This is a genomic window from Achromobacter sp. D7-1 (assembly GCF_059760445.1).
Genome location: NZ_JCBAMT010000040.1, coordinates 1 through 56211, shown reverse-complemented (window position 1 = coordinate 56211; position 56211 = coordinate 1). Strand labels below are relative to the sequence as shown.

Here is a 56211-nt window from a genome sequence, read left to right as displayed (position 1 = left end):
CGCACCTGGGGGGCTTGCTGTCGGGGGCGCTGCTTGCGGGTGTCGCGCTGTGCACCGAACGCTTGCGACCCATGGCGGCAGCGGCGGTATTGGCGGGTACTGGCGTGATCAGCGCAGCGGCATTGGCCTTGGTGACGCTTGATAGCCATGATCGCGAGATGCAGCAGCAGATCGCCGCTGCGCGCTTTGAGCGTACGCTGGGGAAGATGGGATTGCTGCAGCCGGCCGCAGCGCCCGCGAGCGCGCTGATTCTCGATGAGTGCGTCGACCGTGCGCTGTTCGAGGCGGCACAGGGCGGAGCCGCCGCGCCCGATCTGCGCCGCTGCATAAAGCCTGGCGACCGGGAACAGGCCCTGTTGGCGAGGTTCATGCCGCAGTGGTATCAAGATTGCCTGGAGCAAGCCGTCGAGTTGCAGCAGCTATACCCGGATGCGGCTGCGCGCAAGGCATTGGCCGGGGCAGAGCAGTATTGCGCGATGCAGACCCGGATCTATGCCGCCATCTTTCAGGAACAGCCGGTCGAACTCGAGGTGGAGAAGGCCGTGCAGACGCGCCTCTTGATGAAATTCCTGGTGGATGGGGGCAGGAAGTTCCGGACCGAGTCAGCGCCATTGCAGGCACAGGCTGACGCCATGCAGGGGATCCTCCGGTGGCCGGGTGAACTGGCGTCGGCAATCATCAGCCGGTCTGGATGCCCCTACTGGAGTTGCGCACGGTCGCGCTAGCGATCGGGCGAGCCGCAGCAGGCAGCAATAAACGGGAGGACAAGGCGCGCCCGCGCTCGTAGCATGCAGGCATCATTCATGTCTGGAGCTGGCGCCGATGTCTATATCTCTTGCTGGAAAAGTGGCTTTGGTGACGGGGGCATCCTCGGGCATCGGGCGCGCGGTGGCGTTGCGCCTGGCAGCCGAGGGCGCGGCGCTGGTGCTGACCGCGCGACGTCGCGACCTGCTGGAACAAGTGGCGGACGAGATCGGAAGCGCCGGCGGCCGGGCCTGCGTTGCGCCCGGAGATGTCGCGCTGCCTGAAACCCACAGACTAGCGGTGCAAGCTGCGCAACGCGAATTCGGCGGCCTGGATATCGCGGTGAACAATGCCGGCACCGTCGGCCCGCTCAAGCCGCTGGCGGAAGTCGCCCTGGACGAATGGGAGCGCACGTTGAGCGTCAATCTCACCGCGGCGTTCCTGGGCGCGCGCCATCAGATCCCGGCCATGCTGGAGCGGGGTGGCGGCGCGCTGGTCTTCGTGTCCAGCTTTGTGGGGACTAGCGTGGGCTTGCCCGGGATGGCGGCATACGGGACGTCGAAAGCCGCGCTGATGGGATTGGTCAAGGGCATCACGGCAGACTACGGCGCACAAGGCATCCGGGCCAATGCGCTGTTGCCCGGCGGTGTGGACACGGAAATGGCCGGAAACCAGGAACAGAAAGACTGGGCTGCCAAGCTGCATGCCATGAAGCGTATTGCGCGCGCTGATGAAATTGCTTCGGCTGCGCTGTTTCTGGCGAGTCCGATGGCAAGCTTCGTGACGGGATCCGCGCTTTACGCGGACGGCGGCAATTCGGCGGTGAAGTGAGCGCGCGGCCGACAGGCCGCGCCCCGGCGTCGGGTCCACTCAATCGCGCAGGACCGGCGCGTCGTCCGCAATATCTTCCCGACGCGAGAACAGGCCCAAGGCTTCCTTGAGATCGACGCCCAAAGGCCCGAGGCTGGCGTCCAACGCCGCGGCATTGCGCGCCAGTTCATCGCGGCCGGGCAGCTCGCCGTTGACCGCCATGATGACGCGATTGCCCGTTTGCAGATTGAAGAATGCTCCAAACACCGCCGCATAGGTCGCCGACTCGCGCGCGTAAAGCTGGCTCTCGGTGAAGGTGTTGGCCACCGCCACGCCGCCCGGCGCGAGGATGCCGCGCACGTGTTGCAGGAACTCCAGCGTCATCAGGTGTTCGGGGATGTAGTCGACGTCGAAGGCATCCAGCATCACCATGTCGTACTGCAGACCTTCGCGATGGGCGCGTTCGATGTAGGCGCGGCCATCTTCCAGGTAGAGGCGCTGCCTGGGGCCCTGCTGGTAGCCGAAGTAGCGCGCCGCAACCTTGCCTACCGCCGGATCGATTTCCACGGTATCGATGACGGTATCGGGCAGCAGCGCGGCCAAGGTCTTTTGCAGCGTGGCGCCGCCCAATCCGACGATCAGTATGTTCCGCGGCTTGGGATTGATGTAGAGCGCGGTCATCATCATGCGCGTGTAGGAAAACACCAACTGCCCGGGATGCTCCAGGCTCATGCAGGTCTGGCGGCCGACGTCGTGCATGGAGTTGAAGTTCATGCAGCGCTCGCCGTTTTCCTCGAACACGAGCAGTTTGCCGAACTGCGAATCTTCGCTATGAATCAGTTGCGGGCCGCCGTTGCCACGTAGCAGCAGCAATGCCGAACCGGCAATGAGGAGTACGAGAACGGTGCGGATAGCAAGACGGAGCATGGAGCGGCAGCGGCAAGAGGGGACGCATCATCTTATCGTGCCTCTGAGCGGTCGCGCGGCTGCTCGACGTATGCGCGGGCCCGCAAGACCCATTAGTTCCTTGGGGACGGGAAAAATCAACTATCGTTTTTTTTGAAAATTTCGTTCGATATATTTCATTTCCTTAAATGCTCGGCTCTCCTTAGAATTTTGCTCGAAACGGGACGCATAGATTCCCGTCCAGAAAATCAGAGGAGACCCGCATGTTCTACGATCCCGTTCCCAGGATTCAGGCCAAGGTCCACGCCCGGCTGCCCGACGAGCTGAAGTGGCAGGGCCAGGACCTGAACGAGTGGGTCGCCGGCCAACCGCAAGGCAATCCGCCGCGCTCGCTGCTGGAGGGGCCGTCCTTCGGGCCGGACGGCCTGCTGTATTGCGTGGACGTCATCAACGGCCGCGTCCTGCGCGTCGACGAGCGCGGTGAATTCGAACCGCTCGTGCAATACGACGGTTGGCCCAACGGCCTCAAGTTCCACCGCGACGGCCGCATCTTCATCGCCGACTACAAGCACGGCATCATGCAGTTCGACCTCGAGCGCCGCGAGGTGCGCCCGGTGCTGGAGCGCTACAACATCGAGCGCTTCAAGGGCGTCAACGACCTGTTCTTCTCGGAGGCGGGAGATCTCTATTTCACCGACCAGGGCATGACCGGCTGGCAGGATCCGTCCGGGCGCCTGTTCCGCTTGCGCCCGGACGGGCAGTTGGATTGCCTGCTCGACTGCATACCCAGCCCCAACGGCCTGGTCATGGATCTGCACGAGCACGCGCTGTATGTCGCGGCGACGCGGGCCAATGCCATCTGGAAGGTGCCGCTGTTGCGCAACGGCCAGGTCGGCAAGGTCGGCACCTTCATCCAGATGTCGGGCGGCGGCGGGCCGGACGGCCTGGCGCTGGATGCGCAGGGCGGCCTATGCATCGCCCACGTGGGGCTGGGCACCGTCTGGTGCATGGATGCGCTGGGCCAGCCGGCTTTGCGCATCCAGTCTCCCGAGGGGCTGCACACCACCAACCTGGCCTTCGGCGGACCAGCGGGGCGCACGCTCTACATCACCGAGTCCAGTTCGGCCAGCATCCTGCGCGTCGACCTCGACGTGGCGGGCAAGCCCATGTACCTGCCGGCGCCGCAGGCCCTCTGAGTAAGACATTCTCCAACTACCAAAAGGACAGAACAGATGGATCAGGCAATTGTGCTGGGCGCGGGCACCATGGGGGCCGACGTCGCCGCCGGTTTTCATGCGGCGGGCTGGCGCGTGTGGCTGGTGGAGCCCGATGCGGCCGCGCGCGCAGCCGCGACACAGCGCGTGAACGCGTCCAGCGAAATGATCGGCGGCCAGGCCGACGCCGAGCGCATCGCGACCAGCGCAACCATGGAGGAAATCGACTGGAGCGATACGCGCATCGTGGTCGAGTGCGTGCCGGAACTGCTGGCAACCAAGCGCGCGGTGTTCGCCCGGCTGGAACAGCTGGCGCCTGCCTCCATACCCTTGACCAGCAATTCGTCGAGCTTTCCGATCAGCGCCATCGGCGAGGGCTTGCAGACCCGCGCGCGCATGGTGGGCCTGCACTACTTCATGCCCGCCCACCTGGTGCCCGCCGTGGAAGTGATACGCGGCGAGGCGACCGATGAGGCCATGGCCCAGGAAGTCAGCCGCATCATGCGCGATACCGGCAAGAAGCCGGTGCAGGTCAAGCGCGACGTGCCGGGATTCCTTGCCAACCGCATCCAGCACGCGCTGATGCGCGAGGCGATCGCGCTGGTCGAGGAAGGCTTCGCGTCCGCCGAGGACGTGGACACTGCCGTGCGTTACGGGTTCGGGTTCCGCTACATCGCGGCCGGCCCGCTGCTGCAGAAGGATTTGGCCGGCATCGACATCCATTGCGCGGCGGCCGCGACCATGTATCCGCACCTGCGTACGGACGACCGGCCCAGCGCTCTCATGCGCGAGCTGGTCGAGCAGGGCAACATAGGCGTCAAGTCGCCCTCCCTGAAGGGCTTCTATCAATGGACGCCGGACCGCGTCGCCCAGGAGCAGCGGCGCTACCAGGTCGCCTTGGGCAAGGCCATGCAGATATTGAAGGATGAGGAAGCGCTGGCCTAATGCAGGCTGTCGCGGGTCTGAACCGACCACCGAAAGTTGGACGTGAATCCAGCTTTCGGGGGCACGTCATCATCAGCGGGGCGGCAGGGCTTCGAGCTTGCGGATGTTGGGGTTCTTTAGCCGCCGAGGCTGCCCTGCGCCATTCCGATGCTCGCCCCGGCGGGGCTGCGCTTCGGATGGCTCCGGGGTCCTCGGCTGGCAGTCGCCTAATGCGTTGGTTTCGGACCCCGTTCATGAGCAGAGGCCGTGAGCCGGGGCCGGGCAGAGGGATCCGAAGCGCAGCCCCACCTATGGACCCATGTCACTTTGGCACCATATGGCAAGTGCGCAGGCCGCCCCCGCCTGACTATCACAACGGCGCCGTCGGCCGCGCCAACTGAAACAGGTCCGTGCTGCGCGCGTACCAGCCGCCGCCATGCATGCGCGCAATCAGCCCCATGGCCGGCGTGTCCATGTAGCCGCGCTCGGCATCCTGCACATAGGCGTCGTCGACATGCGCGCCCAGCACCCGGCCGATCACCACGAGTTGGCGCGGGCCGGTCACGATGGTCGCCTGGCTGACGCATTCCAGCGACACCGGAGAGCCCTTGATCAGCGGGGGACGCACATGGGTTGCCGGCAGCGCGGTCAAGCCGGCCGCCGCCAGTTCATCCACGTCCGCCGGATAATCGGCGCAGGTCTGATTCATCTGCGCGACCAGCGACTCCGGCACCAGGTTCACCACGAACTCGCCGTTCTCGATGATGTTGGCGCCGGAATCCTTCAGTTCGCCGCTGGCATGGCGCATCAGCCCGATGGCAACCGTCGGCGGCTGAGGCCCCATGACATTGAAGAAGCTGAAAGGAGCCGCGTTGACAACGCCTGTGCCGGAAATCGTGGTGAGCCACGCGATCGGGCGCGGCGTGACGGTCGAGGTCAGCACGTTGTAGACCGTCTGCGTCGGCAAGGCGCTGAAATCAAAATGCATGACTCAAGCCTCCTGTTTCTGGCCGCCGTTCAGCGCCGAGACGGCGCGCTTTTCGCGCGTGTCGACCTGCAACTGGAACACATCCGGACGAGCGTAATGGCCGGAGACGTCGAAGTCGTACTTGCCGCGCAGGATCTGGTTGGGATTGATGTCCGCGTACAGAATGGTCTCGGCGGAGAAATCCGGGCCGGCCAGCACTTCGCCCAGCGGATCGATGATGGCGCTGCCGCCGCGCATCAACACGGTGTCGGGCGCATCGCCCAGCGCGCATTCGAAGTCGTCGGGATAGGCGTCGCGGCGCAGGTGCTGGCAGGCGGTAAGGACGTAGCAGCGGCCTTCCAGCGCGATGTGGCGCATGCTGGGAATCCAGGAATCGCGGTCGTCGGCGGTCGGCGCGCAATATAGCGCCACGCCCTGGCTGTACATGTACATGCGCAGCATGGGCATGTAGTTTTCCCAGCAGATGACGGCGCCGATCTTGCCGTAGGGGGTGTCGAAGACGGGCATGGTGGAGCCGTCGCCAAAGCCCCAGATCAAGCGTTCGCCGGCGGTGGGCATGAGCTTGCGGTGCTTGCCCGCCAGTCCTTCGCGGCCGTTGAAGTACAGCACGGTGCAGTACAGCGTGCCGCCATCGGCCTCGATGCAGCCCATGACCACGAAGCTGTCGGTGTCGGCCGCGGCCTGGGCCACCAGCGCGACTTCCTCGCCGTCCAGGCGGATGGCCTGGCGGTGATAGCTGGCGAAGGCGTCGCGGCCTTCGGGCTTGCGCATGCCGATGGGCGCGCCGAAGGAGTTGCCCTTGGGGTAGCCGCCGAGGAAGGCCTCGGGGAACACCAGCACGCGGGCGCCCTGCTCGGCCGCCTGGCGGATCAGGGACGCCGCCTTCTCGGCGCAGGCGATGCTGTCGGTCGGAATGGAGGCCGCCTGGATGACGGCAGCCTTGAAGCTCTGTTGCATGGACATGTCTCTCCTTTTTTCTCAGTGCGCGGCGTCTTCGTCGATGGCGCGGGCGCGGGTATTCGGCAGGAACAGGCTGCCGATGACGCCGACCACCGCGGTCACGACGACCGGATACATCAGGCCGCCAAAGATATTGCCGCTGGCCTGGGCCAGGTAGGTGGCGGTAAACGGCACGATACCGCCGAAGATGCCGGCGCCGATGTGATACGGGAAGGATAGCGCCGTATAGCGGATGCGGGCCGGGAACAGTTCGACCAGATAGGACGCCACCGGGCCGTAGACCATGGCGACGACGGCGGTCATCAGCACCAGGATCAGGATGATGGTCGTGCGGTCGACGCGCGCGGGATCGGCGCGCTCCGGATAGCCGGCGGCCGTCAGCGCGCTGGTGTATGCGGCGCGGTCAAAGCCGTTGACGGTCGTGCCGCCCACGCTCATGGCGATGCTCTGGCCGGGCAGCGGCGCGGCGTATTCGAAGTTGATGCCCTTGCCGACCAGGAATTTCTTGGCCTGCACGCAGACCTTCTTGTGGTCGGCATGGCTGCCTATCATTGCCGCCTGCAGGCCGAAGTCGCAGGCGCCGCCGCTGGTGTCGGCATGCACGCGCACCGGCGTGCTCTGCATGGCCTGGGCCAGCGCCGGATTGCCAGCCTTGAGCAGCACCTCGAACATGGAGTGGTAGCCGATGGCGGCAACGAACAGGCCGACCATCATGATCCACTTGCGGCCGATGCGGTCCGACAGCCAGCCGAACAGCACGAAGGTCGGCGCGCCGATGATGAAGCCGATCAGGATCAGCGTGTAGACGCTGGTCTGGTCCAGCTGCACGGCCTGCTGCAGGAAGATCATGACGTAGAACTGGCCGGTGAAATAAGTCGCGCCCTGGCCGGCGGTGACGCCGATCAGCGCCAGCAGCACCAGCCGCAGGCTGGACCATTGGCCGAAGGTTTCCTTGACCGGGTTCTTGGACAGGCGGTTCTGCTGCTTCATGCGCGTGAACACGGGCGACTCATGCAGCTTGGCGCGCACGTAGATCGAAATCGCCAACATCACAATCGACAGGATGAACGGCAGGCGCCAGCCCCATTGCCGGAAATCCTCCGCGCTCATGGCTGCCTGGGTACACAGAATCACGATCAGGGACAGGATCAGGCCCGCCGACGAGGTGATCTGGATCCAGCCCGTCAACAATCCGCGGCGCTTGGGCTCGCAGTGCTCGGCCACATAGATGACCGCGCCGCCGTACTCGCCGCCCACCGCCAGGCCCTGCACCACGCGCAGGGTCAGCAGCAGGATCCACGACAGGTGGCCGGCCGATTCATAGGTGGGCAGGCAGCCGATCAGCACGGTTGCGCCGCCCATCATGACCACGGTGATCAGGAAGGTGTACTTGCGGCCCAGCTTGTCGCCCAGGTAGCCGAACATCACCGCGCCCAGCGGCCGGATGATGAAGCCCACCGCCAGCGCGCCCAGCGCGGCCAGCAGCGCGACCGTGGGGTTGTCCTGCGGGAACAGCACCTGGCTCATGAAGACGGCCAGGGTCCCGTAGATGAAAAAGTCGTACCACTCGAACAAGGTGCCCAGGGTCGAGGCCACCACCACCTGGCGTTCCTCCTTCCTGCTGAGCGTCGGACTCGCGTCGATCCGCTGCATTGCCACATTCGCTTCCATGCCTGCTTTCCCCAATCGCTTTAGATTGATAATGCTGTAGTCATTAACTATTATCAAACCTAAATCAGAGCATGAAAAACTAGGGAAAACCCGGCGCGTCGGCCGTTGGGCCCTGGCGGAAGCGGTACGCCCCGCTGCTAAACTCCCGCCAGAAAATCAGTGGAGGCAGCAATGGCAAGGCCCGCCGGCAAGGTAGAAAAGAACGCGGAACAGGCGCCTGCCGCCGCGCGCAGGGGCATCCAGTCGATCGAAGTGGGGTTCCGGATCCTGGACGTCATCCGCAAGGCCGGCCGCCCCCTGCCCCTGAAGGAAATCGCCGACGCCTGTGAATTGACGGTGCCCAACGTCCACTACTACTTGGTCAGCTTCCAGAAGGTGGGCGTGGTGCAGCAGCACGCGGATACCGGCCACTACGGCCTGGGACCTTATGCCTTGCGGCTGGGTCTGGCGGCGCTGGAGCAGTTCGACGTGTTCACCACCGCCCGGCCCATCATGGCCGAAGTGGCCGCGATCACCGGCCACACCGTGTTCCTTGGCGTGTGGGGCAACAAGGGCCCAACCATCGTCTACCGCGTCGAAGGCGCCCGCAGCCGCCCCCTGCTGGAACTGCGCGTGGGCAGCGTGCTGCCGTTGCTGTCATCCGCGCTGGGCCGCAACTTCCTGGCCCACTTGCCGGAAGCCAGCACGCGCGAACTGCTGGAGCAGGAAATGGCCACGGCAGGGGCAGACGGCTATGGCGCGACCGCCAGGTCCTACACCCAGAAAGACGTGCAGGCCATCCGCGAGGAAGTGCTCCTGCACCACCTCAGCCGCTGCCGCGATGCGCTGCTGCCGCACTTCACGTCGCTGTCGGCGCCCATCTTCGACATGCTGGGCGAGATGAAGGCGGCCATCACGCTGATGGGCCCGGTGGGCGCCATCGACGATGATCTGCAATCCGATACGGCGCGGCTGCTCAGTGAAAAAGCCCGCTCGATTTCGGCCACGGCGGGTTGGGTGGAACCGCAGGCGCGCTAGGCGCTGCGGCCCAAAGGGTCCGGCAAGTCCTGCCGGCCGGCGTCAGAACCGGTGCATGACGCCGAGCGCGAGAACAGTGGAACTGGCGCCCATCTCCGTTGGCACGCTGGCGCCGAGCCCATAGAAGGCCCTGGAAGTGTTCTTGAAGCCCCCCGCCCGCGTGTAGACGCTGGACCGCTTCGACAGCTCGTAGTCGTAGCCGAGCAAGCCGCCTATCGTGTGGTCCGATCGGCCATTGAGCGCCCGGTAGAGCAGCGTGCCGCGCAACACGTGCGGGCCCTGCTGCCATAAGGAGTTCAAGGTCATAATCTGCGCGGAAATGGTGCCCGGCGCCTTGGGCCGCATCAGGGTGTACACGATGGAGGATTGCAGCGCGCCAGTCGTATACGTGGTGCTGGCGACGAACATATCGGTACGGAATGATCCGTGCGACGACTCCGACCGCAACGCATTGTAGGAGCCGCCCAGCACCCACTGCCCACTGGTGTAGGTCACCAGGGCGCCGGTGTCGCCCTCGGTGGGCCCGCTGGCGTTATCTCCATTCATCGCGAACAGCTTCTTGCGCTGCTGCGGGGCATATAGCGCGTGGATGACCAGCCCGTTCATCGACGGCGTCTGATATGAAATGGCGTCGTTGACCCGCACCTGTATCCTTGCGGCGCCCTCCCCAAGATCCACCATCATTTGAGAAGCCGAGGCCGCGGGTGAGAACGCTTCGGAAAAGAAGAACGGATCGGTGGTATGGGACACCACCGCCGGATACTGTCTGCCCAACTTGAGCGTCCCCCAGGATGCCGAACCGATGGCCAGGTTTGCCTCGCGGTTGAAGAGAGTGTCTGGATAGCGCGTCGCGCCGTTGGTCATGTGCACGCCGCCTTCCAGACGGAATTGGACTTGCACCCCATCCCCCAAATCTTCAACCCCCAGGAGGCCCCAGAACGAATCGGTAGCGGTCGCTTGTTCGCGGGGGAATCTGCCGCTGTCGCTACCCATCCTGAAGTTGGAATCGCCACCATTGCGGGCGTACATCACGAAGGTATCGATAAGACCATAGAACTGCAGGGTCGCCGCTATCGAGTCGCCCCCGGTCGCGCACGACAGCAGGACTATGACGCCCACACTCAAGCGCGAAAGCAGGCGAGAGATGCCGCCCGAAACCCGCAACGTTGATGAATCCGGCCGGCATGGCGGCTCGCCCCGACGAATAGCGACTTCCTGACCCACAAGTGTCTCCTCAGGTTTGTTGTGACGAGCCACGTCGACAACTCCTGCAACGGCCCTTCTCCACCTACGCCGCCTCTCAAGCTACCGTGGCTCTTTATTTAGAATTTGAATTCTGATTCTATTATTAAGAAGGGCACGCGCCGGGAACAATGCGAGGTTTCCCGTATTCGCCAAAGCGACACGGGATCTGCTGGCACTTCAGGGCGTATCGCCCCTCGCCTCACACCCGCGCGTCGGGCATCCGGCTGGGCGGCGGCGTGCTGGCCACGTTTTTCTTGTAGTAGGCGATGAACTCCGGTGCCGGCATGGGTTTGCCATACAACCAGCCCTGGCCGAAATCCACCTCGCGCGCTTTCAGGTGGTCTTCCTGCTCCTGGCGCTCGATGCCTTCGGCCACGGTCAGCAGGTTCAGCGACTTCGCCATGTCGATGATGTGGTCCGTCACCTTGTGGGTGGCGGAATCGGTGCCGATGGTGTCGACGAAGGACTTGTCGATCTTCAGCGAATCCAGCGGCAGCCGTTGGAGATAGGACAGGCTGGAGTAGCCCGTGCCGAAGTCGTCGATGGCCACGGCATGGCCTTGCGCGCGGGCCTGCTCGATGACGCTGCAAGCCTTGTCGACATCCATGAAGCCGCGCTCGGTGGCTTCCAGCCAGATTTGCCGGGGGTCGATGGCCGTCCCTTCGAGCATGCGCTGCAGCACCCGCAGCGCCCGCCCGTCCTTGAGATCGCTGGCGCTCAGGTTGACGGAGATGTGCGCCCCGCGGTCCTCACCGAGCAGATCCTCCATGTCCCGGATGACCAGGCGGAACACTTCTTCGGTGATGCGGGTCATCAATCCGTTGTCTTCGGCGATGGAGATGAACAGGTCGGGCCGCAACGTATTGCCGCAGCGCCTTGTCCATCGGACCAGCGCCTCCGCGCCGATGCAGCGGCCGGTGCGTAGATCGATGATAGGCTGGTAGTGCACGACGAACTCCCGCCGCCTGATGCCGGCGGCCAGTTCGCCCGCGATGGACAGGCGCCGGCGCGACAGCCAGACCACCAGCGCGATCATGACACCGGCGACCAGCGCGCCGATGGGCAGCCAGAACAGGCGTTCGCGCGGCAACATGTCCAACGCTTCGGTTTGTGGTTCGAGCAGGACGACGGCCAGGTCCGCATTGCGCGCGACGGCGCTGAGATAGGCCTCATCGATGTCCAGCTTGCCGCCGTTGAGCGCCTGCGACACCAGCACCAGGTCGGGGTCATTGCGGGTGCCGAGCATGCCCACGCCCGGCAGGACCACGGCGAGCTGGGCGCCGTCGGTAGCCGCCTTTTCGGTGAACCGGCCCGGTTCGAACAAGGCGCTGTAATCGCCATGGCGCACGGCAACCATCCTGATGCCGGGGCTCAGTACAGGCACCGCGTCCAGCAGCAGGCGTGCGCCGTTGGCCAGTTCGACCTGGGCCGGAACCAGCGGCTCCTCGTAGCTGGGCACGCCCCAGGTAGTGCATAGGACGACTCCGCCCGCCACATAGGCCAGGTCGTCCACGGCCCGGTCCCGCAGGGCCAGGGCCCGCATATGGCGGATGTGCTGCGGTGAACAGGGATCGAACGCCAGGCCGTCCAAGTCGCGCAGCGTGGCCACGGTCTGGTCCAGCAGGTCCTGGGTTTCCGTCAGGATGCGCTGGGCCTGGTCATCCAGGTAGCGCTGTTCGCCCGCGACGGCGCGGGACCAGGACATATGCAGTGCGAAGCCGATGGGCAGCAGCGCCGCTGCGGCGGCGAGAGCGATGGCGATGCCGATTACTAACTTGCGCGGCATCGAGGCCGTCCCCAGGAATCGCCGGCAGGCGAGGTTATATCTTTTTACACTTTTTGGGGGGCCAGTGTCTCCATCAATTTCCGCCCGCCGGCGGCGCCTCAGCCTTCAGCCACGATCTTCGCGTCGCGGATGGTCTGGGCGTACTTCTGCTGCTCCTGCTTCATGAAGTCAGCGAAGCGCTGGACGCTGCCGCCGCCGTCCTCCGCTCCCACCTGCGCCAGCTTTTCCTGCACATCGGCCATCGCCAGGACGCGGTCGATGTCCTGGTTCATGCGCTGGACCATGGCGGCGGGCATCTTGCCCGGACCGACCATGCCGAACCAGATGCTGGCCTCGAAGCCGGGATAGCCCTGCTCGGCCACGGTCGGCACATTGGGGTGGCTCTTGGAGCGCTGCAGCAGGGTCTGCGCCAGCGCGATCACCTTGCCGGATTGCACCAGCGGCGTGGCAGTGGTCATGCCTTCGAAGCAATACTGCACGTGGCCGCCCAGCAGGTCGTTCATCAAGGGCGCCGAACCTTTGTAAGGCACGTGCAGCACGTCGATGCCGGCGCGGGCCTTGAAGATTTCCAGCGCCAGGTGTTGCGCCGAACCGCTGCCGGCCGAACCGAAAACGATCTTGCCCGGCTGCGCCTTGCACAGCGCGACCAGTTCGGGCAGCGTCTTGGCGGGCTGCGCGGCGCCGCCCATCAGGATGGTGGGGGTCTTGCCGACCAGCGCGATGGGCGTGAAATCGCGCTCCACGGAATAGGCCAGCTTGGGCTGCAGACCCGGCGCGATGCCGTGGCTGTTGACGTGCGCCATCAACAGCGTGTTGCCGTCGTTGGGCTGGCGCGCCACCTGCTCGGCGGCGATGATGCCGGCCGCGCCCGCGCGGTTTTCGACGATGACGGGAATGTTCCACATCACGCCCAGCTTCTGCCCCAGCAGGCGCGCCAGCACGTCGGTGCCGCCGCCAGCCGGAAAACCCACTACGATCTTGACCGGCCCCTGCGGCAGGTCTTGCGCCCGCGCCGCCGCCGGCAGGACCAGCGCGGCCCCCAGCGCAGCGGCGCCGGTCATGAATTGCCTACGTTGCATTGCTGTCTCCTCGCGCGCCGGTCCGATGGCCGGCGACTGGTTATCGAAACACTGCCAGCATTCACCGCCTCCGGCCGTCTTGCGCGACCTGGCTGCGGCGCTCCTGCGCGGCTCGTCGCGGCCAGTCGGCGGCGATGCCGACCGACCGCGTTCCGGCCATTATTTGCCGACGCGGCTCCACTTGCCGTAGCGTTCGACCATGCGCTCATCGAAACCGAAGCCCAGGCCGGGTTCCTGGTGCAGCACCACGCGCCCCTGCTTGTGGGTCAGTTGGCGATCCACCAGCCTGCGGAAATTCAGCACCTGGTCGTCCCAGAAGAATTCGACATAGCGCGCATTCGGCGTGGCGGCAACCAGCGGCGCGTGCACGTCATGGAACCAGTGCGGGCAGACCACGACGCCGTAGCTGGCCGCCGTCGCCGCGATGCGCTTCCATTCGGTGATCCCGCCGCAGACAGCCGCGTCGGTCTGCAGGATGCCGGCCGCGCCCTTGTCCAGCAACTCCTTGTGATACCAGCGGCCATAGCCGATCTCGGCGGTGGCGATGGGCAAGCGCGTCAGGCGCGCCAGCTTGGCATGGCTGTCGATATCGTCGGGGCCGAAGGGTTCTTCGATGAAGTACGGATCGTACTGTTCGAAGCGGCGAATGTATTGCATGGCCTGGGTCACGTCCTGCCAGGCGTTGTTGCAGTCCATCATCAGTTCGACGTCGGGTCCGATGGCCTCGCGCGCGGCCTTCAAACGGGCCTCTTCCTCGGCCGGGGACAGGCGGCCGGTCTTCATCTTCACGGCGCGGAAGCCCTTGTCCACATAGCTCGCCATTTCCTCGCCCAGGTGCTGGGGGGTCTTGCCGTCCAGGTAATAGCCGCCGCTGGCGTAGGCCGGCACGGTCTCCAGTTCGACCGCGCCCATGTACTTGTGCAACGGCAGGCCGACGGCCTTGGCGTTCAGGTCCCACAGCGCGATGTCCAGGGCGCTCAGCGCCCGCATCACCGTGCCTTGCCGGCCCTGCAGCAGGGCTTCCTGATACATGGCCTGCCACAGGCCCTCGACGGCATGGGAATCCTTGCCCAGCAGCACGGGCCCCAGCAGATCCCGCACCGCGGCCTCGAAGATGGCGCCGCCCGCGCTGCCCACGTAGCAGAAGCCGATGCCTTCCACGCCGTCGGAGGAGCGGACCTTCACCAGGCCGTAGTGGCGGGTCGACACGCTGCGGTTCGAAAACGAGGTGACCTTGTCCAGGGGCACCGCGGCGGCGCACACGTCTATGGATTCAATGATGGGCACAACTGGCTCCTTGGTAAGCGGGATGGTCGGGCGGGGCCGGCGCGGCGTGCGCGGCCTCAACGCTCTGTCTGTATTCTTGCCGCGGCCAAAGAAAACAACAATTATCTTCATCCATCTTTAGAATATGGAAAAAACGTCTTTTAAGGAGGGCCACGCCGGTGGATTCCCGCTTTCTGCAAACCTACGTGCACGTGGTGGAGCTGGGCTCCATCGCCCAGGCCGCGCGCCACCAGGGGCTGACGCCCGCCACGGTGCAGCAGCGCTTGCGCGCGCTGGAAGCGGACATGGGCAGCGCCTTGATCGCGCGCTCCGGCCGCACCGTGAAACCCACGCAGGCGGGCCTGCGGATTCTGGAGCGCGCCCGCGCCATCCTGCGCGACGTGCGCGACCTGCGTTCCGCCGCGTCCGACACCGAACTGCCCGCGGGGCCGCTGCGCCTGGGCGCCACCCCCACCGCGCTGACCGGCATCATGCCGCCCGTGCTGCGCACCTGGACCGCGCGCCATCCCCACATCGAAATCTACATAGAACCTGCACCCACCACCCTGCTCTACGGCAAGGTGCTGTCGGGAGAACTGGACGGCGCACTGCTGGTGCATCCGCTGTTCGCCATCCCCAAGACCTGCGCCTGGCGAGACCTGCGGCAGGAGCCCCTGGTGCTGGTCACGCCGGTCGACATGAAGGTGCGCGATCCGCTGGCGGTCATCGCCCGCGAACCCTACATCTGCTATGACCGCAGCGTGGTGGGCGGCAAAATGGCCGACGACTACCTGCGAGCGCGCAGCTTGCGGCCGCATGTGCGCTTCGAGCTCGATGGCATCGACTCCATCGCCAAGCTGGTATCGGAAGGATTGGGCGTGGCGCTGCTGCCCGACTGGGCGACCACGGGCGAACCGCCAGCCCGCGTCAGGCGCTGGCCGCTACCGCCGCCTTGCCCGGTGCGCACGGTGGGCGCGATATGGCTGCGGTCGGGCGTACGTTCGGCGCTGATGCAGGCGTTCGTGGAAATGGCCGAGGCTCAGCTCGGCCTGGGCTAAGCGCGGAAGATCAGCGCTGCGGGTCCGCGTCGCGGCCATCGCGAGCCACGACCACACCGCCAGAAACCACCAATCGGCGCGGCGCCCGCGTTGCCACGGCCTGCGCGATGCAACTGGCGTCGACCAGCACCAGGTCGGCGCGCGCCCCCGGCGCCAAGCCATAGTCCGCGAAACCACAGGCGCGGGCCGCGGCCGCGGTCACGCAATCGAAAGCCCACTCGACCTCATCGTCGCGCCGCAGGTCGTTGCGCAGGCCAATCAGCATGGCGCGCGCCAGCATATCGGGGCTGCCGTAAGGAGTCCAGGTGTCGCGGATGCCGTCGTTGCCGCCGAAGATCGTCACCCCTGCTTCGCGACAGGCGCGCACGGCCGGCACGGGACGCGATGGCGGCGCCGTGGTCAACAAGGCCACATCCAACGCGGCCAGCCGCCGCAGCAGGCCGTCCAGCCGCTTCGCGTCCACGCCGCCGAGGCAGAAGGCGTGGCTGATGACGACCTTGCCCTGCATGCCCAGCGCCTGGACCCGGTCCAGGATCAGGTCCAGCGTGAATGCGCCCAGTTCGCCCGGTTCGTGCAAATGGATATCGATAGGTTTGCCATGCTTGCCGGCGATGCCGAACAACACGTCGAGCGACCTCGCCGGATCGCGGTCTATGGCCGACGGATCCAGGCCGCCCAGCACGTCCGCGCCCTGCGCCAGGGCCTGGTCGAGCAGTTCGGCCGTGCCGGGCCGGATCAACAAGCCCGATTGGGGAAAGGCCACGGTCTGGATCTCGACGCGTCCGGCCAGCTCCCGGCGCGTGGCATGCACGCCTTCCAGGTGGCGCAGTCCGGCGTCGGTATCGATGTCCACATGAGTGCGGATGCGGGTCGTGCCTTCGCGCAGGAAGGCCAGCGCCAGGGCGCGCGAATGGCTGGCCGCATCATGGCCGCTGCGGGCGCGCCAAGCCCGCTCGTTCTCGATGCGGTCGGTCAGCGCCGGCCCCACCTCGTTCACGTACCAGGGCGAGTCCCAGGTGGTCTTGTCCAGATGCGTATGGCCTTCGACCAGGCCCGGCAGCAGCAAGGCGCCCAAGCCGTCCTCGACAGGCACGCCGGACTCGGCGGCGAGGCCGGGCCCGATACTCTGGATGAGTCCGTCGCGCACCAGCACATCCACCGCGGCGCCTTGCGGCGCGCGGACATTCTTCAACAACAGATCAGTCATGGCAGGCTTCCAGGCGCCGCGCGTGGCGGCCGGCCTTGCACAGACCAGGCGGCACGCGCCGTCGACTCAGGCTTGAGGCGGTTCTATCCAGAAAAAACGTTCGCCCTGGCGGACCATGTCGGCCACGCCTTCGGCGCCGATGCGGTAGTCCGTGCCCATCAGCGTGGCGCCGCCATCCTCGTGGATATGAATGATGGCCAGCGGGTCGTTCGCCATGGTGTACCAGTAGTAACCCGGCTTGAGATCATGCAGGTTTGTAGTCATGTTTCGAGTATACAAACATCCCCGCGCCGTATTCAAAAAGACACAAAAACCCAGGCTATGCCTGACATGATGGTCATGAGGCGGCATACTTCCCGATTCCAGGCCCAAACCGCCCGCACCGTTGGCATGCGTCGACCCGGCAGTCGCCGCATGGGCGCATATGCTTTGATCGTGAGAGGAACCGCGAGCGTATGAAAAGGCAGTCTCTTCAATTCAGCGAGCCGCTTAAACAAGCTGTTTTGGACGGCCACAAAGTACAGAGCCGGCGCATCCTGAAGCCGCAGCCCACCAAGCTGACCACGGTCTGGTATGCGGATGCCGCCGATTCCGGCAGATGGGTGGCCATGGGCCCTTCGCTGGATCATCCAACCGAACTGCGCAAGACCTCCAGCTGGGTCAGGTGCCCTTATGGAAAATCCGGCGACAGCATCGAATTGACCGATGAAGTCGGCAATACCTTCGCCACCGCAGTGATCGTCGGGGTGCGGGTCCAACGCCTGCAAACGCTGTCCGAGGCCGATGCCCGCGCCGAAGGCACGCAGGCCCTGTATCAAAGCTCCGCCCTGCTGCCGGGCGTGCCGCTGCAAACAGCGTTTGCATTGACCTGGTGCGAGCGCTACGGCTCACATGCCTGGGCCGCCAACCCCTGGGTATGGGTCGTCGAATTCCGCCGCCAGCAGGCCGACGACGAGCCGGACGCCTAGCGCGGCTTGCGCTCGCAGCCCAGAAACTGCTGCGTCCGCGCAACGCCGTTACCGGGAAACAGGGGCGGATGGTGACCGCCTGTAACCTGCCCGCCCGACTTCACCTGATTCCAGGCGATTTCAATCGATTTCATTCGTGGCCGCTCCAGAGCGGGCAATTGCTGCTGCATGGCAGCAAGCCGCATGCCGCGTTTGCGGGGACGGTTGCGGATTGTCGCGATTGACGCCGGCCCGCTTACGTCTGCCTGATCAAAAAACCCGAAAATGGCATCAACGAATACTCAACTTTGCTGCGTCATGCGGCAGGCAGGTGCAACATGAAAAAATGGCTTATCGCTGGTGCTGGTGCCGCTGGTCTGCTGATCTCCAGCGTCGCCCTGGCTCGCGTGGACGTCGGCATCTCGATCGGCATCCCGGGCGTCGTGTACCCCGCGCCGGTCTACGTCGCGCCCCAGCCGGTTTACGTGGCGCCCCCGCCCCCCGTCTATTACCGCCCGGCGCCGGTGTATGTCGCGCCGCCGGTGGTCTACCCGGCGCCGGTTTATTATCGCGGCGGCGGCCGCTACTATGACCGCGGTTATTACTATGGCCGCGGACGCGGACACGACCATCACCACGGCCGCGGCCGCGGACATGACCGCGACGATTAAACCGCGGGACGGCCTCCAGGCGCAGGCCTGATAACTCCGGAAAAGACAAAGGCCACTCGCAGGAGTGGCCTTTTTTTCTGCGCGGCAATGTCCGGTGCCGCGCGAAGGTGCCTCAGGCCGTAGGGGCCTGCACGGGTTTGCCGGCCAGCACGGCCGGTTGCTGCGGGGTTTTGCTGGCCTTGTCATCGGCCCACCGCGGCGCTTCCTGAACGAGATCGATCCAACGGCGGGGCTCGCTCGACGACCGCCACCAGCCATTATGCGGACGCATGGGCAAACTCCGGTTCACCGTTGAAGCGCACCCCGTTGATGCCCTGGAACAACTGCCGGCTTTCCTGCTCGGCTTCGTGCAGGCTCGAAAACGGCGCCTGCCCGGGCACGGTCCAGCATTTTTCCGGCGCGGTACCGCCGACGCGGCGGGTCCATATCTGCACACGGTAGCCCTGCTCGTCTTCCTGAGCCACGGAGCATCTCACACGAAAATCTCCAATCATTCTTGAAGTCATGGGCAACTCCTTGTTATTTAAGTGAATGAAGCGTGTAGCACACGGGGCGTATTGTGCCGTAACTATCCGGCCCTTTTATTGGAATACACAATTGCTCACATCATAATCAAGCGCTCTCGCCCCCAGGTTAATGACCTGAAGCGACAGGAATATGTATTGATAATAAAAAAAACGGAGCCCCAAAGGCTCCGTCTTTTACTCCGCCAAATGACGGATGGACAGGCTATGTCGCGTCAGGCTTACGCCGCCGGATTCAATACCGTCAGGCCGCCCATATAAGGCTGCAGCGCTTGCGGAATCAGCACGCTACCGTCGGCTTGCTGGTGATTTTCCAGCACGGCGACCAGCGCGCGGCCCACGGCCAGACCCGAACCATTGAGCGTGTGGACGTATTCCGGCTTGCCCTGGGCATTGCGGAAACGCGCCTGCATGCGGCGGGCCTGGAAGGTCTCGCAGTTCGACACCGAGGAAATCTCGCGCCAGGTGTTCTGCGCCGGCAGCCACACTTCCAGGTCATAGGTCTTGGCCGAGCCGAAGCCCATGTCGCCCGTGCACAGCAGCACCACGCGGTACGGCAGGCCCAGGAGCTGCAGCACGCGCTCGGCGTGGCCGACCATGTCTTCCAGCGCCTCGTAGGACTGATCGGGCTGCGTGATCTGCACCATTTCGACCTTGTCGAACTGGTGCTGGCGGATCATGCCGCGGGTGTCGCGGCCGCCACTGCCGGCTTCGGAACGGAAGCACGGGGTATGCGCGGTGAGCTTGAGCGGCAGGTCGGCGGCGGCCTGGATGGTGTCGCGCGCCACGCTGGTCAGGGTGATTTCCGAGGTGGAGATCAGGTACTGGTCTTCACGCACATAAGGCTTGCCCTGGTCATCGACCTTGGGATCGTCGTCGCCGCCGCCCTTGGACACGGCGAACATGTCGTCCTTGAACTTCGGCAGCTGGCCCGTGCCGTACAGCGTCGAAGCATTGACGATGTAGGGCGTGTAGCACTCGGTGTAGCCGTGCGTGCCGGTCTGCAAATCCAGCATGAATTGCGACAGCGCACGGTGCAGGCGCGCGATGGGGCCGCGCATGAACGAGAAGCGGGCGCCGGACAGCTTGGCGGCCATGTCGAAATCCAGCCCCAGGGGTTCGCCGATGGCGACGTGGTCGCGCGCCTCGAACGCCAGGGCAGGCGGATTGCCGTCGGCGCCGGCCGCGCCGGGCAGCCAGCGGCGCACCTCGACGTTGTCATCGGCGGACTCGCCCAGCGGCACGCTGGCGTGCGGCAGGTTGGGCACCGACATCAGCAATTCGTTGAGCGGCTGCTGCAAGGCGGCCAGCTCTTCTTCGAGCTGCTTCAGGCGCACGGGCACGGCCTGGGATTCGGCCATGACGGCGCTGGCGTCCTCGCCCTTGGCCTTGAGCTGGCCGATCTGCTTGGCCAGCGCGTTGCGGCGGGCTTGCAGGGACTCGGTTTCGGTCTGGACGGCCTTGCGGCGGGATTCCAGCTCATTGAACCGTTCCGTGTCGAAGGACACGCCACGGCTTTTGAGGCGGTCGACGACGGTTTGCAGGTCTTTGCGCAGCAGTATCGGGTCTAGCATGGTGATATCGGTGAGGTTGCGTGAAGCAACGGGCGCGGCCCGTTACCGTTTCTTGGCGCGTTCCTGGGCGTCCAGCTCGCGCAGGAATGCCAGCTTTTGCTGGATTTTAGCCTCCAGGCCGCGATCGGTCGGCCGATAGAAGGAGGGATTGAGTCCATCGGGGAAATATTGCTCGGCGGCAGCGTAGCCATGCGGCTCGTCGTGCGCGTAGCGGTAGGCCTTGCCGTGGCCCAGCTGCTTCATCAATTTGGTGGGCGCGTTGCGCAGGTGGATAGGCACCGGCGCGCTGCCGTGCTCGGCCGCGAACTTGCGCGCCTGGTTGTAGGCGTTGTAGACGGCGTTCGACTTGGCGGCGCAGGCCATGTAGACCACCGCCTGCGCCAACGCCAGCTCGCCTTCCGGCGAGCCCAGGCGTTCATAAATGTCGGCGCCATTCACGGCCAGGTCGGTGGCGCGGGGATCGGCCAGGCCGATGTCTTCCACCGCCATGCGCACCAGGCGGCGCGACAGGTACTTGGGGTCGGCGCCGCCGTCGATCATGCGGCAGAACCAGTACAGCGCGGCGTCGGGATTGGAACCGCGCACCGACTTGTGCAGCGCGCTGATCTGGTCGTAGAACGCATCGCCGCCCTTGTCGAAGCGGCGCAGGTTCTGCGACAGCGAGATCTCCAGCCAGGCCGCGTCCACCGTGTCCCGGCCGGCGGCCTGCGCCGATTCGGCCACGACTTCGACCGCGCTGATCAGGCGGCGCGCGTCGCCGTCGGCCCAGGCCGCCAGCTGTTCGCGCGCGTCTGCATCGACATGGATGCGCTCGCCCTCTTCCAGCCCGTCGTTCAGGGCCTGCACCGCGCGGTCAACCAGCTGCTGCAGTTCCTCGGCGGTGAGCGATTGCAGCACGTACACCCGGGCCCGCGACAACAGCGCCGAATTGACCTCGAACGAAGGATTTTCGGTGGTGGCGCCGATGAAGGTGAACAGCCCGCTTTCCACGTAGGGCAGGAACGCATCCTGCTGCGCCTTGTTGAAGCGGTGCACCTCGTCGACGAACAGGATGGTGCGGCGCCCCTGGCCTTGCGCCACCTGGGCCACCGTGACGGCGTCGCGGATGTCCTTGACCCCGCCCAACACCGCCGAGATGGCGATGAACTGCGCGTCGAAGCCGTCGGCCATCAGCCGCGCCAGCGTGGTCTTGCCCACGCCCGGCGGCCCCCAGAAGATCATGGAGTGCGGGCGCCCCGACTCGAACGCGACGCGCAGCGGCTTGTCCGGCCCCAGCAGGTGCGACTGCCCGACCACGTCGGACAGCGTACGCGGGCGCAGCCGTTCGGCCAGGGGCACGTAAGGCCGATGCGCAGGATCGGCCGCGAAGAGATCGTTGCTCATTGGCAGGAGATGAGGGGAGACAGCAAGTAATTCAAGTCAGCATTACACCATGGCAACGGCCCGCGCCTCCCCGGTATGGCCCTAGGCCAGCCCCGGCAGTCCGAAGCGCCGGTTCGCCAGCACCGGCAGCACCTTGCGGGCATGGGCCAGGCGCTCGGGGTCTATGTCGGCGAACACCAGCGCCGGCGCCTCGCCCGCGCGCGCCGTCACCACGCCCAGCGGGTCCACCACCATGCTGCAGCCGATGTTGCGTTCGCCGCATTCGCCGGTGGCCGCCACATAACAAGTGTTTTCCAGCGCCCGGGCCGTGACCAGCACTTCCCAGTGCATTTCCTTCAACGGGCCGCGGACCCAGGCGGACGGCAGCACCAGCAGATCCGCGCCGTCCAGCGCCAGGCGCCGCGCCAGTTCGGGAAAACGCACGTCATAGCAGGTCATCAGGCCGACGCGCAGGCCGCCGATGTCCAGCAGCGGCGGAATGTCGATGCCGGGCGTGACGTTGGTGGATTCCTTCATGTTGAAGGCGTCGTACAGGTGCAGCTTGCGGTATTGCGACAGGATCTGGCCGTCGCGCAGCGTCACCAGCGTGTTCCAGACGCGCCCTTCCCCTGTCGGCACGTGTACGCACATCATGGTCGCCAGCTGCGAGCCGCGGCTGGCTTCCAGCAGGCGGCTCATGAAGGGGCCGTCCAGCGGCTGGGCCGCCTTCAGGACGATCTGCGGATCGGTGATGTCGCGGGCCAGGATGCCTTCAGGCAGGACCAGCAGGCCGGCGCCGCCGGCGCGGGCGCGTTCCATCAAGTCTATGCAGACCTGGGCGTTTTCTTCCCAGACGCGGCTGACGGCGAACTGGCCCAAAGCAACTTTCAGCATGACGCTTTCCTTGTGTCGGAGGATTTTCCTATTGTCGCGCCAACCGCCGGACAGCGCCGACTACGGGAAACTCCTAGCTCCCGCTTGTAAATTCTTTTCACGATAATGAAAAAAACCAGGTTTGACGTAAATATTTTCCATAGCAGGCGCCCCCATGACGAATTCCTCCTCCCCCGCAGCCCCCCTGGACGCGAACGGCAAAGGCCTGGGCGCCTTTCCGGAATCCTGTACCACCGCGGGCGTGGCCGCGCTGAACTGGAATCTGCTCAATGAGGATGTCAGCCTGCCCGTGGCAGTGCTGTACGAAGCCCGCGCGCGCCACAACCTGCAATGGATGCAGCGCTTCATGGAAGCGTACAAGGTCAAGCTGGCGCCGCACGGCAAGACCACCATGAGCCCGGCGCTGTTCCGCCGCCAGATCGAGGGCGGCGCCTGGGGCATCACGCTGGCGACCGCGCCGCAGGTCCAGGCGGCCTATCAGCACGGCATCCGCCGGGTGCTGATGGCCAATCAGCTAGTGGGCCGCGCCAACATGGCCATCATCGCCCGCCTGCTGCGCGACCCGGCTTTCACCTTTTTCTGCATCGTGGACTCCCCCGCCAACGCGGCCCAGCTGGGCGCCTACTTCGGCGAACAGGGGCTGACCTTGCCGGTGCTGATCGAACTGGGCCCGCAGGGCGGCCGCACCGGCGTGCGCGACGATGCCCAATTGCAGGCGCTGGTCGAAGAGATCGGCAAATGGCCCGGCCTGGCCCTGGCCGGCATCGAAGTCTATGAAGGCGTGTTGCAGGAAGAAAACGCGATCCGCGCCTTCCTGCGCCGCGCCACCGACTCCCTGCGCAGCCTGGCCGCCGCCGGCCGCCTGCGCAAGAACGGCCCGGCCCTGATCTCCGGCGCCGGTTCGGCCTGGTTCGACGTAGTGGCCGAGGAATTCTCGCAGCTGGACATCGGCGCGCCGCTGGAAATCGTGCTGCGCCCCGGCTGCTACCTGTCGCACGACGTCGGCATCTACCGCTCGGCTGCCGAGCGCATCAACGCCCACAACCCGGTCGCCCAGAAAATGGAACCCGGCTTGCAGCCGGCCTTGCAGGTCTGGGCCTATGTGCAGTCGCTACCCGAACCGGGCCGCGCCATCGTCGCCATGGGCAAGCGCGACGCCGCCTTCGACGCCGGCCTGCCCACGCCCGCCGCGCTGTTCCGCCCCGGCCGCGACACCACGCCCGGCCAGGCCCCCGCGCACTGGAAGCTGAGCGCGATGATGGACCAGCACGCCTTCATGCAGATCGACGCAGGCGACGACATCCAGGTCGGCGACATGATCGCCTTCGACATCTCCCACCCCTGCCTGACCTTCGACAAGTGGCGCCAGGTGCTGCTGGTGGACGAGCAATACCGCGTCACCGACGTGGCCGAAACCTTCTTCTGAACGTCCCTGCCCGCCGCGCCGGAGCGGGGGCAGGAAGCATCGCGGGACCCCGGCGCACTCATCTAACTACAAGCAAAACCCGTTTTTGACCCTCTGGAGAGAGAATCATGAACTTCCGTACCTCCCGGCGAGGCGGTGGGCTCAATAGCCTGCTGCTGGCCGGCGCAATTGGCTTGACCGCATTGTCGTCCCCCGCCCTCTGTGCCACGCCGATCAAGGGAGGCACGATCTCGGTCGCCACCATAGGCGAGCCGCCGACGCTGGATCCGATGACCAGCACGGCCGACCTGGTCGGCATCCTGACCCAGCACTTCTTCGAAACGCTGTACACCTTCGACGGCAAGTGGAACCTGACCCCGCTCTTGGCCGACAAGCTGCCGGAAGTCTCGGCTGACGGGCTGATCTATACGATCCCGCTGCGCCAGGGCATCACCTTCCACGACGGTTCCAAGATGGATTCGTCCGACGTGCTGGCTTCGCTCAAGCGTTGGACCGAGACCGCCACGCGCGGCAAGATGGCCGCCAAGATCATCACCGGCATGGAAGCGCCCGACGCCAACACCATCCGCATCACGCTCAAGCAGCCCTATGCGCCGCTGACGGCATTGCTGGCCATGAACAACAGCGCCGCCGTCATCATGCCCAAGGGCAAGATCGCGCCGGCCCTGACCGAATTCGTCGGCACCGGCCCGTACCAGTTGAAGGCGCGCGTGCCCGACCAGTACATCCAGCTGGTCCGCTTCGAAGGCTACAAGCAGCGCGAAGGCGAGCCCGACGGTTTTGGCGGCGCGCGCAAACAGTACCTGGACGAGATCCGCTTCGTGCCGGTCAGCAATGCCAATACCCGCGTCGAAAGCGCGGTGGCCGGCCAGTTCGACTACGTCGATTCGCTGCCGGTGGAATCGTTGCCCAAGCTCAAGAACGGCCGCTCCGACCCCGTCATGCTCAAGCCCTTCGGCTGGCCGCGCCTGGTGCTCAACACCAAGCAGGGCATCATGTCGAACCTGGCGGTCCGCCAGGCCGTACAGCTGGCGCTGAACGAAGAAGACATGCTGTACGCCGCCTTCGGCGACAAGAACTTCTACAAGCTCAACGGCGACCTCTATCCCGAGGGCTATCCCTGGGCCACCTCGCTGGGCGGCAAGGTCTACAACAAGGGCGACGCAGCCGGCGCCAAGAAACTGGTGGACGGCGCCAACGTGCAGGACCGCAAGATCCGCATCCTGACCAGCCAGCAGTACGAGTTCCACTACAAGATGGCCCTGGTGGCCGCCGAGTACCTGAAGGCCGCCGGCTTCACCGTCGACATGCAGGTGGTGGACTGGGCCACGCTGACGCAACGCCGCCAGGATCCGGCGCTGTGGGACGTCTTCATTACCCACAGCCCCTTCCTGCCCGAACCGGCCCTGATCGACTTCCCGTCCAAGGACGCGCCGGGCTGGTGGGACACGCCGCGCCGCAACCAGACGCTGGACGCCTTCAACCAGGCCCGCAGCCAGGAAGAACGCGTCAAGCGCTGGGCTGACGTGCAGCAGGCCGTGTACGACGAAGTGCCCTTCATCAAGGTCGGCGACTTCAACGCCCAGGCCGCGCGCTCGCCGTCGCTGCAAGGCACCAAGGCCGTGCCGTGGCCCTACTTCTGGAACGCCTGGAAGTCGAAGTAAATGGCGTAGCGCGGCAGGGCAAAGGCGTAAACCAGCCCTCCTGCCGCGCGCGACGCATCAGCGCATGCCCCGCGGAGCGCGCCCTTCCAACAAGCGCGCCGCCCCCTCCCCACGATACGACGCTTTTTTAGGACATCCATCGTGTTGCGTTATCTCTTAAACCGGCTGGTCGGGCTGGTGGCCGTGATGTTCATCGTCGCGACCATCGTGTTCGTGATCATCCGCGTCACGCCCGGGGATCCGGCCGCCGTGATGCTGGGTCCGCAGGCCAGCCAGCAGGACATCGCCGCGCTGCGCACCCAGCTGGGGCTGGACCAGCCCATGGTCGTGCAATACCTGTCGTGGCTGGGCAAGCTGGCCCAAGGCGACCTGGGCCAATCCATCTTCATGAACAAGCCGGTGCTGTCGGCGCTGGCCGACCGCGCCGAGCCCACCATCCTGCTGACGCTCATGTCGCTCTTGATCGCCAGCGCCATCGCGCTCCCCGTGGGGATCCTGTCCGCGGTCAAGCGCGGCACCACGCTGGACCAGTCGGTGCTGTCGTTCTCGATGTTCACCTCCAGCGTGCCCAGCTTCTGGCTGGGGCTGCTGCTGATGCAAGTGTTCTCGGTCAAGCTGGGATGGCTGCCGGTGGCCGGCTACGGCGGACCGGACGCCTCGCTCATGACCCGGCTGTCGCACCTGATCCTGCCCGCCGTGGTGCTGGGCCTGGTGAACTCGGCGCTGATCACGCGCTTTATCCGCGCCAGCATGCTGGACGTGCTGCGCGACGACTATGTGCGTACCGCGCGCGCCAAGGGCCTGCCGGAAAGCAAGGTGATCCTGAAGCACGCCGTGCGCAACGCGCTGATCCCCATCCTGACGGTGCTGGGCCTGACCACGGCGCTGCTGATCAGCGGCGCGGTCGTGACCGAAACCGTGTTCGGACTGCCCGGCGTGGGCAGCCTGGTGGTGTCGGCGGTGCTGCGCCGCGACTACCCCGTCATCCAGGGCGCGCTGCTGATCATCGCGGCCATCTATGTCCTGATCAATCTCATCATCGACCTGCTGTACCTCTTGGTCGACCCCCGGGTGCGTTACTGATATGGCTATCGCAACTTCCGCAAACTCCGCCGCGGGCGCCGACCGCTGGCAGGTCCTGCGCCTGCTGGTGTCGCGCAAGACCGTGCTGATCAGCCTGATCGTGATCATCGTGCTGGTGGCCGCCGCGCTGCTGGCGCCCTGGCTCAGCCCCTACGATCCGTTCAAGCTGTCCATCATGAACCGGCTCAAGGCGCCGGGCGCGGCGCACTGGTTCGGCACCGACGACTTCGGCCGCGACGTGTTCAGCCGCGTCATCTATGGCGGCCGCCTGTCGCTGATGGTGGGCTTCTCCGTCGTCATCGTGTCCAGCATCCTGGGCATCGCATTGGGCCTGATCGCCGGCTTCTTCCGCACCGCGGACAAGTTCGTGTCGCGCCTGATCGACGCCATGATGGCCTTCCCCGACATCCTGCTGGCAATCTCGCTGGTGGCCGCGCTGGGTCCCTCGCTGGTCAACGTGGTGATCGCGCTGGGCATCGTCTACACGCCGCGCCTGGCCCGCATCGTGCGCGCCTCGACCCTGGTGATCCGCGAACTGCCCTTCGTCGAAGCGGCCCGCGCGCTGGGCGTGCCCACCTGGCGCATCGTCACCGTGCACGTGCTGCGCAACCTGGGGTCGCCCATCCTGGTGCAGGGCACGTTCATCTTTGCCTACGCGATCCTGGCCGAAGCCGGCCTGTCCTTCCTGGGCGTGGGCGTGTCGCCCGACATCCCGACCTGGGGCACCATGATCAACGCCGGCCAGCAGTACATGGGTTCGGCCGACTGGATCATGATCTTCCCCGGCATCGCCATCGTGTTGTCCGTGCTGTCGCTGCAACTGGTCGGCGACGGCCTGCGCGACGTCCTCGATCCGCGCCTGCGCAAGGAGCTGTAATCATGACCGCAAGCACCCGAGACGTCGTGCTTTCCGTGGAAGGACTGAAGACCTGGTTCCACAGCCGCGACGGCGTCGCCAAGTCCGTGGATGGCGTGACCTTCGACCTGGCCCGCGGCGAAACGCTGGCCATCGTCGGCGAGTCCGGTTCCGGCAAGTCCGTGACCAGCCTGTCCATCATGGGCCTGCTGCCCAAGCCGGCGGGCCGCATCGAGGCCGGCAGGATCCTGTACCGCGACCGCCAGGGCGCGCAGCACGATCTGGCCCAGGCCACGCCCGCCACCCTGCGCAAGATCCGCGGCGCCGAAATCGCCATGATCTTCCAGGAGCCCATGACCAGCCTGAACCCGCTGTACACGGTGGGCGACCAGATCGCCGAAGCCGTGCTGCAGCACGAAGGCGGCTCCTATGACGCCGCGCTCCGACGCGCCCGCGAAATGCTGGAGCGCGTGGAAATCCCGGCGGCCGACCGCCGCGTCAACGAGTACCCGCACCAGATGTCGGGCGGCATGCGCCAGCGCGTGATGATCGCTTTGGCCCTGGCCTGCAACCCCGCCGTGCTGATCGCCGACGAGCCCACCACCGCGCTGGACGTGACCGTGCAGGCGCAGATCCTGGACCTGCTGCGTCGGCTGCAGGCCGAGATGAACATGAGCATCCTGTTCATCACGCACAACCTGGGCGTGGTGGCCGAGATCGCGCATCGCGTAGCGGTCATGTACGCGGGCCGCGTGGTCGAGGACGCCGGCGTCTACGACCTGTTCGAAAAGCCCACGCATCCCTACACCCGCGGTTTGCTGTCCTGCATTCCCACCGCCGCCCTGCTGGCCTCCGGCGAACGCCTGCGGGCCATTCCCGGCAACGTGCCCAGCGTGCTGTCGCTGCCGCCCGGCTGTACCTTCGCGCCGCGCTGCCCGCTGGCCGCCGACGACTGCCGCGCCGCCGTGCCTGAACTCATGCCGGTGCAGACCGAACACCGCGCGCGCTGCATCAAGGTGAATCCGATATGACGACTAGCCCCATTCCCATCCGCGCCGAAGAGCCGCTGGTGCGGATCCAGGACCTGAAAGTCCACTTCCCCACCTCGCAGGCGCGCAACGCCCCCGTGGTGAAGGCCGTGGACGGCGTCAGCTTCGACGTGCCGCGCAACACCATCGTCGGTCTGGTCGGAGAGTCCGGCTCCGGCAAGACCACCACGGGCCGCGCCCTGCTGCGCCTGTTCGCGCCCACCGCCGGACGCATCCTGTTCGACGGCCAGGACATCACCAAGCTGTCCGAAAAACAGATGCTGCCCTGGCGCCGCCGCATGCAGATCGTGTTCCAGGACCCCTACGCCAGCCTCAACCCGCGCATGACGGTGGCCGAGATCCTGGGCGAGGCGCTGGACACGCACCGCCTGGCACAGAACCGCCGCATGGCCCGCATCGGCGAGCTGCTGGAACGCGTGGGGCTGAACGCCGACCACAGCCGCCGCTATCCGCACGAGTTCTCGGGCGGCCAGCGCCAGCGCATCGGCATCGCCCGCGCCCTGGCGGTCGAGCCCGACTTCATCGTGGCCGACGAGCCGGTCTCGGCCTTGGACGTCTCGGTGCAGGCTCAGGTGCTGAACCTGCTGCAGGACCTGCAGCGCGACCTGGGGCTGACCATGCTGTTCGTGGCCCACGACCTGGCGGTGGTGGACTATCTGTGCGACGAGGTCGTGGTGATGTACCTGGGCCGCGTCATGGAACGCGGCCCCACCAGCGAGGTCTATGCCCGCCCCCGCCATCCCTATACCCGCGCGCTGCTGTCCGCCGCGCCGGTGCCGGACCCGCGCGCGCCGCGCTCGCGTATCCTGCTAAAGGGCGACATCCCCAGCCCGGTCAATCCGCCTTCCGGCTGCGTGTTCCGCACCCGCTGCCCGTACGCCATCGAAAGCTGCGCGACCACCGAGGCGCAGGCCGCCAACGTCGGTCCGGGCCACTATGTGGCTTGTTCGCGCATCGGCGATGCCGAACTGGCCGCCTGATCGCCGCCCTGTCCAGACCAGACCCAGGAAGCCCACATGAACATCATCCGCGACATCGTCTTCCAGATACGCAGTCGACGGGACTCGCTGAGCGTGACCGAACGCAAAGTCGCCGACGCCATTCTGGACGACATCATCTGGGGCGCCAGCGCCACCGTCGACCAACTGGCCGCCAAGGCCGGCGTCAGTATCGCCACCATCTCGCGCTTCGCCCGCACGGTCGGCTGCGACGACACGCGCGACCTGAAGCTGAAGCTGGCCCAGGCCAGCACCGTGGGCAGCCGCTTTCTCGACCCCAGCGCGGCGCCCGAGGAAAGCACCTTCTACGCCCGCATCTACGCCGACATCGAAAGCACGCTGCGCGCGCATTTGCCCAACTTTACCGAGCAGCTGTTCGAAGCGGCCGCCGGCATCGTCGACGGCGCGCGCATGATCTACGTGTTCGGCATGGGCGGCGCGTCGGCCGTGCTGGCGCAGGAAGTGCAGTCGCGCCTGGTGCGGCTGGGCTACCCCATCGCCGTCTACAGCGACGCGGTGCTGCTGCGCATGGTCGCGGCCACCCTGGACGAGCGCGATGCCGTACTGATCCTGTCGGCCTCGGGCCTGACGCCGGAAATCGTGGGCGCGGCCCGCATCGTCAAGCAGTACCAGGCGCGCATCGTCGCCATCACCGACGCGACCTCGGCGCTGGCCGAACTGGCCGACGTGGTCCTGCCCATCCGCACCGACGAAACCGACTTCATCTACAAACCCTCGGCGTCGCGCTACGCGATGATGCTGGCCATAGACCTGCTCTCGACCGAACTGGCCATGTTGAACCAGGAAGAAAACCGGGAGCGCCTGCGCCGCATCAAGTTGGCGCTGGACGAACACCGCGGCGGCCCGAACCGCCTGCCGCTGGGCGATTGAACTGGAACACAAGATGTACGACACCCTCATAGGCAATGTGCTGATCCTGGACGGCACCGGCGAATCCGCCTACCGCGCCAGCGTGGCGCTGGCCGACGGCCGCATCGCCGCCATCGGCGACCTGCCAGGCGCGTCCGCCCGCCATCTTTTCGACGGCACCCGCCTGGCGCTGGCCCCGGGATTTATCGACGTGCACACCCACGACGACACCAACGTCATCCGCACGCCGGACATGCTGCCCAAGCTGTCCCAGGGGGTTACCACCGTGGTGGTGGGCAACTGCGGCATCAGCGCCTCGCCCGTGGCCTTGCGCGGCGAACCGCCGGATCCGATGAACCTGCTGGGGTCCCGCGCCGACTTCAGCTATCCCACCTTTGCCGACTACACCCGCGCCATCGAGGCCGCGCAGCCCGCCGTGAACGTGGCGGCGCTGGTCGGCCACACAGCCCTGCGCAGCAACCACATGGACCGGCTCGACCGCGCCGCCACGCGCGACGAAGTCCTGGCCATGCGCGCACAGCTGCGCGATGCGCTGGCGCACGGCGCCGTCGGCCTGAGCACCGGACTGGCCTATGCCTCCGCCTTCGACGCCGATACCGACGAGGTCAAGCTGCTGGCCGAGGCCCTGGACGAATTCGGCGCGCTCTACACCACCCACCTGCGCTCGGAATTCGCGACCATCCTGGAAGCCATGCAGGAAGCCTTCGACATCGCCCAACATGCCCGCGTGCCGGTGGTGGTCTCGCACCTGAAGTGCGCCGGGGCCGGCAACTGGGGCCGCACGAAGGAAGTCCTGGCCACGCTGGAAACCGCGGGCCGCCTGCAACACGTAGGCTGCGACTGCTATCCCTATTCCGCCAGCTCGTCCACGCTGGACCTGAAGCAGGTCACGGACGAGTTCGACATCGACATCACCTGGTCCGTGCCGCATCCGGAGCAGGCCCGCCGCAAGCTGGCGGACATTGCCGCCGACTGGGGCCTGCCCTTGCTGGAAGCGGCGGCGCGTCTGCAGCCGGCGGGCGCCGTGTATCACAACATGCACGAAGACGACGTGCGCCGCGTGCTATCGCACCGGCTCACCATGGTGGGCTCCGACGGCCTGCCCAACGACCCCATGCCGCATCCGCGGCTGTGGGGCGCGTTCCCGCGCGTACTGGGGCACTACAGCCGCGACGTGGGGCTGTTCCCGCTGACCGAGGCCGTGCACAAGATGACGGGCCTGTCCGCCGCGCGCTTCGGCCTGGCCGAGCGCGGCCTGGTGCGCGAGGGCTACCACGCGGACTTGGTGCTGTTCGATCCGGCCACGGTCATCGACCGCGCCACCTTCGCCGCCCCGGTGCAGACCGCCGCCGGCATCGAGGCGGTCTGGGTCAATGGCGCCCTGTCCTACCGCCAGGGCGAGGCCACCGGCGACCGCGCCGGCCGCTGGCTGCCGCGCAGCGGCGACCTGCGCAAGAACTTCCAATAGGCGCCCTGCGCCAGACCGACCCTCATTCCAAGGAGAGAACCATGAGCAATGCTCCCACCGCCGACAGCAACGGCATCACCCGCTACGGCGTCGCCGGTGGCACCGGCCAGGGCGGCTCGCACATGCCCTTCGCCCGCGCGGTCGCGGCCGACGGCTGGCTGCACGTGTCCGGCCAGGTGCCGATGGACAATGGCGAAGTCGTCGAAGGCGGCATCGTGACCCAATCGCACAAGGCCATTCAGCAGGTGCTGGCGATCCTGAAAGAAGCGGGCTACGGCCCCGAACACGTGGTGCGCTGCGGCGTATGGCTGGACGACGCGCGCGACTTCGCGTCGTTCAACAAGGTGTTCAAGGAGTACTTTGGAGAGAATCCGCCGGCGCGGGCCTGCGTGCAATCGTCGCTGGTGGTCGACGCCAAGGTAGAGGTCGACTGTATTGCGTATAAGCGTCCCTAAGCGGACACCACGCAAGAAAAAGCCTGGCGTTGCCAGGCTTTTTTTTCACATCTTCACCACATCCACGCCCTTCGGCGCGACGAACTGGAATTCCTTCGCCGGCAGCTGCGGATTGGCGGCGATACCGGACAGATCCACGCGGGTGGTTTGTCCGAACGAATCCAGCAGTTCCACGCGCACCGGCAGGTTGTCCTTCATGCCGATGTCGACGCGCGAAAAGCCCGCATCGGCGGTGCGCGGCTTGGCGCGCAGCCAGTCGATCCCGTCCTTGGACGGCAGGGCCGAAACGTCGAACGACTGCTCCAGCGAACCCGAGCCGAACAGGATGGCCGCGGGCGAGGTGCCGATGGCGGCGTCAACCTTGCGTTCGGTCACCTGGGCCAGGTCCGGATCGAACTGGAATACCTGACGACCGTCCGACACCACCAGCTGTTCATACGGCTTCTGCACCGCCCACTTGAACTTGCCGGGACGCTGGAACGAAAACACGCCGGTCTGGGCAGGCTGCGTGCGGCCCTGGTTGTTCACCGTGTACTGCGAGAAGGAGCCGGTGGCGGAGGTCACCGTGGCCACGAACGCGCGCAACTGCTCCTGCGCGCTGGCGGCTAACGCCAGGGCGGGCGCCAGGCTCAGGGCCGCGACGGCGGCCAGTCGACGGAACATCTTCATCAAGCTTCCTCTCGGGCGGCAGCGGCTGCGGGAACGAGGATCTCGCGGTTGCCATTGGACTGCATCGCCGACACCATACCCGATTGCTCCATCTGCTCCAGTAACCGGGCAGCACGGTTGTAACCAATGCGCAGGTGGCGCTGCACCAGCGAGATGGAGGCGCGGCGGTGTTTGAGCACCACTTCGCACGCCTGGTCGTACATCGGATCCGATTCAGCATCGCCACCGATGCCGGTGACGCTGCTGGCGCCTTCGCCGCCGTCACCGTCCAAGCCGCCTTCCAGCAGGCCTTCGATGTAGTTGGGTTCGCCCTGAGCCTTGAGGCTTTCCACCACGCGATGCACTTCGTCGTCGCTGCAGAACGCGCCGTGCACGCGCACCGGCAGGCCGGTGCCCGGCGGCATGTAGAGCATGTCACCCTGGCCCAGCAGGGTTTCAGCGCCCATCTGGTCCAGAATGGTGCGCGAGTCGATCTTGGACGACACCTGGAACGCGATGCGCGTCGGGATGTTGGCCTTGATCAGGCCGGTGATTACGTCCACGCTGGGGCGCTGCGTGGCCAGGATCAGGTGGATGCCGGCGGCGCGCGCCTTCTGCGCCAGGCGGGCGATCAGTTCTTCGATCTTCTTGCCCACCACCATCATCAGGTCGGCGAGTTCGTCGATGACCACCACGATGGTGGGCAGCGGCGACAACGGCTCGGGTGCGTCCGGCGTCAACGAGAACGGATTGGGGATGGGTTCCTCGCGCTTGATCGCGTCGCGGATCTTGGTGTTGTAGCCCGCCAGGTTGCGCACGCCCATCTTGCTCATCAGGCGGTAGCGCTTTTCCATTTCGCCCACGCACCAGTTCAGCGCGTTGGAAGCATGGCGCATGTCGGTGACCACCGGCGCCAGCAAGTGCGGAATGCCTTCGTAGACGCTCATTTCGAGCATCTTCGGGTCGATCAGGATCAGCCGGGTGTGGGACGCGTCCGCCTTGTACAACAGCGACAGGATCATGGCGTTGATCCCCACCGACTTGCCCGAACCGGTCGTGCCCGCCACCAGCAGGTGGGGCATCTTGGCCAGGTCGGCCACCACCGGGTTGCCGGCGATGTCCTTGCCCAGCGCCATCGTCACGACGGAATGGCTGGCGTGATAGGTCTGCGAACCCAGGATCTCGGACAGGCGCACCATCTGGCGGCGCGGGTTGGGCAGTTCCAGGCCCATCAGGTTCTTGCCCGGGATGGTTTCCACCACCCGGATGCTGACCAAACTGAGCGCGCGCGCCAGGTCCTTGGCCAGGTTGACGATCTGGCTGCCCTTCACGCCCGTGGCGGGCTCGATTTCGTAGCGCGTGATGACCGGGCCGGCCTGCGCCGCCACCACGGTGACCGACACGCCGAAGTCGGCCAGTTTCTTTTCGATCAGGCGCGAGGTGAATTCGATGGTCTCGGCCGACACCGTTTCCTGGTTGGCCAGGGGCGGATCCAGCAGGCTGATGGCCGGCAGGTCGCCTTCGGCGCCGCCCGAGGGCGCGAAGAACAGCGATTGCTGCTTTTCCTTTTCGACCCGTTCGGACTTGGGCACCACGGTAATTGCGGGTTCGATCCGGACCGGCTGCTCGTGGACCAGCTTTTCCTGCTTGGCCACGACCTGTTCGGTGCGCACGGCCTTGGCGACCTCGCCGACCTTGCGGTCTTCGCGCGCGGCATAGGAATCGCGGACGCGGCGCACCAGGCCTTCCAGCCAGGAGCCCACGCGTTCGGCGATGGACAGCCACGAGAACGAGAAGAACAGGCTCAGGCCGATGGCCAGCATGACCAGGAAGGCCAGGGTGCTGCCGGTGAAGCCGATGCTGCGGCCGATCAGGTCGGCCAGCGTCTGGCCGATCACGCCGCCCGCGCCACTGGTATTTTCCGAGGCGCCCGGCAGGTGCGTGCCGCGGCTGGCCAGGCGCAGGGCTTCCATGCCCAGCGAACCCACCAGCAGCAGGAAGAAACCGATGCCCTCTTCCCAGTGGACGCGGGGCAACACTTCCGGCTGCTTACTATTGGTAACGCGAAGGTGGCTGGCCAGGCGGCGATAGCCCGCCCGCACCCGGTGCAGCAGCAGAATTACCCACCACCAGGCGGAAAAACCGAACAGATAGAGCAGGATGTCCGCCAGATAGGCGCCCAGGGTCCCGCCCCGGTTGTGGATGGCGCCGGCGGGGACGGAATGCGACCAGCCCGGGTCGGCGGCGTTCCAGGTGGCCAGCACCAACGTCAGCCAGGCCGCCAGGGCGGCGAAGAGGATCCAGCGGGCTTCACGCAGCAGCGCGGACAAGCGCGTCTGCAGGGGGGAAGGCCCGTTACGGGTGTTGCGCGAAGCGCGCGGAGAAGCAGTCGAGATACGCGGCATGCGGCTCATTATAATTGGGCGTTAACCTAAAGATACCCGCCCATGTCCACGCCTACGCACGCTAAAGTTTTGATACTCGGTTCCGGCCCTGCCGGTTACACGGCGGCCGTCTATGCGGCACGCGCCAATCTGAGCCCTGTTCTTGTTACAGGTCTGGCCCAAGGCGGCCAGCTCATGACCACCACGGACGTCGACAACTGGCCGGCCGACGCCGATGGCGTGCAGGGTCCGGACCTGATGCAGCGCTTCCAGAAGCACGCCGAACGCTTCAACACCGAAATGATCTTCGACCACATCGCCAAGGTCGATGTGTCGAAGCGCCCGTTCACCCTTACGGGCGACACCGGCAAGATCTACACCTGCGACGCCCTGATCATCGCCACCGGCGCCTCGGCCAAGTACCTCGGCCTGCCCTCGGAAGAGGCCTTCATGGGCCGCGGCGTGTCCGGCTGCGCCACTTGCGACGGCTTCTTCTACCGCAACCAGGACGTGGTCGTGGTCGGCGGCGGCAATACCGCCGTGGAAGAAGCGCTGTACCTGTCGAACATCTGCCGCAAGGTCACCCTGATCCACCGCCGCGACAAGTTCCGCGCCGAACCCATCCTGGTCGACAAGCTCATGAGCAAGGTCGAGAACGGCAACATGGAACTGAAGCTGTTCCATACCCTGGAAGAAGTGCTGGGCGACGACAGCGGCGTCACCGGCGTGCGCGTACGCCACGTGGACACCGGTGCCACCGAGGACATGACGGTCACCGGCGCCTTCATTGCCATCGGCCACCAGCCCAACACCGAAATCTTCCAGGGCCAGCTGGAAATGAAGGACGGCTACATCGTCACCAAGAGCGGCCTGTCCGGCATGGCCACCATGACCTCGGTCCCGGGCGTGTTCGCCGCCGGCGACGTGCAGGACCACGTCTACCGCCAAGCCATCACCAGCGCCGGCACGGGCTGCATGGCCGCGCTGGACGCACAACGGTGGCTGGAGAATGCGGGGCAGTAAGGTCGGCCTGGCCGACCTGAAACGCCTGAAGAAAGACCTGCAGGCCGAACGCGAGCGCGCCGCCCTCGCCCAGCGGGTGGCGGTGCTGAAAAAGCCCGAAACCGCCCCCGTGGACGACATGGCGGCGTTCAAGCGCACCATGAAGTCGGTCACGCCGATCAAGCAGGCCGCCCGGGTGGAACACAAGCCCGTGGCGGAACCCGCGCCCGCGCTGCGCCGCGCCAATGCCTTGGGCGAAACGCCCGCACGCGCCGACGCCGGCGTCTCCGATGGCGGTGAAATCACGCACCTGCTGTCCGAAGGCGGCACCGCCTTCGTGCGCAGCGACGCCGCGCCCGATACCGCCCGCAACCTGCGCCGCGGCCAATGGCGCGCCGGCGCCGAACTGGACCTGCACGGCCTGCGGGTGGAACAGGCCCGCCACGCCCTGCTGTCGTTCCTGGACGAATGCCAGGAACACGGTATCCGCTGCGTGCGCGTGGTGCACGGCAAGGGCTACGGTTCGCAGGGGCTGGAGCCGGTATTGAAGGACAAGGCCCGCACCTGGCTGGTGCAGAAAAGCGAAGTGCTGGCATTTTCCGAGGCCCCCGAACGCGAAGGCGGCGCCGGCGCCCTGCTGGTGCTGCTGCGGCAATCCGAAGGATCGCGCAAATGAAGTGGCTGTACCTGGGTGTGGCCATCATCGCCGAGATCTTCGCGACCAGCGCGCTCAAGGGATCCGAAGGCTTCACGCGCCTGACGCCGTCCATCATCACGGTGGTCGGCTACCTGATCTCGTTCTATTTCCTGTCGCTGACGTTGCGCGAAATTCCCGTGGGCATCGCCTACGCGATCTGGTCCGGCGTGGGCATCGTGTTGATTTCCATCGTGGGCGCGGTGCTGTTCAAGCAACACCTGGACACGCCCGCGCTGATCGGCATCGGACTCATCATCGCCGGCGTGGTGGTGATGAACGTCTTCTCGAAATCCGTCTCGCATTGAAGCCCCGCGCCCAGCCGACGGTGTACTTCCGCATCCGCCGCTGGCTGACAGCGGCTCTGTGCCTGGGCGGCCTGGGCCTTCTGACGGCAAGCAACGCCTGGGCCCAGGACTTCAACCGCGCCGCCGAACTCGTGCGCTACCGCGCCTGGTTCACCGCTTTCAAGCAAGACCTGGACCGGCTGTCCGCCACGCCCCGCCCGCTCTCGGAAACCGAGCTGGACGCGCTGTTCACCCGCACGGTGACGCCTGGCACGCGCGGCGCGGGGTTCATCCGCCAGGCCTTCACGCAGCGCGGCGGCGAAGGCGGCTACTTTCCAAGACCCGGCCCGCGCGCCGTGCTCATGGCCGTGCTGGACAGCGCCATCCCTGCCGGCCAGGGCGGCATATACCCCGAAGCGGACCCGGCTCTCAACGTCACGGACCTGACCGTCTGGTACCTGCATGTGGATGTCGGCGACATGAGCAATACCTACCTGCTATCGGGCGAACACTTCACGCCTTACCGGCTGCCGCCTCCCGGCAAGCTGGAGCGCAACGCCTACCCCTTCCTGCTGATGGACACGCGCGATGGCGCCCTGCGCCTGGGCGGCGTCAGCAGCGAACTCTGGGGGCTGATCGCCTACCTGCACAATGCCACGCTCTGATTCCGCGCTGCGGCTGCTGGCGCTGACGGCGCTGTCCATGATGCCCGGGCTGGCGAGCGCGCTCTGCGAACCGCTGGCCGCGTCCGCGCAGCGCACAACCGGAGTGATGGACGTTTCGCTGGACGACGCGAACACCTTGCTGGCGCTGGACGGTTCGCGCATCCGCTCGTGGCTGCCTGGCGTGGCCATCGACACGGGCGCCCGCGCCACCGCCATCATCTGGGCAGAACGCGTGGACTGGTCGGTCTACGCGGCCGCGCCCGACGCCCGCATCGGCGTCACCATGCTGCGCTGGGAAAGCGGCGCGGACGGCCGTCGGCATTTATGCGGCATTGCCCGCTACAGCGCCAGCGCCGTGCAGGAAGCCCGGGAATCGGGCGTGGCCGCGCTACCCGCGCCGCACGCGGAAACGCGCTTCTACTATGACGCCAGCGGCCGCTTGACGGGCTACGAAGAACGCTCGCGCGCTTGGGACGGCCGCCGCAACCCGCCAGCGCGATTCTGCCTGCGCTACGACGCCCACGGCTGGCTGGCCGAACTGGGCGCCAACGATTGCGCCGCAGCGTCCCGGCCTGTGACCCGCTACGTGCATGACGAAGCGGGCCGGCTCCTGCGCACCATTTCGTATCAAGAAAAATCCGACGACGCGTTCGAAGTCGTGACGCACGATGTCCAAGGCCGCGAGGCACAGCGCTATTTACGCCAACGGAAGACATGGTCGGACGAGACCCCCGTGCTGGGGCTGCCCTACCGCGCCAGCCCGAACCCGTACGCCGTGCTGGTACTGCCCGGCCCGGCCTGGCAAGCGCCCGCGCTGGACTCGTACCACTACGACTGGACCGTCGTGCAGCCCCGGAAGACGGCCGAGGGCACGGCCAGCATCTATGCCGCCAAGCGCGACCCCGCCCAGGTCCTGGCAAAAGGCACCAGCGACAGCAACGGACAGTTCCTCATGAGCGCCGCGCAACGCAAGCGGATCTGGGACGCCGCCGGCCGGACGCCGGGCGGCGTGCAATGGCTATGGGCGCCCGGCCAGACCTATACCTTGCTGCAGGCCATGCCCGCGGCGCAGTGGGCGTCCTGCATCGACCCGGAAAACCGGAAGGCCGACGCCTGCGGCACGCCTTAGGCGCGCTCCCCCTGCGGCTTGGACGCGCCCGGATGGCGCAGATAGTCCACCAGCGCCAGCGTGGCGCGGTCGGGCGGCGGCGTCAGCAGGGACACCACGATGATCGTCAGGAAAGCCACCGGCGCGCCGAACACGCCCGCAGCGATCGGCTGGATGCCCCACCACAGGTCCACCGGCTGCGTGCGCGATATGCCCAGCACCCATTCGCGCAGCCACGGATGCGTGTGGGTCATGTAGGCGAACGTCACCGCCAGCCCCGCCGCCATGCCCAGCGTCGCGCCCCATTTGTTGGCGCGGCGCCAGAACACGCCCATGACCAGCGCCGGGAAAAAGGACGAAGCCGCGAAGGAAAACGCCGCCGACACCATGAAGAGTATGTCCGCCGGCTTGCGCGCGGCCACCCAGGCGGCGCCAAAAGCCACCAGCAGCAACAGGATCTTGGACACCATCACGCGGCGCGCCGCCGACATGCGCGGCGACACCATGCGATACCACATGTCGTGCGACAGGGAGTTGGACAGCGTCAGCAACAAGCCGTCGGCGGTGGATAGCGCCGCGGCCAGGCCGCCCGCCGCCACCAGGGCCGATATCACGTAGGGCAAGCCGCCGATTTCCGGCATGGCCAGCACCACCACGTCGGCGCCCATGCTGATCTCGCTGAGCTGCACGATGCCGTCGCGGTTGACGTCGGTCACGTCCAGCAGATTGCTGTCGACGGCGCTCCAGGCATGCACCCAATTGGGCAGGCTGAGGAAGCTGGATCCCACCACCTGGGTATAGACCTCGTACTTCACCAGCAACGCCAGCGCCGGCGCCATGAAGTACAGCAGCAGGATGAACAGCAGCGACCAGCATACCGACTTGCGCGCCTCGATGACCGAAGGCGTGGTGTATGAGCGCATCAGGATATGCGGCATGCCCGCAGTGCCCAGCATCAGACAGAGCACCAGCGCCAGGAAGTTGATGCGCATGTTGCGCTGCTCTTCCGGGTCCTTGGAGGGAAAGGGTTCCGCATGCGGCGTGGCCGGCGCGGCCCGCGCTTCGAAAGTGGCTTTGGACTGCGACCATGCAATGCGCGCCTCTTCCACGCTGCCGGGGTAGCTGGACAGCTCGCGCTCCGCCGAGCGGATCTCGACCATGGGCGCATCGGTGGCGTTGAGCTGGGCCAGCCGGCTGCGCAGCTTGTCCTTTTCCAGCGTCCAGGATTCGGGCAATGCCGCCACCCGGCGGCCCATCTCGTTGGCGCGCTCTTGCCAAAGCCGGCGCGCCTCGATTTCGGAGGGATCATTCTGCAGGTACACCTCTTTTTCAGTGACCTGCTGCAGCACCACGCCCGCCGACAGCTGCGGCACGGGCATATTGGTGTGCTTGATCGACAGCCACACCACCGGCACCAGATAGGCGATCACCAGAATGATGTACTGCCCCACCTGCGTCCAGGTGACCGCGCGCATGCCCCCCAGGAACGAACAGACCAGCATGCCGCCCAGCGCCACGAAGATGCCGAGCTCGAACGAAATCCCGGTCATGCGGGTGGTGATGATGCCCACGCCGTAGATCTGCGCCACCAGATAGGTGAAGGAACAGAGAATGGCGCAGGCCACGCCCGCCAGGCGCGGCATGTTGCCGCCATAGCGCGCGCCCATGAAGTCGGGAATGGTGTATTGGCCGAAGCGGCGCAAGTAGGGCGCCAGCAACATGGCCACCAGCACGTAGCCGCCGGTCCAACCCATGATGTAGGCCAGCCCGCCATAGCCCGTCAGGTAGAGCGTGCCCGCCACGCCGATGAAGGACGCCACCGACATCCAGTCGGCGGCCGTGGCCATGCCGTTGTAGATCGCCGGCACGCGCCGGCCGGCCACGTAGTACTCCACCTGGTCCGAGGTCCGGCAGACGATGCCGATGCCGGCGTACAGGCTGACCGTGACCAGCAGGAACACATAGCCGATCCAGTTGCGCGGCATGCCCAGGATCTCGGCCAGCGCCATCAACAGGATCATCAACGCGAAGCCTGCCGTATACAGCACGTAGATGCGGCGCAGCCGGACTCTGAATTGCTGGGGCGTATCTCCGCTGAAAAACGGCATCAGCGGTGTCCCCCGGCGTCTTCGGAGTGTTCATCGGCGCGGTTCATGACCCGGGCGTAAATGCCGATGATGATCAGGTATGCCAGCGGCGCGCCGTAGGCCGCCATCCAGAACGCGAACGGCCAGCCGATGAAGTCGAAGTTCAGGTTGCGGGCGAAATAGGCGGGAATGAAGGTCAGCGCGGCCCAGACGACAAGCAACACCAGGATCAGCCGCAGATTGCGGCGCCAATAGGGAGTCGTGGCTGGCTTTGGGGAGGAAAGGCGCGATTCCGGCATAGCTGGGTGAGCGGACCCTGTCTGATTATCGCGAAACGCGGCGCCTGAAAAGCCCGGGTACTTCAAATGCCGGCTTTTTATGCGACAACGGCTGGCACTACCTGGTGCCAGCCGCTGTGCGTTTTGCTTTTTTTGGGTACTGCTTTACTTTTTTTATGTACCGGTGCCGCCGGTATTTGCCCATGCAGGGCTTTGTCTCCTCACCTGCATGGGATGAGATTCTGCACCAGAAGCGGGATTGTCACACTAGGGGAATGCCCTAAGAAGGAGCATTCATTTACATATTTCCTGCACCAAATTGGTGCACCTTGGGTTGCATGTTCTAAATACTGGGATTTTTAGAACGCCCTAGAGTCGGTACGGCACACGCCTCTCCACCGCTGCACTCCCCTCCGCCACGCCGCCTGGGTGTGATCCATAACGGTGTGTGCGTCACGCCCGCATTCAGGCAGCGACGGCCTGAATGCGGGCGTTTACGTTTCATTTATATCCCCCTCCCAAACGTATACCCCGTTTTTACCCCCTGCTCCGTAACCTGCCGGTGTCCTGATTGGTCAATACGCCTGCCCGGCGCGCATCCCTATCCGCCGCGCAGGCCCGTCGTTCGAAGGGAGCGCCGCTCCCGGGAGGAAATACGTGGATGCCATTTATATCGCCGTCTTCGCCGTCATGGCCGGGCTGATCTTCGCCCTGCTCCGATTCTGCGAAGCCTTGTCTTCGGGAGAGCAACCATGAACTGGCTCTACTGGCTGAGCGGCCTGACGGCCGCCCTGTTGTTCGTGTACCTGCTGGTCGCGCTGTTCAAACCGGAGAAATTCTGATGACCGCCGAATTCATCGGATTGCTGGTCGTGTACCTGGCAGTCCTGCTAGCGATCGCGCCCCTGCTCGGGCGCTATATCCGCATCGCCATGGAAAACGGGCAGTCGCGGCTGACCGCCTGGGGCCGCCCGATAGAGCGCGGCATCTACCGGCTGGCGGGCATAGACCCGCAGGCCGAGATGGGCTGGAAGCGCTACGCCGTGGCGGTGCTGGCCTTCAACATCATCGGTATCGCCGCGGTCTACGCCTTGCAGCGCCTGCAGGGCGTGCTGCCGCTCAATCCCGCCGGCATGGGCGCGGTGTCGCCGGACTCCGCCCTGAACACCGCCATCAGCTTCGTCACCAACACCAACTGGCAGGGCTACGGCGGCGAATCGACCATGAGCTACCTGACGCAGATGCTGGCGTTGACGGTGCAGAACTTCGTCTCGGCCGCCACCGGCATTGCGGTGGTGTTCGCGCTGATCCGCGGCCTGTCGCGCCATTGCTCGGCCACCGTCGGCAATTTCTGGACCGACATGGTGCGCAGCACGCTGTATGTGTTGCTGCCGCTGTCCCTGGTGCTGGCGCTGGCGCTGGTCAACCAGGGCGTGATCCAGAACTTCAGCCCCTACCAGGAAGTCCAGACCGTCGAGGCTGTGCACTACGATCAGCCCCGCATGGACGCCCAGGGCCAGCCCGTGCTCGACGCCAAGGGGCAGGCCGTGACCGACCCCGCCGTCAGCAAGACCCAGACCCTGGCCATGGGACCGGTAGCGTCTCAGGAATCGATCAAGCTGCTGGGCACCAATGGCGGTGGCTTCTTCAACGCCAACTCCGCGCACCCCTTCGAGAACCCCACGCCGCTGGCGAACTTCCTGGAGATGCTGGCCATCCTGGCGATCCCCGCCGCGCTGTGCTTCTCGTTCGGCGAGATGGTCGGCAGCCGGCGCCAGGGCATCGCGATCCTGGCGGCCATGACGGTGCTGTTCGCGGTATTCGCGCTGTCCGCCGCCTACTTCGAGCAGCAGCCCAACCCGATGGCGGCCCAGGCGAGCGCAGACAGCACGCTCAGCGCCTTCTCCCCCGGCGGCAACATGGAGGGCAAGGAGACCCGCTTCGGCATCGCCGCCACCTCGCTGTTCGCCACCGTCACCACGGCGGCCTCCTGCGGCGCGGTCAACGGCATGCACGATTCGCTCAACGCCATGGGCGGACTGACGCCGATGTTGCTGATGCAGTTGGGCGAGGTCGTGTTCGGCGGCGTGGGCTCGGGCCTGTACGGCATGCTGGCCTTCGCCATCCTGGGCGTCTTCATCGCCGGGCTGATGATAGGCCGCACCCCGGAATACCTGGGCAAGAAGATCGAGGCCTACGACATGAAGATGGTCTCCATCGTCATCCTGGCCACGCCGCTGCTGGTGCTTTGCGGCACGGCCCTGGCGGTCTCGGTGGCGGCCGGCCAGGCCGGCGTGCTGAACCCCGGCATCCACGGTTTCTCCGAAATCCTCTATGCCCTGACGTCCGCCGCCAACAACAACGGCAGCGCCTTCGCCGGACTGTCCGCCAACACGCCGTTCTACAACGTGCTGCTGGGCATCGCCATGTGGTTCGGCCGCTTTGCCATCATCGTCGCCATCCTGGCGATGGCGGGTTCGCTGGCCGCCAAGCGCCGGCATCCCGCCGGCCCCGGCAGCATGCCCACCACCGGCCCCCTCTTCGTGGTGCTGCTGATCGGCGCGGTGCTGCTGGTAGGCGCCCTGACATACGTGCCCGCGCTCGCTCTGGGTCCGGTCGCGGAACACCTGCAATTGAAAGGCTAGGAATGAAAATGGCCAAGATTGAAACCTCTACTACTGGCGCCGGTGGCGGCGCCGCCCGCGCCGCGGCTAGCAGCGCCCATGAACGCCAGTTCGGCATGTGGTCACGCGCCCTGGTCGGCCCCGCCATGCTGGACAGTCTGCGCAAACTCTCGCCCGCCGCGCAGCTGAAGAATCCCGTGATGTTCGTGGTCTACGTGGGCAGCATCCTGACCACGGTGCTGTGGATCATGGCCCTGCGCGGCCAGGCCGAGGCGCCCGCCGGGTTCATCCTGGCGATCAGCGTGTGGCTGTGGTTCACGGTGCTGTTCGCGAACTTCGCCGAAGCCCTGGCCGAAGGCCGCGGCAAGCAACAGGCGGCAACGCTGCGTGGCTTGCGCACCACCATCGATGCCCGCCTGCTCAAGGGCTTTCGCGACGTCGACGCCAGCACGGCGCAGCCGGGCGAGTGGCGTAGCCGAACCGTCAGCCAGCCTTCGGGCCTGCTGCGCCGGGGCGACGTGGTGCTGGTCGAAGCGGGCGAAACCATCCCCGGCGACGGTCAGGTCATCGCCGGCGTGGCATCGGTGGATGAAAGCGCCATCACCGGCGAATCCGCGCCCGTGATCCGCGAATCCGGCGGCGACTTCTCGTCGGTCACTGGCGGCACCCGCGTGCTGTCGGACTGGATCTTCGTGCGTATCGCCGCCGATCCGGGCGAGAGCTTCCTGGATCGCATGATTTCCATGGTCGAAGGTGCCAAGCGCCAGAAGACGCCGAACGAACTGGCCCTCACCATCCTGCTGGTCGGCCTGACCGTGGTGTTCCTGCTGGTGGTCGTGACCCTGATGCCGTTCTCGATCTACGCGGTCAACGCCGCCGGCGGCGGCTCCGCCGTCACGGTGACGGTGCTGGTCGCGTTGCTGGTCTGCCTGATTCCCACCACCATCGGCGGCCTGCTGTCGGCCATCGGCGTGGCGGGCATGAGCCGCATGATGGGCGCCAACGTCATCGCCACCTCGGGCCGCGCGGTCGAAGCCGCGGGCGACGTGGACGTGCTGTTGCTCGACAAGACCGGCACCATCACCTTCGGCAACCGCCAGGCTTCGACCTTCCTGCCGGCGCCCGGCGTGTCCGCGCGCGAACTGGCCGATGCCGCACGCCTGGCCTCGCTGGCCGACGAAACGCCGGAAGGCCGCAGCATCGTCGCACTTGCCGACAAGTCCATCCACGCCCCGGCTCCGGCCATGGCGCACGCCGAGTTCGTGCCCTTCACCGCGCAGTCGCGCATGAGCGGCGTGAACCTGAACGGCCGCATGATCCGCAAGGGCGCGGTCGACGCCGTGCAGGCCTGGCTGGCCGCGCAGGACGCGACGGTGCCGGAGCAGGCCCTGCGCCTGGCCGAAGACGTGGCGCGCCGCGGCAGCACGCCGCTGATGGTCAGCGACGGCAACCGCGCGCTCGGCGTGGTCGAGCTGAAAGACATCGTCAAGCCGGACATCCAGTCGCGCTTCGCGGAACTGCGCCGCATGGGCATCAAGACCGTGATGATCACGGGCGACAACAAGCTCACGGCCGCTTCCATCGCCGCCGAAGCCGGGGTGGACGATTTCCTGGCCGAAGCCACGCCCGAGGCCAAGCTCAAGCTGATCCGCGCCTATCAGGCCGAAGGCCGGCTGGTTGCCATGACGGGCGACGGCACCAACGATGCGCCCGCGCTGGCGCAAGCCGACGTCGCGGTGGCGATGAACTCGGGCACCCAGGCCGCCAAGGAGGCAGGCAATATGGTGGACCTGGATTCCAACCCCACCAAGCTGATCGAGATCGTCGAAATCGGCAAGCAGATGCTGATGACCCGCGGCGCGCTGACGACCTTCAGCGTGGCCAACGACGTGGCCAAGTACTTCGCCATCATTCCGGCCGCCTTCGCCACCGTCTATCCGCAGCTCAACGTGCTCAACATCATGGGCCTGGCCACACCGGCCTCGGCCATCCTGTCGGCCGTGATCTTCAACGCGCTGATCATCGTGGTGCTGATCCCGCTGGCGCTCAAGGGCGTGCGCTACCGGGCGCTGGGCGCGGCCGTGCTGTTGCGTCGCAATCTGCTGATCTATGGCCTGGGCGGCCTGCTGGTGCCGTTTGCCGGCATCAAGCTGGTCGACATGGTGCTGGCCGCCCTGGGCTGGGCCTGAGCCCCACACTGCAAGGAACTCATCATGAAAAATTCCACTACCCTGCCGCGCCAAGGCGGCATCCTGCGCCCGGCGCTGGTCGTCTTCGCCGCGCTGTCGCTGGTGACCGGCCTGGCCTACCCCTTCCTGACCACGGGCATCGCCGCCGCCGTGTTCCCCCACGAAGCGGCCGGCTCGCTGATCAAGCAGGGCGAACGCGTCGTGGGCTCGGAACTGATCGGCCAGTCGTTCAGCTCGCCTGGCTACTTCTGGGGCCGTCCGTCCGCCACTGCGCCCATGCCATACAACGGCGCCGGCTCCGGCGGTTCGAACCTGGGGCCGCGCAATCCGGCGCTGGCCGACGCCATCCAGGCCCGCATCGCCGCGCTGAAGGCGGCCGATCCGGCCAACCCCGTGCCCGTGCCGGTGGACCTGGTCACCGCCTCCGGCAGCGGGCTGGATCCGCACATCAGTCCGGCTGCCGCGGCCTACCAGGCGGAGCGCGTCGCGCGCGCCCGCAACCTGCCGCGTGCGCAGGTCGACGCCCTGATCCAGGCCCATACCGAAAAGCCCTGGTTAGGCGTGCTGGGCGACGCCGCGGTCAACGTCCTGACGCTGAACCTGGCGCTGGACCAACTGCGTCCGGCGCGCTGATGCCGCGGCGTATAGTATTGCCAGCCGTTCCCTCCCACCTATTGCGCGTTCATGGCTGATATCGCTGGCGAGCGTCCCGATCCCGACGCGCTCTTGAAGACCCTGGACGACGCCGCGCGCCAGGCGGTGCGCGGCAAGCTGCGCGTCTACTTCGGGTCTTCAGCCGGCGTGGGCAAGACCTACGCCATGCTGGTGGCGGCCCGCGCGCAGGCCGCCCAGGGCATCGAGGTGCTGGCCGGCATCGTCGAAACCCACGGCCGGCGCGAAACCGCCACACTGCTGGAGGGCCTGCCCGTCTTGCCGCTGCAGGACGTGCCGTACCGCAGCCACGTGCTGAAGGAATTCGACCTGGACGGCGCGCTGGCCCGCCACCCGGACCTGGTGCTGGTGGACGAGCTGGCCCACTCGAACGCGCCCGGCTCGCGTCACGCCAAGCGCTGGCAGGATATCCAGGAACTGCTGACCGCCGGCATCGACGTCTGGACCACGCTGAACGTGCAGCATCTGGACAGCCTGAACGAAGCGGTAGGCAGCATCACTGGCGTGCGCGTCTGGGAGACCGTACCCGACGAGGTCTTCGACGCGGCCGACGAAGTCATCCTGGTGGATCTGTCGGCCGACGAATTGCTGCGCCGCTTGAAAGAAGGCAAGGTCTACCTGCCCGAGCAGGCCCGCCACGCCACCCGCAATTTCTTCCGCAAGGGCAACCTGATCGCGCTGCGCGAGCTGGCGCTGCGCCGCACCGCCGACCATGTCGACGACGACGTCCAGGCCTATCGCCGCGACCGCGCCATCGAGCCTGTGTGGCGCACGCGCGAGGCCGTGGTCGCCTGCATCGGCCCGGACGTGGACGCCGAATACGTCATCCGCAGCGCGCACCGCCTGAGCCAGCAGCTGGAATGCGATCTGCACGTGGTCACCATCGACACGCCGCGCGCGGCGCCGCCGCCCCAGGCCGAACAGGAACGCATCCAGCGCAGCCTGGCCCTGGCCGATGCGCTGGGCGCGCGCAGCGAAACCCTGGCCGGCGGCGACATGGTCGACGCCGTGGTGCGCTACGTGCGCCGCCACAACATTACCAAGGCCATCATCGGCCGGACCCGCGCCAGCGGCCTGCAGCGCCTGCGCCTGTCGCTGTCCGCGGTGCTGACCGCAGCCATCTCACCGGGCTGGCTGTGGCGCCGCCACAGCTTCGCCGACATGCTGGCCGCGGGCTGCCCAGAGATCGACATCATCCGCCTGGGCGCGCCGCCCCTGCCCGCCGCCGCAGCGCCCGGACGCGACCCGCTCACGCTGGGCCAGCGGGCGCGCCTGGGCGCCGACGAGCGCAATCCGCGGCCGCTGGCGGGCTATGCCTGGGCGCTGTGCTACTGCGCCGCCGCCACGGCGCTGTCCGCGCTGGCCTTCCCGGCCCTGCACCAGACCAATATCGTCATGCTGTTCCTGCTGGCGGTGGTGGCCGTGGCGCTGCGCCACGGGCGCGGGCCAGCCGCGCTAGCCTCGGTCATCAGCGTCGGGCTGTTCGATTTCTTCTTCGTGCAGCCGCTGGCGTCGTTCGCCGTGTCGGACGTGCAGTACCTGCTGACCTTCGGCGTGCTGCTGTCCGTGGGCCTGCTGATCGGCCAGCTCACAGCCGGCCTGCGGCTGCAGGCGCAAGCCTCGGTCAAGCGCGAAGCCGATGCGCGCAGCCTCTACGAATTCGCGCGCGAACTGTCGTCCGCGCTGCTGCCTGAGCAGATCGTCACTCTGGCCGGGGCCTTCGTGCATGCCACCTTCGGCTCGCGCTGCGCGCTGTACATCCTGGGCATGGACGACAGGCTGAAGCTGGCGTCTCCCGCCGCGGACGACATGCCGCCGCTGGAATCGGCGCTGGCCCAATGGGTCTACGACCACGGGCAGCCTGCGGGCGCAGGCACCGCCACCCTGTCCAACAGCGAGCTGCTGTACCTGCCGCTGAAAGCGCCCATGCGCACGCGCGGCGTGCTGGCGCTGGCGGCCCCGCGCCGCAGCCTGTTCTCGAATCCCGACTCGCGCCGCCAGATCGAAGCCTACGCCACCCTCATCGCCATCGCGCTGGAGCGGCTGCACTACGTGGAAGTGGCGCAGCAGGCGCTGGTCAGCATGGAATCCGAGAAGCTGCGCAACTCGCTGCTGGCGGCGGTATCGCACGATCTGCGCACCCCGCTGACCAGCCTGGTCGGCATGACGGACACGCTGATGCGCCAGCAGGCGGCGTTGCCGCCCGGCATCCACGACACCATCCGCGCCATGCGCGACCAGGCCCAGCGCATGCACGCGCTGGTCGTCAACCTGCTGGATATGGCGCGGCTGCAGAACCGCGACACGCCGCTGCGCCTGGAATGGCAATCCATCGAAGAGCTGGTCGGCGCCTCGCTTGCCGCCATGCGCGAACCGCTGGCCGCGCACCGCGTCGCCGTGGACAGCCTGTCGCAGCTGCCACTGGTGGAATGCGACGGCGTGCTGATCGAGCGCGTGCTGTGCAATCTGCTGGAGAACGCGGCCAAGTACACGCCCGCCGGCAGCACCCTGCGCGTGCATGCGGACGTGCACGAAGGCGAACTGCGAGTGGCCGTCAGCGACAACGGACCGGGCGTACCGCCGGGCGCGGAACGCCGTATCTTCGAGAAATTCACGCGCGGCGATCGCGAGTCCGCCACGCCAGGCGTCGGCCTGGGCCTGGCCGTATGCGAAGCCATCATCGCCGCCCACCATGGGAAAATCTGGGTCGAGCATGCGCCTGGCCAGGAATCCGGCGCGCAGTTCGTCTTCACTCTACCCCTGGGTACGCCGCCCCCGATCCAATCCGAAACCCCTTGAACGCCGCCACGCATGTTCGATTACCAGCCTACCGTCCTGATCATTGAAGACGACGCCAACATCCGGCGCTTCGTGCGCCAGGCCCTGGAAAGCGAGGGCTGCGCCGTGCACGAGGCCGATACCGTCAAGCGCGGCTTGATCGAGGCCGGCACCCGACAGCCCGACGCGGTGGTGCTGGACCTGGGCCTGCCGGACGAGGACGGCATGACCCTGATCCGCGAGCTGCGCGGCTGGACCGAAGTACCGGTGCTGGTGCTGTCCGCGCGCAGCGCCGAGGCCGACAAGGTCGCCGCGCTGGATGCAGGGGCGGACGATTACCTGACCAAGCCTTTCGGCGTCAGCGAATTGCTGGCGCGCCTGCGCGTGCTGCTGCGGCGGCACGCCAGGGGCGGCGCCGGCAACGCATCCGAAATCAGCTTCGGCGACGTGCGCGTGGACTTCGCCAGGCGCGTGGTCGAGCGCGGCGGCCAGCACGTGCACCTGACCGCGATGGAGTACCGGCTGCTGGCGGCGCTGCTGGCGCATCGCGGCAAGGTCATGACGCACCGCGAACTGCTGCGCGAAGTGTGGGGGCCGTCGCACGTCGAGAGCAACCACTACCTGCGCATCTACATGGGCCATTTGCGCCAGAAGCTGGAAGCCGACCCGGCCCAACCCGTCTACCTGCTGACCGAGATCGGCGTGGGCTATCGCTTCGCGGGCTGAGCCGCGCGCCGCGGACGCGCATTGACGCCGCGTTTACGCGCAGCCCGCAAGTCTTGTCTCGGCCTTTATGCCGTTCCTCCTATTGTTGCGATCCCATCCAACACCAGGAGCCCTCCCATGCCCCGCCACACCCTGGCCGCGTTCGCGCTGCTGACCCTGTCCGCCGCTCATGCCGGCAACGCGCTGGCCGCCGACGCGCCCACGGATTCAGCGCCGTCTGCTTCCGATTTCACCCTGACGGCCAATCTCACGTTGGCCAGCCAGTACCGCTACCGCGGCCTGATGCAAAGCAATAACAAGCCGGCCATCCAGGGCGGATTCGATCTGGTTCATTCCAGCGGTTTCTACCTGGGCAACTGGAACTCCAGCATCAGCTGGCTCAACGACAGCAACAGCGAAGTCTCCGCCCCCGTCGAAATGGACTTCTACGGCGGCTACAAGGGCAACCTCGCGCAGGACGTACCGGTAGACCTGGGCGTCCTGCAGTACTACTACCCCGGCGACTATCCGTCGGGCTACACCAGCCCTGACACCACCGAGCTGTACGCTGGCATCGGCTATGGACCGCTGATGTTCAAGTACTCCATCGCCATGACCAATCTGTTCGGTTTCGCGGACAGCAAGCACAGCCAGTACTTCGACCTGTCCGGCAACTTCGATACGGGCGTGTGGGGCCTGACGCTCAACGCCCACCTCGGCCGGCAACTGGTGCGCAACGTCGGCCACGCCAACTACACGGACTGGAAGCTGGGGCTGACGAAGGACTTCGGCCAAGGCCTGTCGGTATCGCTGGCCTATCTGGACACCAATGCCGACCGCGCCGTCTACACCAATACCCGCGGCCGCGACATGGGTCGAGCGACGGGCCTGCTGTCACTGACCAAGACTTTCTGACCGCAACCGGGCGTTGACGCGTTTTTTACGCGCCGCGTCCGCTTTTATCGGCGGGATTTATGGCGCGCTTCCTATAGTGGAACCGTCATCAACCAACCGGATCCCCGGAATGCCGCAAGCGGCGTCTCCGCCCCGCTCCCCCGCCATGATCCCCCGACTGCAAGCCCGCCCTTCCCCCATGCCCGGCATCCTGGCCGCGCAGCGCGCGCAAACCCGTGCCGACCTGGTCGCGCTGACCATCAGGATAGACACGCTGGACGCGCTGAACGTGCGGCTGGCGCTGCACCGCGCGCTGGGCGATCGCATCGGCGTCTACGTACTGTCGGTGGATCACGCCCATGCGCAAAGCGTGCTGCAGCTGCAATGCGAACGCGGACAGCTGGATGCCTTGATGCACGCAGTGATGTCCGGCCTGCCTCGCGCCGAGTTCGGCGCGGTGCGTCCGGCCCCTGCGATGACGGTGCAATAAGCCATGGACATGCCACGCAAGACCGCATTCGAGGGCATCTGGCTACCCATGGTCACGCCGATGCGCGGCGGCTATGTGGACCTGGACGCCGCCCAGGCGCTGGCCCGCTACTACCGCAACGCGGGCATCGCCGGCCTGGTGCTGTTCGGATCCACCGGCGAAGGCAATCTGCTCAGCATGCCGGAAAAGATCGACATGATAGAAGCCATATCCAGCGATCCGCACGCCTTGCCGCTAGTGTTCGGCGCGGGCGGCGTCGACACGCGCGGCGTGGCAACCGCGATCCGGCGCCTGGACAAGTATCGGCCGGCCGGGTATCTGGTGCCGCCGCCCTACTACCTGGGACCGTCGCAGGCCGGCATACTGTGGCACTATCGTCAGATCGCCTGGGCCACGGAACGGCCCATCATTCTGTACAACATCCCCAAGCGCGCCGGGGTGACGATGACGGTCGAAACCATGGAGGCGCTGGCCGCGCTGCCCAACTTCAGCGCCGTCAAGGAATGCAATCCCTCGGTGCTGTCGGCGCTGAACCGGCGCAGCGCACTGGCCCCGCTATGCGGCGAAGACATCGCGCTGCTGGACCACTTCCTGGCCGGCGGCCGCGGCGCCATCCCGGCCGCCGCGCATATCTATCCCGAGCGCTATGTCGAGGTCATGCAGCTGGCCCGCGACGGCCACGCGGAAGCCGCGCGCGAACTGTTCGAGCCGCTGCGCGGCCTGATCCGACTGCTGTTTGCCGAACCCAATCCCGCGCCGATCAAACGCGCCCTGGCCCTGCAGGGGCTGATCGCCGACGAGCTGCGCATGCCCATGACCAGCGCCAGCCGCGAGCTTGGACAACGCCTGCAACGGGCCATGAGCGCGGTGCAGGGCTCGCCTAGCCGGCTGCAGACAGCCTGAAGACGGACACCGCGTTCGCCAGTTCTCCCGCCTGGTCGCGCAGGGCGGCAGCCGACGCGGCGAACTCTTCCACCAGCGCGGCGTTCTGCTGCGTCACGCCGTCCAGATGCGTCACGGCCTGGTTGATCTGCTCGATACCCACGCTCTGCTCGGCCGAGGCCGTGGCGATCTCACCCATCAGCGGCGCGCTGGTGGCGGCCGACTCCAGCACGTTGCCCATCGTCGCGCTGGCCTGCTCCACGCGCTGGCTGCCACGCGCCACCGAATCCGCCGACGCTTCGATCAGCGTCTTGATTTCCTTGGCGGCGGTGGCCGAGCGCTGGGCCAGCGCGCGCACCTCGCCCGCCACCACCGCGAAGCCCCGGCCCTGCTCTCCGGCCCTTGCGGCTTCCACGGCGGCGTTCAGCGCCAGGATGTTGGTCTGGAACGCGATCTCGTCAATCAGCCGGATGATCTCGTCGATGCGCTGCGAGCTATGTGAAATCTCGCGCATGGCGTCGATGGCATGCTGCGTTTCATCGCTGCCCTGCCGGGCCAGTTGCGCTGCCTGGCCGGCCAGCGCGCTGACCTCGCGCACGTGTTGCGCGCTCTGCTGCGCGGTGGCGGTGATTTGCTCCACGCTGGCGGCGGTCTGCTCCAACGCGGCGGCCTGTTTCTCGGTACGGTCCGACAGGTCCATGCTGCCCGCCGCGATCTGCCGCGAGGCCGCGGCGATCGAGGTGGTGGAATGCACGATGCTGCGCACCGCCCCGTCCAGGCGTTCCTGCATCCGCGCCAGGGCGTCGAACAGGCGGCCGATCTCGCCGCGCTGGTTGCGCGGCACGCTGCCGGACAGATCGCCATTGGCCACGCGTTCGCATACCGCGACGGCCTGGTCCAGCGGACCGAGGACGTGCGAGCGGAAAAAGCGCAACGCCGCCGCCAACAGCAGCACCAGGAGGCCAAGCGTCACGCCGCCCTGCCGCCACAAGGTGGCATAGAACGCCTGATCGACGTCATCCACGTACAGGCCTGTGAACAACAGCCAGCCCCAGTCGGCGTCGTAGGCGGCGTAACTGATCTTGGGCAGCGCCTGTTCCGTTCCCGGCCGCGGGAATTGGTAGCGCGTATAGCCGCCGCCGGCCTTGCCCTGGGCGTAGAGGTTTTCGAAGATCGGCTGCCCTGCGCTGTCCTTGACGGACCGGACATTGGTACCGACCAGCTTGGGATCGGGGTGCACCAGCAGGTCGTAGCCGTCGCCGAAGGCGCCCACGTAACCGTCCTCGCCATAGCGCAGTTGCGCCAGCCGTCGCGTCACATTGCGCTTGGCCTCATCCAGAGGCATGCCCTCGCGCACGCTTTGCTTGCCGTTGCGCACGATGCTGGATGCCAGATCGAGGACGTGGCGCAATTCGGTCTTGCGCTCGGCCACCATCTCGGCGCGGCGCTCCCAGGCGTCCCAGGCGCCCAGGGCCAGTACGGCCACGCCGATCGCGAACACGAACCACAGCAGCTCCCTGCGCAAGCTGGAATTTTTCATAGTCCTCTTATCCTTGTTCATCCCACCATGAAACCAATCAAGGCAGAATGTGACGATTCATGTATTGTTTCGTCAGAATAAGGGACAGGGCAGGGGTTTTCGCCAAGTCCACACGGGACGTTTGATCTGGCGCAAGGTCCATAAAAAAAACGCAAGGCGCGCTTGCCTTGCGTTTTTTGGTGGCGATTTGCTCCGCCGTCCTTACCGCCCTGTCCTAGGCCGCCCGCCTGGCGCTCTCGGCGCGTGGCGTGGTGAGCGCTATCAGCGCCACAACAATCAAGGAATATGTGGGCACGCTGCGCATGTTGCGGAACATCATTTCAGTCAGGCTAAAAGCGCAGTAACCCAGACAGAACAACAGGCCCAACTGGGCACCTACGCGTATCACGCGATCGTCGCTGGCCAGCCTACAGAGGAATATGTAAGCCGGCAGGAGATACAGCGTCAGAATGCTCAACAGGCCCAGCAATCCATATCCCGACAAAGCGGCGAGCAGATCGTTGTGGGGTTCGCCATAGCCGTCGACGACCTCATGCGACACCACGCCTTGCTTTTCCAATTCGAGTAGTTCGCCACGGAAATTGCTCGGACCCACGCCGACGATCGGGCTTTTCTGGAACATGAGGATCGACGCATGCCACAGCTGGAGACGGATGCCGAACGAGGTGTCTCGATCGCCCGATGTGGAGAAGCTTTGCAAATCGGTCACGACCTCTTTCATGCGACTGCTGAAGTTCCAAATGCCAACCGCACTGACAACCAGAGCCACGCTGAGCGCCAGTGCGCAATATGCCTTGTGGCGACGGCTCCAGCCGCGGAGACCCAGTAGAAACACCACCGCCAGGATGGGAAGCAGCATCCAACTACTACGGGTTTGCGACAACCAGGTAGCCCATACACTCAAAGCGAAAGCCAGCACCTTGAGCCCATTTTCCGCGCGCGGCCAGCGCGTCGTGGCGCCCCAACCAATCGACAACAAGGACATCGAGCCGAACAGCAGGGTCATGTTGGCGAAGGCGACGGCGTTGTAACGGCCGCCGATATCGGCCACGGCGCCTCGATCCCAGAGCGTCATGGCGACGATCAGAATTCCCGCCCCCGCCAGCGCGCCTGCCAGAATGCTCCACTGGATCTGCTTCAGCCACTGTTGCGGCGCTCTGAGCAATAGCCAAAGCACCGGCACCGCCAGAGCAAACCGCAGCAACTTTTCCAATTCGGAATCACTCCAGACGCCTCGTACGACGGAAGTGACAATTAGGCAAAACAACGGCAGCAACAACGCCAGTGACATGGGCCACATGGCTTGGAAATCCATCGGTTCGTAGCGCTTGATCGCATTGACGGCCAGCGCAATCAACGCAATCAAGCCGCTTAGATAGACAATGGCCGGCCCCCCAACGGAGCTGGTCAAGGCCAGCGCAGGAACCAACAACACCAGCCATGTGGCCAAGGAAACATACAGTCGGGGCACAACACTCAACCTGAGAAAGACTAATGCGGCATGCATCATGCCGTTTGGCTAGTTACACAAAACCCGCCCGCCATGAC

Annotated in this window: 52 protein-coding genes (1 of these 52 only partly in view); 31 read left to right on the top strand and 21 right to left on the bottom strand. The window is 66.2% G+C overall.

Going from position 1 to position 56211, the window contains the following annotated elements; genetic code table 11:
• Positions 1-725, top strand: the 3' portion of a protein-coding gene (locus AC6LKD_RS18090) for a rhomboid family intramembrane serine protease (RefSeq protein ID WP_498117002.1). It extends 493 nt beyond the left edge of the window; the window shows 725 of its 1218 coding nt (coding positions 494-1218); its start codon lies off the left edge, out of view; it ends in the stop codon at positions 723-725.
• A gap of 97 nt (positions 726-822) precedes the next feature.
• Entirely contained in the window at positions 823-1575 is a 753-nt protein-coding gene (locus tag AC6LKD_RS18085; protein ID WP_498117001.1) for an SDR family oxidoreductase, read from the top strand.
• A gap of 39 nt (positions 1576-1614) precedes the next feature.
• Here the strand turns inward: AC6LKD_RS18085 and AC6LKD_RS18080 are convergent, their stop codons facing one another.
• Positions 1615-2481: a spermidine synthase gene (locus AC6LKD_RS18080; RefSeq protein ID WP_013392929.1), complete on the bottom strand. Its 867-nt coding sequence runs from the start codon at positions 2479-2481 to the stop codon at positions 1615-1617.
• Between the two features lie 242 nt (positions 2482-2723).
• Here AC6LKD_RS18080 and AC6LKD_RS18075 point away from each other — a divergent pair, with 242 nt between their 5' ends.
• Both AC6LKD_RS18075 and AC6LKD_RS18070 read left to right on the top strand, forming a co-directional pair.
• Positions 2724-3656: an SMP-30/gluconolactonase/LRE family protein gene (locus AC6LKD_RS18075; RefSeq protein WP_498116999.1), complete on the top strand. Its 933-nt coding sequence runs from the start codon at positions 2724-2726 to the stop codon at positions 3654-3656.
• Between the two features lie 36 nt (positions 3657-3692).
• Complete coding sequence (locus AC6LKD_RS18070; protein ID WP_013392931.1) at positions 3693-4619, top strand: 3-hydroxyacyl-CoA dehydrogenase family protein; 927 nt, start codon at positions 3693-3695, stop codon at positions 4617-4619.
• Positions 4620-4968: 349 nt separating this feature from the next.
• On the opposite strand, the gene AC6LKD_RS18065 is transcribed toward AC6LKD_RS18070, so the two are convergent.
• From AC6LKD_RS18065 to AC6LKD_RS18055, 3 genes are read right to left on the bottom strand one after another with little or no spacing between them, the layout of a single operon-like run.
• Positions 4969-5586 carry a flavin reductase family protein gene (locus AC6LKD_RS18065; protein WP_013391923.1) on the bottom strand — a complete coding sequence of 206 codons (618 nt, stop codon included), beginning with the start codon at positions 5584-5586 and terminating at the stop codon, positions 4969-4971.
• A gap of 3 nt (positions 5587-5589) precedes the next feature.
• Positions 5590-6549: a carbon-nitrogen hydrolase family protein gene (locus AC6LKD_RS18060; protein ID WP_013391922.1), complete on the bottom strand. Its 960-nt coding sequence runs from the start codon at positions 6547-6549 to the stop codon at positions 5590-5592.
• 15 nt (positions 6550-6564) lie between these two features.
• On the bottom strand, positions 6565-8217 hold the full coding sequence (locus AC6LKD_RS18055; RefSeq protein WP_498116998.1) for an MFS transporter: 1653 nt from the start codon (positions 8215-8217) through the stop codon (positions 6565-6567).
• Positions 8218-8388: 171 nt separating this feature from the next.
• Here AC6LKD_RS18055 and AC6LKD_RS18050 point away from each other — a divergent pair, with 171 nt between their 5' ends.
• Positions 8389-9234 (top strand): IclR family transcriptional regulator, encoded by an 846-nt coding sequence (locus tag AC6LKD_RS18050; protein WP_498116996.1) that lies wholly within the window; start codon positions 8389-8391, stop codon positions 9232-9234.
• 42 nt (positions 9235-9276) lie between these two features.
• Here the strand turns inward: AC6LKD_RS18050 and AC6LKD_RS18045 are convergent, their stop codons facing one another.
• The 4 genes from AC6LKD_RS18045 to AC6LKD_RS18030 form a co-directional block, all read right to left on the bottom strand.
• Positions 9277-10491, bottom strand: coding sequence for a porin (locus AC6LKD_RS18045; RefSeq protein WP_492276124.1), 1215 nt, complete (start codon positions 10489-10491; stop codon positions 9277-9279).
• Between the two features lie 187 nt (positions 10492-10678).
• On the bottom strand, positions 10679-12265 hold the full coding sequence (locus tag AC6LKD_RS18040; RefSeq protein ID WP_498116995.1) for an EAL domain-containing protein: 1587 nt from the start codon (positions 12263-12265) through the stop codon (positions 10679-10681).
• A 98-nt stretch (positions 12266-12363) separates the two neighbouring features.
• Positions 12364-13344, bottom strand: a complete 981-nt coding sequence (locus AC6LKD_RS18035; RefSeq protein ID WP_013391917.1) for a Bug family tripartite tricarboxylate transporter substrate binding protein — start codon at positions 13342-13344, stop codon at positions 12364-12366.
• Between the two features lie 159 nt (positions 13345-13503).
• Positions 13504-14631 (bottom strand): mandelate racemase/muconate lactonizing enzyme family protein, encoded by a 1128-nt coding sequence (locus AC6LKD_RS18030; RefSeq protein ID WP_492276122.1) that lies wholly within the window; start codon positions 14629-14631, stop codon positions 13504-13506.
• Positions 14632-14789: 158 nt separating this feature from the next.
• Between AC6LKD_RS18030 and AC6LKD_RS18025 the strand changes: the two genes are divergently transcribed.
• Positions 14790-15668: a LysR family transcriptional regulator gene (locus AC6LKD_RS18025; RefSeq protein WP_498116994.1), complete on the top strand. Its 879-nt coding sequence runs from the start codon at positions 14790-14792 to the stop codon at positions 15666-15668.
• Between the two features lie 10 nt (positions 15669-15678).
• Here AC6LKD_RS18025 and AC6LKD_RS18020 read toward each other — a convergent pair whose 3' ends face one another.
• The gene (locus AC6LKD_RS18020; RefSeq protein WP_498116993.1) at positions 15679-16875 is read right to left on the bottom strand and encodes an amidohydrolase family protein; all 1197 of its coding nucleotides are present in this window, start codon (positions 16873-16875) and stop codon (positions 15679-15681) included.
• Positions 16876-16941: 66 nt separating this feature from the next.
• The gene (locus AC6LKD_RS18015; protein WP_013391913.1) at positions 16942-17139 is read right to left on the bottom strand and encodes a hypothetical protein; all 198 of its coding nucleotides are present in this window, start codon (positions 17137-17139) and stop codon (positions 16942-16944) included.
• A 191-nt stretch (positions 17140-17330) separates the two neighbouring features.
• On the opposite strand from AC6LKD_RS18015, the gene AC6LKD_RS18010 reads away from it, so the two are divergent.
• Entirely contained in the window at positions 17331-17843 is a 513-nt protein-coding gene (locus AC6LKD_RS18010) for an ASCH domain-containing protein (RefSeq protein ID WP_013391912.1), read from the top strand.
• Here AC6LKD_RS18010 and AC6LKD_RS18005 read toward each other — a convergent pair.
• Complete coding sequence (locus AC6LKD_RS18005; protein WP_498116992.1) at positions 17840-17977, bottom strand: hypothetical protein; 138 nt, start codon at positions 17975-17977, stop codon at positions 17840-17842. The genes AC6LKD_RS18010 and AC6LKD_RS18005 overlap by 4 nt on opposite strands.
• A 183-nt stretch (positions 17978-18160) precedes the next feature.
• Here AC6LKD_RS18005 and AC6LKD_RS18000 point away from each other — a divergent pair, with 183 nt between their 5' ends.
• Positions 18161-18493 carry a virulence factor gene (locus tag AC6LKD_RS18000; RefSeq protein ID WP_013391911.1) on the top strand — a complete coding sequence of 111 codons (333 nt, stop codon included), beginning with the start codon at positions 18161-18163 and terminating at the stop codon, positions 18491-18493.
• 257 nt (positions 18494-18750) lie between these two features.
• On the opposite strand, the gene AC6LKD_RS17995 is transcribed toward AC6LKD_RS18000, so the two are convergent.
• From AC6LKD_RS17995 to AC6LKD_RS17980, 4 genes are all read right to left on the bottom strand, one after another.
• Complete coding sequence (locus tag AC6LKD_RS17995) at positions 18751-18999, bottom strand: hypothetical protein (protein WP_013391909.1); 249 nt, start codon at positions 18997-18999, stop codon at positions 18751-18753.
• Between the two features lie 239 nt (positions 19000-19238).
• Positions 19239-20591, bottom strand: a complete 1353-nt coding sequence (gene serS / locus AC6LKD_RS17990) for a serine--tRNA ligase (protein WP_498116991.1) — start codon at positions 20589-20591, stop codon at positions 19239-19241.
• Positions 20592-20633: 42 nt separating this feature from the next.
• The gene (locus AC6LKD_RS17985) at positions 20634-21974 is read right to left on the bottom strand and encodes a replication-associated recombination protein A (RefSeq protein WP_013391907.1); all 1341 of its coding nucleotides are present in this window, start codon (positions 21972-21974) and stop codon (positions 20634-20636) included.
• Positions 21975-22055: 81 nt separating this feature from the next.
• Positions 22056-22847, bottom strand: a complete 792-nt coding sequence (locus AC6LKD_RS17980; RefSeq protein WP_013391906.1) for a deaminated glutathione amidase — start codon at positions 22845-22847, stop codon at positions 22056-22058.
• Between the two features lie 154 nt (positions 22848-23001).
• Between AC6LKD_RS17980 and AC6LKD_RS17975 the strand changes: the two genes are divergently transcribed.
• The 9 genes from AC6LKD_RS17975 to AC6LKD_RS17935 all read left to right on the top strand — a co-directional run bounded on the left by AC6LKD_RS17975 (position 23002) and on the right by AC6LKD_RS17935 (position 32737).
• Entirely contained in the window at positions 23002-24273 is a 1272-nt protein-coding gene (locus AC6LKD_RS17975) for an amino acid deaminase (RefSeq protein ID WP_498116990.1), read from the top strand.
• 107 nt (positions 24274-24380) lie between these two features.
• Positions 24381-25937, top strand: a complete 1557-nt coding sequence (locus AC6LKD_RS17970; protein WP_498116989.1) for an ABC transporter substrate-binding protein — start codon at positions 24381-24383, stop codon at positions 25935-25937.
• A 141-nt stretch (positions 25938-26078) separates the two neighbouring features.
• A complete protein-coding gene (locus tag AC6LKD_RS17965) occupies positions 26079-27020 on the top strand; it encodes an ABC transporter permease (RefSeq protein WP_013391903.1) in 942 nt (313 codons plus the stop codon).
• A gap of 1 nt (position 27021) precedes the next feature.
• The gene (locus AC6LKD_RS17960; RefSeq protein ID WP_498116988.1) at positions 27022-27897 is read left to right on the top strand and encodes an ABC transporter permease; all 876 of its coding nucleotides are present in this window, start codon (positions 27022-27024) and stop codon (positions 27895-27897) included.
• 2 nt (positions 27898-27899) lie between these two features.
• Positions 27900-28907 carry an ABC transporter ATP-binding protein gene (locus AC6LKD_RS17955; RefSeq protein ID WP_498116987.1) on the top strand — a complete coding sequence of 336 codons (1008 nt, stop codon included), beginning with the start codon at positions 27900-27902 and terminating at the stop codon, positions 28905-28907.
• Complete coding sequence (locus tag AC6LKD_RS17950; protein WP_013391900.1) at positions 28904-29905, top strand: ABC transporter ATP-binding protein; 1002 nt, start codon at positions 28904-28906, stop codon at positions 29903-29905. The genes AC6LKD_RS17955 and AC6LKD_RS17950 overlap by 4 nt, the downstream gene beginning before the upstream one ends.
• A gap of 36 nt (positions 29906-29941) precedes the next feature.
• Complete coding sequence (locus tag AC6LKD_RS17945; protein ID WP_492276117.1) at positions 29942-30814, top strand: MurR/RpiR family transcriptional regulator; 873 nt, start codon at positions 29942-29944, stop codon at positions 30812-30814.
• 13 nt (positions 30815-30827) lie between these two features.
• Positions 30828-32282: an N-acyl-D-amino-acid deacylase family protein gene (locus tag AC6LKD_RS17940; RefSeq protein ID WP_498116986.1), complete on the top strand. Its 1455-nt coding sequence runs from the start codon at positions 30828-30830 to the stop codon at positions 32280-32282.
• A gap of 41 nt (positions 32283-32323) precedes the next feature.
• Positions 32324-32737 carry a RidA family protein gene (locus AC6LKD_RS17935; RefSeq protein ID WP_118931699.1) on the top strand — a complete coding sequence of 138 codons (414 nt, stop codon included), beginning with the start codon at positions 32324-32326 and terminating at the stop codon, positions 32735-32737.
• Positions 32738-32782: 45 nt separating this feature from the next.
• On the opposite strand, the gene lolA is transcribed toward AC6LKD_RS17935, so the two are convergent.
• Positions 32783-33406, bottom strand: a complete 624-nt coding sequence (gene lolA, locus AC6LKD_RS17930; RefSeq protein WP_498116985.1) for an outer membrane lipoprotein chaperone LolA — start codon at positions 33404-33406, stop codon at positions 32783-32785.
• The gene (locus tag AC6LKD_RS17925) at positions 33406-35790 is read right to left on the bottom strand and encodes a DNA translocase FtsK (RefSeq protein WP_085947787.1); all 2385 of its coding nucleotides are present in this window, start codon (positions 35788-35790) and stop codon (positions 33406-33408) included. The genes lolA and AC6LKD_RS17925 overlap by 1 nt, the downstream gene beginning before the upstream one ends.
• A gap of 42 nt (positions 35791-35832) precedes the next feature.
• Here AC6LKD_RS17925 and trxB point away from each other — a divergent pair, with 42 nt between their 5' ends.
• Genes trxB through AC6LKD_RS17900 form a run of 5 tightly spaced genes read left to right on the top strand, consistent with a single transcriptional unit; the run spans position 35833 to position 39546 of the window.
• The gene (gene trxB, locus AC6LKD_RS17920) at positions 35833-36792 is read left to right on the top strand and encodes a thioredoxin-disulfide reductase (protein ID WP_207468743.1); all 960 of its coding nucleotides are present in this window, start codon (positions 35833-35835) and stop codon (positions 36790-36792) included.
• A complete protein-coding gene (locus tag AC6LKD_RS17915) occupies positions 36779-37447 on the top strand; it encodes a Smr/MutS family protein (RefSeq protein ID WP_013391893.1) in 669 nt (222 codons plus the stop codon). The genes trxB and AC6LKD_RS17915 overlap by 14 nt, the downstream gene beginning before the upstream one ends.
• The gene (locus AC6LKD_RS17910) at positions 37444-37773 is read left to right on the top strand and encodes a DMT family transporter (protein ID WP_013391892.1); all 330 of its coding nucleotides are present in this window, start codon (positions 37444-37446) and stop codon (positions 37771-37773) included. Before AC6LKD_RS17915 ends, AC6LKD_RS17910 begins: the two co-directional genes overlap by 4 nt.
• Entirely contained in the window at positions 37770-38417 is a 648-nt protein-coding gene (locus AC6LKD_RS17905; RefSeq protein WP_013391891.1) for a hypothetical protein, read from the top strand. Before AC6LKD_RS17910 ends, AC6LKD_RS17905 begins: the two co-directional genes overlap by 4 nt.
• On the top strand, positions 38404-39546 hold the full coding sequence (locus tag AC6LKD_RS17900; protein ID WP_013391890.1) for a hypothetical protein: 1143 nt from the start codon (positions 38404-38406) through the stop codon (positions 39544-39546). Before AC6LKD_RS17905 ends, AC6LKD_RS17900 begins: the two co-directional genes overlap by 14 nt.
• On the opposite strand, the gene AC6LKD_RS17895 is transcribed toward AC6LKD_RS17900, so the two are convergent.
• Both AC6LKD_RS17895 and AC6LKD_RS17890 read right to left on the bottom strand, forming a co-directional pair.
• The gene (locus AC6LKD_RS17895; RefSeq protein ID WP_207468747.1) at positions 39543-41633 is read right to left on the bottom strand and encodes a sodium:solute symporter family protein; all 2091 of its coding nucleotides are present in this window, start codon (positions 41631-41633) and stop codon (positions 39543-39545) included. The two genes, AC6LKD_RS17900 and AC6LKD_RS17895, sit on opposite strands and share 4 nt — an antisense overlap.
• Positions 41633-41911, bottom strand: a complete 279-nt coding sequence (locus tag AC6LKD_RS17890; RefSeq protein WP_498116984.1) for a DUF4212 domain-containing protein — start codon at positions 41909-41911, stop codon at positions 41633-41635. Before AC6LKD_RS17890 ends, AC6LKD_RS17895 begins: the two co-directional genes overlap by 1 nt.
• A 731-nt stretch (positions 41912-42642) precedes the next feature.
• Here AC6LKD_RS17890 and kdpF point away from each other — a divergent pair.
• From kdpF to AC6LKD_RS17845, 9 genes are all read left to right on the top strand, one after another.
• Entirely contained in the window at positions 42643-42732 is a 90-nt protein-coding gene (gene kdpF, locus AC6LKD_RS17885) for a K(+)-transporting ATPase subunit F (RefSeq protein WP_013391886.1), read from the top strand.
• A complete protein-coding gene (gene kdpA, locus AC6LKD_RS17880; RefSeq protein WP_498116983.1) occupies positions 42732-44534 on the top strand; it encodes a potassium-transporting ATPase subunit KdpA in 1803 nt (600 codons plus the stop codon). Before kdpF ends, kdpA begins: the two co-directional genes overlap by 1 nt.
• An 8-nt stretch (positions 44535-44542) precedes the next feature.
• On the top strand, positions 44543-46702 hold the full coding sequence (gene kdpB / locus AC6LKD_RS17875) for a potassium-transporting ATPase subunit KdpB (RefSeq protein WP_498116982.1): 2160 nt from the start codon (positions 44543-44545) through the stop codon (positions 46700-46702).
• A gap of 24 nt (positions 46703-46726) precedes the next feature.
• A complete protein-coding gene (kdpC, locus tag AC6LKD_RS17870) occupies positions 46727-47335 on the top strand; it encodes a potassium-transporting ATPase subunit KdpC (RefSeq protein WP_492276110.1) in 609 nt (202 codons plus the stop codon).
• A gap of 51 nt (positions 47336-47386) precedes the next feature.
• Positions 47387-50173 (top strand): DUF4118 domain-containing protein, encoded by a 2787-nt coding sequence (locus AC6LKD_RS17865; protein ID WP_498116980.1) that lies wholly within the window; start codon positions 47387-47389, stop codon positions 50171-50173.
• Between the two features lie 12 nt (positions 50174-50185).
• Positions 50186-50878 carry a two-component system response regulator KdpE gene (kdpE, locus tag AC6LKD_RS17860; protein ID WP_454667977.1) on the top strand — a complete coding sequence of 231 codons (693 nt, stop codon included), beginning with the start codon at positions 50186-50188 and terminating at the stop codon, positions 50876-50878.
• Positions 50879-50995: 117 nt separating this feature from the next.
• Positions 50996-51772 (top strand): TorF family putative porin, encoded by a 777-nt coding sequence (locus tag AC6LKD_RS17855; protein ID WP_498116978.1) that lies wholly within the window; start codon positions 50996-50998, stop codon positions 51770-51772.
• 145 nt (positions 51773-51917) lie between these two features.
• Positions 51918-52241, top strand: a complete 324-nt coding sequence (locus AC6LKD_RS17850) for a hypothetical protein (RefSeq protein WP_498116976.1) — start codon at positions 51918-51920, stop codon at positions 52239-52241.
• A gap of 3 nt (positions 52242-52244) precedes the next feature.
• The gene (locus AC6LKD_RS17845; RefSeq protein ID WP_492276106.1) at positions 52245-53144 is read left to right on the top strand and encodes a 4-hydroxy-tetrahydrodipicolinate synthase family protein; all 900 of its coding nucleotides are present in this window, start codon (positions 52245-52247) and stop codon (positions 53142-53144) included.
• Here the strand turns inward: AC6LKD_RS17845 and AC6LKD_RS17840 are convergent.
• Complete coding sequence (locus AC6LKD_RS17840) at positions 53122-54663, bottom strand: methyl-accepting chemotaxis protein (protein WP_498116974.1); 1542 nt, start codon at positions 54661-54663, stop codon at positions 53122-53124. The genes AC6LKD_RS17845 and AC6LKD_RS17840 overlap by 23 nt on opposite strands.
• Positions 54664-54877: 214 nt before the next feature.
• Complete coding sequence (locus tag AC6LKD_RS17835) at positions 54878-56134, bottom strand: O-antigen ligase family protein (protein ID WP_492276175.1); 1257 nt, start codon at positions 56132-56134, stop codon at positions 54878-54880.
• Positions 56135-56211 lie beyond the last annotated feature (77 nt).

Excerpts from the sequence above, each read along its gene's own strand:
- AC6LKD_RS17925 (WP_085947787.1), bottom strand. The coding sequence starts at position 35,790 with ATGCCGCGTATCTCGACTGCTTCTCCGCGCGCTTCGCGCAACACCCGT.
- AC6LKD_RS18015 (WP_013391913.1), bottom strand. The coding sequence starts at position 17,139 with ATGACTACAAACCTGCATGATCTCAAGCCGGGTTACTACTGGTACACC.
- AC6LKD_RS17945 (WP_492276117.1), top strand. The coding sequence starts at position 29,942 with ATGAACATCATCCGCGACATCGTCTTCCAGATACGCAGTCGACGGGAC.
- AC6LKD_RS18050 (WP_498116996.1), top strand. The coding sequence starts at position 8,389 with ATGGCAAGGCCCGCCGGCAAGGTAGAAAAGAACGCGGAACAGGCGCCT.
- kdpC (WP_492276110.1), top strand. The coding sequence starts at position 46,727 with ATGAAAAATTCCACTACCCTGCCGCGCCAAGGCGGCATCCTGCGCCCG.
- AC6LKD_RS18040 (WP_498116995.1), bottom strand. The coding sequence starts at position 12,265 with ATGCCGCGCAAGTTAGTAATCGGCATCGCCATCGCTCTCGCCGCCGCA.
- AC6LKD_RS17935 (WP_118931699.1), top strand. The coding sequence starts at position 32,324 with ATGAGCAATGCTCCCACCGCCGACAGCAACGGCATCACCCGCTACGGC.
- AC6LKD_RS17865 (WP_498116980.1), top strand. The coding sequence starts at position 47,387 with ATGGCTGATATCGCTGGCGAGCGTCCCGATCCCGACGCGCTCTTGAAG.
- AC6LKD_RS17855 (WP_498116978.1), top strand. The coding sequence starts at position 50,996 with ATGCCCCGCCACACCCTGGCCGCGTTCGCGCTGCTGACCCTGTCCGCC.
- AC6LKD_RS18070 (WP_013392931.1), top strand. The coding sequence starts at position 3,693 with ATGGATCAGGCAATTGTGCTGGGCGCGGGCACCATGGGGGCCGACGTC.
- AC6LKD_RS18075 (WP_498116999.1), top strand. The coding sequence starts at position 2,724 with ATGTTCTACGATCCCGTTCCCAGGATTCAGGCCAAGGTCCACGCCCGG.
- AC6LKD_RS17995 (WP_013391909.1), bottom strand. The coding sequence starts at position 18,999 with ATGACTTCAAGAATGATTGGAGATTTTCGTGTGAGATGCTCCGTGGCT.
- AC6LKD_RS17895 (WP_207468747.1), bottom strand. The coding sequence starts at position 41,633 with ATGCCGTTTTTCAGCGGAGATACGCCCCAGCAATTCAGAGTCCGGCTG.
- AC6LKD_RS18085 (WP_498117001.1), top strand. The coding sequence starts at position 823 with ATGTCTATATCTCTTGCTGGAAAAGTGGCTTTGGTGACGGGGGCATCC.
- kdpA (WP_498116983.1), top strand. The coding sequence starts at position 42,732 with ATGACCGCCGAATTCATCGGATTGCTGGTCGTGTACCTGGCAGTCCTG.
- kdpF (WP_013391886.1), top strand. The coding sequence starts at position 42,643 with ATGAACTGGCTCTACTGGCTGAGCGGCCTGACGGCCGCCCTGTTGTTC.
- AC6LKD_RS18060 (WP_013391922.1), bottom strand. The coding sequence starts at position 6,549 with ATGTCCATGCAACAGAGCTTCAAGGCTGCCGTCATCCAGGCGGCCTCC.
- kdpB (WP_498116982.1), top strand. The coding sequence starts at position 44,543 with ATGGCCAAGATTGAAACCTCTACTACTGGCGCCGGTGGCGGCGCCGCC.
- AC6LKD_RS18080 (WP_013392929.1), bottom strand. The coding sequence starts at position 2,481 with ATGCTCCGTCTTGCTATCCGCACCGTTCTCGTACTCCTCATTGCCGGT.
- AC6LKD_RS17915 (WP_013391893.1), top strand. The coding sequence starts at position 36,779 with ATGCGGGGCAGTAAGGTCGGCCTGGCCGACCTGAAACGCCTGAAGAAA.
- AC6LKD_RS17955 (WP_498116987.1), top strand. The coding sequence starts at position 27,900 with ATGACCGCAAGCACCCGAGACGTCGTGCTTTCCGTGGAAGGACTGAAG.
- AC6LKD_RS17980 (WP_013391906.1), bottom strand. The coding sequence starts at position 22,847 with ATGCTGAAAGTTGCTTTGGGCCAGTTCGCCGTCAGCCGCGTCTGGGAA.
- AC6LKD_RS17985 (WP_013391907.1), bottom strand. The coding sequence starts at position 21,974 with ATGAGCAACGATCTCTTCGCGGCCGATCCTGCGCATCGGCCTTACGTG.
- AC6LKD_RS18055 (WP_498116998.1), bottom strand. The coding sequence starts at position 8,217 with ATGGAAGCGAATGTGGCAATGCAGCGGATCGACGCGAGTCCGACGCTC.
- AC6LKD_RS18035 (WP_013391917.1), bottom strand. The coding sequence starts at position 13,344 with ATGCAACGTAGGCAATTCATGACCGGCGCCGCTGCGCTGGGGGCCGCG.
- AC6LKD_RS17900 (WP_013391890.1), top strand. The coding sequence starts at position 38,404 with ATGCCACGCTCTGATTCCGCGCTGCGGCTGCTGGCGCTGACGGCGCTG.
- AC6LKD_RS17850 (WP_498116976.1), top strand. The coding sequence starts at position 51,918 with ATGATCCCCCGACTGCAAGCCCGCCCTTCCCCCATGCCCGGCATCCTG.
- AC6LKD_RS18010 (WP_013391912.1), top strand. The coding sequence starts at position 17,331 with ATGAAAAGGCAGTCTCTTCAATTCAGCGAGCCGCTTAAACAAGCTGTT.
- AC6LKD_RS17890 (WP_498116984.1), bottom strand. The coding sequence starts at position 41,911 with ATGCCGGAATCGCGCCTTTCCTCCCCAAAGCCAGCCACGACTCCCTAT.
- serS (WP_498116991.1), bottom strand. The coding sequence starts at position 20,591 with ATGCTAGACCCGATACTGCTGCGCAAAGACCTGCAAACCGTCGTCGAC.
- kdpE (WP_454667977.1), top strand. The coding sequence starts at position 50,186 with ATGTTCGATTACCAGCCTACCGTCCTGATCATTGAAGACGACGCCAAC.
- AC6LKD_RS17970 (WP_498116989.1), top strand. The coding sequence starts at position 24,381 with ATGAACTTCCGTACCTCCCGGCGAGGCGGTGGGCTCAATAGCCTGCTG.
- AC6LKD_RS18005 (WP_498116992.1), bottom strand. The coding sequence starts at position 17,977 with ATGAAATCGATTGAAATCGCCTGGAATCAGGTGAAGTCGGGCGGGCAG.
- AC6LKD_RS17910 (WP_013391892.1), top strand. The coding sequence starts at position 37,444 with ATGAAGTGGCTGTACCTGGGTGTGGCCATCATCGCCGAGATCTTCGCG.
- trxB (WP_207468743.1), top strand. The coding sequence starts at position 35,833 with ATGTCCACGCCTACGCACGCTAAAGTTTTGATACTCGGTTCCGGCCCT.
- AC6LKD_RS17960 (WP_498116988.1), top strand. The coding sequence starts at position 27,022 with ATGGCTATCGCAACTTCCGCAAACTCCGCCGCGGGCGCCGACCGCTGG.
- AC6LKD_RS17840 (WP_498116974.1), bottom strand. The coding sequence starts at position 54,663 with ATGAAAAATTCCAGCTTGCGCAGGGAGCTGCTGTGGTTCGTGTTCGCG.
- AC6LKD_RS17845 (WP_492276106.1), top strand. The coding sequence starts at position 52,245 with ATGGACATGCCACGCAAGACCGCATTCGAGGGCATCTGGCTACCCATG.
- AC6LKD_RS17940 (WP_498116986.1), top strand. The coding sequence starts at position 30,828 with ATGTACGACACCCTCATAGGCAATGTGCTGATCCTGGACGGCACCGGC.
- AC6LKD_RS17950 (WP_013391900.1), top strand. The coding sequence starts at position 28,904 with ATGACGACTAGCCCCATTCCCATCCGCGCCGAAGAGCCGCTGGTGCGG.
- AC6LKD_RS18000 (WP_013391911.1), top strand. The coding sequence starts at position 18,161 with ATGAAAAAATGGCTTATCGCTGGTGCTGGTGCCGCTGGTCTGCTGATC.
- AC6LKD_RS18065 (WP_013391923.1), bottom strand. The coding sequence starts at position 5,586 with ATGCATTTTGATTTCAGCGCCTTGCCGACGCAGACGGTCTACAACGTG.
- AC6LKD_RS18020 (WP_498116993.1), bottom strand. The coding sequence starts at position 16,875 with ATGACTGATCTGTTGTTGAAGAATGTCCGCGCGCCGCAAGGCGCCGCG.
- lolA (WP_498116985.1), bottom strand. The coding sequence starts at position 33,406 with ATGAAGATGTTCCGTCGACTGGCCGCCGTCGCGGCCCTGAGCCTGGCG.
- AC6LKD_RS17975 (WP_498116990.1), top strand. The coding sequence starts at position 23,002 with ATGACGAATTCCTCCTCCCCCGCAGCCCCCCTGGACGCGAACGGCAAA.